Source organism: Microbacterium sp. AISO3, from assembly GCF_002204305.1.
Lineage (GTDB): Bacteria > Actinomycetota > Actinomycetes > Actinomycetales > Microbacteriaceae > Microbacterium > Microbacterium arborescens.
The window spans coordinates 111,084-166,830 of the sequence record NZ_NHRF01000007.1 but is presented as its reverse complement, the minus strand read 5'-3'; the positions used below and the strand labels follow the sequence as shown (position 1 = coordinate 166,830).

Here is a 55,747-nt window from a genome sequence, read left to right as displayed (position 1 = left end):
GAGGTACAGCGCGTCCTGTTCGAGGTACCAGGCGAACACGGGCTCATCGAGCGACCCCGTGCGCAGCCCGTCGACGAAGCCGCACGCGTCGACGGCTGCGCGCAGCGGAGCCGCCTCGGCCCATACGCGCGCTGTCCACGACACCGACGAGACAGGCGACACCGGCGACGGGAGGTGCGGGCGCAGTTCGTGCAGGTGGTCGACGGGCCCGTTGCCGCGACCGACGCCGAGCGCCGCGCCGGCCGTGATCGCACCGGCCAGCCACGCCGTGGCGCGCGGGAGGGCGTCGGTCCAGTCGACGCCGCTCGCGCCGAGGGTCGCCATCGCCGACGACAGCGAGCATCCGGTGCCGTGCGTGTTGGTCGAGGCGATGCGCCGCCGGGCCACCTCTGCGGCGACGCCGTCCGGCGTCACGATCGCGTCGGGGCAGTCCTCGCCGGCGAGATGCCCGCCCTTGACCAGCACGATCGAGCCCGAGGCGCGGGCGAAGCGCAACGCCTGCGCGAGCGCATCCCGCCACGACCGCGCGACCGGCTCCTCCGTCAGGACGGCCAGCTCGGGGAGGTTGGGCGTCACGAGGGCGGCGCGCCGGCAGAGGTCGCGGATCGCAGCCTCCGCGGCGGGGTCGAGCAGGCGATCGCCGCTCGTGGCGACCATGACGGGGTCCAGCACGACGAGGTCGTGGCCGCGGCGAGCGAGCCAGTCGTCGACGACCGCGATGAGCGGCGCGGAGTGCAGCATCCCGATCTTGATGGCATCGATCTCGACGTCGTCGCCCACGGCGTCGAGCTGCGCGCGCAGGAACTCAGCCGGAGGCACGTGCACCGCCCGCACGCCGCGGGTGTTCTGCGCCACGAGCGCCGTCACGACGGCCATCCCGTAGCCGCCCATCGCGGCGATCGACTTCAGGTCGGCCTGGATGCCGGCGCCGCCCGAGGGGTCGGTGCCGGCGATGCTCAGCACCCGCGGCACCCGGGGCGCCGCCGGTACCCCCGGGGTCACCGGTCGCCCCCGCGGGCGAAGGCACGGGCCGCGGCGGCGGGATCTGCGGCGCCACAGATCGCCGACACGACGGCGACCCCGGCCGCGCCCGCACGGCGAAGCGGAACGACGTCCTCGGCGACGACGCCGCCGATCGCGACGCACGCGAGCGGCGTGGCCGCGGCGCGTTCGGCGAATCCGTCGATGCCGAGGGCCGGCGGGTGATCGGCCTTCGTGGAGGTCGGCCGGATCACACCGACACCGAGATAATCGAGGGTTCCGTGCGGCATCGCGTGGGCGGCTTGCAGATGCGCCGCCGTGTTCGCCGTCCACCCGATGACGGCGCCCGTCCCGAGCAGCCTGCGCGCGGTCGTGGGTGGGATGTCGTTCTGACCGAGATGCACGCCGTCCACGCGGGCACCCGCATCGATGGCGGCGAGGGCGACGTCGACCCGGTCGTCGATGAGCAGGGGGACCCGTCCGGCGATCACCTCCGACAGCACCCGAGCGCGGCGGACGAGCTCCGCCGCGCTCACTCTCTTGTCGCGCAGCTGCACGACGGTCACGCCCCCGTCGATCGCGGCGTCGACGATCGACGGCAGCGCGTCGGCATCGAGCCGGTCATCGGTGACGAGGTGCAGAGCGAGGTCGACCCGGCGGGTCACCGCGTCGCCTCCGCGCCCGCGAGGTGCGCCTCGACCCGGGACCCGTCGAGGTCCTCGGGGCTCAGCGCCGCGAGCGCGTCGAGGAACGCGACGGCGAACGAACCGGGGCCGGACGAGACGGATGCCGCGGCCTCGGCCGCGTGCTTGTGCACGACCGACGCGGCGATCGCCGCCGAGAACGGCTCGACGACGCCGAGGAAGGCCGCCATCGTCGCGCCCAGCGAACAGCCCCCGCCGGTGACCCGGGTCAGCAGGGGATCTCCCCCGCGCACCCGCGCGACCCGCTCGCCGTCGGTGATGAGATCGACCTCTCCCGACACCGCGACCACCGTCCCGGTCCGGCGCGCGAGGTCGACAGCCGCCGCGTGCACCGAGTCCGGGTCGTCGACGCTGTCGACGCCCCGTCCGCCGGAACCGCCGCCGGCGACCGCCGCGACCTCCGAGGCATTGCCCCGGATGATCGCGGGTCGAGCGGCGACGAGCTCCGCCGCGAGAGCGGTGCGGATCGGCAGCATCCCGACCGCGACAGGGTCCAGCACCCAGCGCCGCGTCGCCGCCACGATCTCACGGGCGCTGGCCTGCTGCTGGGGATTCGGGGTGCCGAGGTTGATCAGCACACCGTCGGCGATTCCGGCGAAGATCCCCGCTTCACCGGCGATGTCGACCATGGCAGGACTCGCCCCGAGCGCGAGCAGCGCATTCGCGGTGAACCCGGTGACGACGGCGTTGGTCACGCAGTGGGTGAGCGGAACGGCATCCCGCAGCGCTCGGAGCGCCGCTTCCGGTCCTCGGACGGTGGGCACGACATCGCGCATTTCGACATCCCTTCGCCAGCATTGCACTGGAGCAGGTTCGACGGGTCTGATCTCAGCTCGCGGTCGCGGGCACCCCGTGTCGGGACACGACCATAGCAGGCCGGTTTGCACCCTCTGGACCGCGATGCTTTTCTCCCGGTCCCCGAAGCGCGTAGGTTGCGAGTGAGCGCGCTTCACGGGCCGGCGCGCGAGGGGGTGGGGCCGTGCTGACAGCAGGGGCCGCACTGGTCTGCGCGTGTCTGGCGACCATCGCCGGACTCGTCGGGGTGCTCGCCCTGCGGCCGAGCTGGCGACGCCGCGCTGGACTGCTGCGCTTCGGCATCGTGGGCGCGCTGTCGGCGACGGCGGCGAGCCTGCTGTACCTCGTGCACACGAAGACCGGCGACGCCGCGACCCTCGTCATCAGCGACATCGCCATGGTTCTGGCCCCCGGTCTGGTCTTCGCCGGGCTGGGCTCATTGAGCGGCAGGGTTCTCGCCCGTGCCGGGGTCGCCCTTTCGCTCGCCGCCGTGGTCGGGGTCGTGTCCACGACGGTCGGGATGCCGGCGTCCCTCGCGGTGAAGGTCGTGGTCGTGGCTGCCGCCTGCGGGCTGACCAGCGCCGCGGCGATGCAGCCGGCCATCGCCGCGAGACGCGGGTCCCGGCTGCTCGCGGTGACCATGGCCGCGTACGGGGTCTTCTCCCTGTGCCGCGCCGTCGTCGGGCTCACCACCGGGTGGGATTCGCCCCTCTACCGCTCGGCGCTGTCGGTCGTGCCCACGACTGTCGCCGGCGCTGCGCTCGTGCTCCTCAGCGGGATCGCGCTGCTGATGATCCTGTCGGACCGGAGCGCGGCGCTGGCCACGCAGCGCCAGCGCGCCGCCGGGAGGCTCGACCTCGAACTCGCCCCGACATGGTCGGTCGGCCTGGGCTCGTTCGGCATCGTGCGCGCCGCGCTCGGCCCCGCCCGCGCGGATCGGATGAAAGACGACTTGATCGCCGCGGCACGGACGCTCGATCCGGATGCGGTCGTCGACGCGACGCGGACGGGAACGCGCGTGCGCATCGACGACGACCAGGCTGCCGTCGAGGAGGCGCTCCACGACCGCCTGATCGCTGCCGGGTGGACGCCGGGAGAGGTCAACCTGGTGTCGATCGAGGCAGCGGCGAGCGACGAGGCCGCGGCTGCGGTCGGCGACGGGGCCGGGGCCGGGGCCCGATGACCCCGTCCGCAACCCCCGTTCCTCGATTTCACGCCACCGCCGGCCGCGCGTAGAGTCTGGCCATGGAAGCCGAACTGCAGACCGACATCGTCGTCCGTCCGGTGCGGGATGTCGACGCCGAAGCCCTCGGGCGCGTGCACGCCACCTGCTGGCACGAGACGTACGACCACCTCATCAGCACCGCCGCGCTCCAGAGCGTGTCGCCGCGACGTCTCGCCGAGCTGTGGACGCACTGGGCCGCACAGGGAGAGGACTTCCGGATGCACGCCGCGCTCGTCCGCGGCGAGATCGTCGGTTTCGTGGGGTCGGGCCCGGCTCGCGATCGCGACGCCCCTCGGATGCGCGAGCTCTACTTCATCTACCTCCTCGACGCGTGGCACGGCACCGGCATCGGCCAGCGCCTCTTCGACGCCGCCGTCGAGAAGGACGAGGGCGTCTACCTGTGGGTCGCGGAGGACAACCCCCGCGCGCACCGCTTCTACGAGCGCAACGGCTTCACGCTCGACGGGCAGACGCACACCGAGCCGTTCCTCGGCGAAACGCTGACCGAGGTCCGTTTCGTCCGCTGAGTCGGAGTTCGCCCCGCTCGGCTAGGTCGCGAGGCTTCGGCGAGCTGACTCGCCTCGACTGGCTATTCGGCCTCGGCTAGCGGCCTCGGCTGCTCGGCGTCGGCTGTTCGGCGTGACCGGCGCCCCTCGTCCCCCGTCGAGCTCAGTAGCGAGTTACCAACATTCGAACTTACGTTCGATTCGAATGTCGTACCCCACTGTCATGATGGGAACATGACAGCGAATGGCCTGGGTGGCGAAGTGGGACGCGAAACCCCCGTGCCATCGCAGGCGCTCGCTTTCTCGCGGTATGCCGAGGCGCTCGAGCTCTCCCACGCCGCCGACGTCGCCCGCACCCGAGCGCTGGCCGATCTGGGCCACGCCGCGCTGCACGACGCGCGCCGTGATGGGGTTCGTGGGATGGCGTCGGACATGGAGCTGCGCTCGGTCGCAGCCGAAGCAGCGGGGATGGCGCGGCTGACGGATCGTCGCCTGCAGGGTGAGATCGACCACGCGATGACGGCCATCGATGACTACCCCGCGGTGTTCGACGCGTGGGTGCAGCGGCGGATCGAACGCGGCCACGTCGATGTGGTCGTGCGGGTCGGCGCGGGGGTGCCGGACGAGGTGCGGTCGGCGTACGCGGAGGCCGCGATCGCTGTGTGTGAGCGGGATGTGCCGTCGCGGGTGCGAGGCACGCTGGAAGCTCTCGCGGCCCGGCTTCACCCGCAGGCGTTCACCGAACGCCACAAGACCGCGGCAGCGGAGCGGTGCGTGCGGGTGTTCCACGGGACGGACGGGATGTCGAACCTCGTCGCGAACCTTCCGACGGTCATCGCCGCGGGGATGCTCGACCGGCTCACGCAGATGGGGCAGTCCGTCAAGGACGCCCGGTCGGCGGGCGCTGGTGGCGCCGGGGCGGGTCGCGAGGATGTTGCCGGGGCGGAGGAGCCCGCCGATACGCGGACGATGGATCAGCTGCGGGCCGACATCCTCGGAGACCTCGTCCTCGGCGGCGCGCCCGTCGTCGACCCCACTTATGGGACCGACCGGGCCGGTGGGCTCGGGGCGATCCGCGCACGCGTGCAAGTCGCCGTCACGGCGGAGACGCTGATGGGCAAGGACGAGAACCCCGCCGAAGCCGTGGGCGCGGGGCTTGTCGATGCCGGCACGGCGCGTGAGCTCGCCGGGCGGGTGTCGGAGTGGGACCGACTCTTCATCGACCCCGTCACCCGCACCCCGGTCGAGATCGACACGTACCGGCCCACCGCGTCGATGAAGAAACTCCTCATGGCCCGTGACCAGCACTGCCGTTTCCCGGGATGCCGCCGTGCCGCGATCCGGTGCGAACTGGATCACACCATCGATCACGCCCTGGGCGGGCACACCCACATCTTCAACCTCGCCCACCTCTGCCAGCGGCATCATTCGATGAAGCAGTTCACGAAGTGGGAGGTCAGGCAGGTCGGCGGTGGAGTCCTGGAATGGACCTCACCCCTCGGTCGGTTGTACCGCGAAGACGTCCCCATACCGGCGGTGTGCTTCACGATCGACACCGCCGATCCGCCACCGGATGCCGGAACCGGCGGACCACCGCAGGATGACGCGGCTCCCTTCTGACGGCGGCCGAGACGGTCAGGGCTGCGACACCGCGCGGCATCCGCGCGCGTCAACGGGTGATGGTCGTGCCGAACAATCGTGCGATCGGTACGAGGACAGCGGGGCGAGCGGCGACGCACGCGCCGACGATGACGCCGAGCGACAGCACGAAGAGCCAGAACCCGGTCCAGTTGTCGGCGTACGCCGCCGGGTCGGCCGACCCTTGCGCGGCATACATGTGATTGAGGTTGCGAAGCGCTCCCGTGGCCAGGACGAGAGCGACATGGGTCACGATGAAGACGACGAAGAAGAGCATCACCAGCACGTGCAGGCGTCGCGCCCACTCGATCGGATACAGACGGTTGAGCCTCCCGTCACCACGCGGCCAGACGGTGCTGAGGCGCGCACCGGTGGCGACCGCGAGCGGAGCAGCGACGAACACCGTCGTGGCGTAGGCGAGCTGCTGCAGGCTGTTGTAGTTGACCCAGCCGTTCTCCGTCGGCCAATCGAGCGACACGTATTGCAACGCCGCCGAGACCGCGTTCGGCACGACCTCCCAGCTCGTCGGCACGATGCGCATCCACTGTCCGGTCGCGAAGAGCAGGATCACGAACACGACGCCATTGCCCATCCAGAGCACATCGAGCGCCTGGTGGAACCAGATCGTGAGGCTCGTCCGGCGCTTCGGCCTGCCCCGCGGCGACCAGAACACCCGGGGACGCTTCTCCTTCCGCGCCTGCAGACCCGTGCGGATGATCAGCACCATCAGGAAGGCGTTGAAGAAGTGCTGCCAGGCGAGCCACGGCGGAATCCCGACCGGCGCCCCCGCCGGCAGCGGGTATGCGCCCGGGTACCGCTCGACGAACCCACGCATCGCATCGAGGCTCAGCGCCCAGCGGGCGAACGCGACGGCTCCCGCGGCCGCGAGCACCAGTGCGACGCCGGCGGCCACGATCACCGTCACCCGCCGGCGTGCGGCGGCCCCGCGTTCGACCAACACCGCGGCGGGTCAGCGGTGGCGGAAGTCGGGGGCGCGCTTCTCGGCGAAGGCGGCCATGCCTTCCTTCTGGTCCTCGAGCGCGAACAACGACGCGAAGAGCGTGCGCTCGAGGCGCAGCCCTTCAGCGGCGCTCGTCTCCTGCGAGGCGCGCAGCGCCTGCTTCGCCGCATAGGCGACCGGCAGCGATCGCGATGCGATCCGTTCGGCGACGGCACCGGCTTGCTCGAGCAGCTGCGCCGCCGGAACCACACGAGATACGAGTCCGGCGCGCTCCGCCTCCTCCGCCGGCATCCGACGTCCGGTCAGCACGAGCTCCGCGGCCTTGTAGTAGCCGACGGCGCGCGTCAGCCGCTGCGTCCCGCCGATGCCCGGAATGACGCCGAGATCTATCTCGGGCTGCCCGAACACCGCGGTGTCGGCGGCCAGCACGATGTCGCACATCATCGCCAGCTCGCACCCGCCGCCGAGCGCGAACCCGGCAACCGCGGCGACGACGGGGGTACGCACCCGCGCGAAGTCCTCCAGCGCCGCGAAAGGGTTCTCCATGGACATGTCGCGGGCGCTCTTGCCCGCCATCTCCTTGATGTCCGCGCCGGCCGCGAACGCCCGCTCCGAGCCGGTCACGACGATCGCGCCGATCGCCTCGTCGCGGTCGAACGCCATGGCCGCGTCGGCGAGTTCGGCGACCAGCGTCGAGTTCAGGGCGTTCAACGCCTCCGGTCGGTTCAGTGTCAGCCAGCCGACGCGCCCTCGCGTCTCGCTGACGATGGTCGTGTAGTCGCTCATCCCCTCATCGTGCCACGCGCCTCTCCGCGCGTCTCCGATCGGTTGCCGGGCATTCACATGCCGGACACGTGCGGAGAGTACTCACGACCTGCACCCGTTCACCCGACCAGAGGACACCTATGCCTTCGCCTGCCCGGAGCCGCACGGTTCCCCGCACGCTCGCCGCCGTCGCGACGGCCGCACTCACCTGCACGCTGGCGCTGACGCCGCTCACCACGGCATCCGCCGCGATCGTCAGCGAACCGATCACCGACTCCGCTCCCGGTGCCGCACTCGCACTGACGCCGATCGGCACGCACGAGACCGGCGTCTTCGACGAGTCGGCCGCCGAGATCGTGCAGTCGTACCGCGACCGCCTCTACGTCGTCAACGCGCAGGCCGGCTCGGTGACGGTGCTCGACAACAACGACCCGACCACGCCGGTCGAGCTGTTCACCATCGCCGATGCCGGCACGGCGAACTCCCTCGCGATCCGCGACGACGGTCTCGGCGTCGTGGCCTTCGAGGCCGAGGACAAGACCGCGAACGGGTCACTGGTCTTCTTCGACGCGAACGCCGGCGACGCGGCATCCGCTCGCCTCGGCTCGGTCACCGTCGGCGCCCTGCCTGATATGGTCACGATCTCGAAGGACGGCGCGTACGCGGTCGTCGCGAACGAGGGCGAGCCCGCCGGCGACTTCTCGGTCGACCCGGAAGGATCCGTCGGTGTCGTCGCGCTTCCCAAGACCGTCTCGGCTCCCGCGCAGGCGGCCGTGCGCACCGCGGGCTTCGGCGCGTTCGAGCCCGGCGGCTCGAAGACGCTTCCGGCCGGCGTGCGCGTGTTCGGACCGGACGTCGCGGCACCGGACCAGGGAGACAAGCCCCTCGACGCCAACCGTGTCAGCCGCAACCTCGAGCCCGAGTACATCACCGTCGACGGCACGACCGCTTACGCGGCGCTCCAGGAGGCGAACGCGATCGCCGTCGTCGACCTCGCCAAGGCCGAGGTCACCAAGGTCGTCCCGCTCGGGTTCAAGGATCACGGCGCGACCGGCAACGGGCTCGACGCGAGCGATAAGGACGGCGCGATCAACATCGCCACCTACGCCGGCCTGAAGGGCGTCTACATGCCCGACGGCATCCAGTCGTACTCGGCCACGGCGGGCGGCAAGGCCACGACCTACCTCGTCACCGCCAACGAGGGTGACGCCCGCGAGTGGGGCGACTACGCGGAGGCCGTCCGTGTGAAGGACCTCGGCAAGAAGGGGCTCCCGGCCGTCTGCGCCGATTCCCCCCTCGCGGCGCAGCTCGGCGATGCAGCCCTCGGACGTCTGAACGTCACGATCGAGGACGGTCTGCGCGCGGACGGCAGCTGCTACGACGAGCTGTTCTCCTTCGGCGGGCGCTCGTTCTCGATCTGGGGCACCGACGGCTCGCTGGTGTTCGACTCCGGCGATCAGTTCGAGCAGATCCTCGCGCGCGTCGTGCCCGAGTACGTCAACTCGAACCACACCGAGGCCAACCTCGAGGGACGCAGCGATGACAAGGGCCCCGAGCCCGAGAACCTGTCGATCGGCACGGTCGGCGGCCGCACGTACGCCTTCATCGGCTTCGAGCGCGTCGGCGGCGTCATCGTCTACGACATCACGGACCCGAAGGCACCGGCTTACGTCACGTACGTCAACAACCGCGACTTCAGCGCCGCCGCCGACGCGCCGGCTGCGGGCGACCTCGGCCCGGAGGGCATCCAGTTCATCCCGGCGCACCGCTCACCCTCGGGACAGGCTCTCCTCGTCGTCGGCAACGAGGTGTCGGGCAGCACGACGGTCTACGGCATCGAGCAGCTCGTCGGCGGCGCGCCGGTGACGCAGCCCGACATCCGCATCCTGACGATCAACGACTTCCACGGCCGTCTCGTGCCGGAGTCGAACGGCGTGGCGGGCGCCGCGGTGCTGGCGGGGGCCGTGGAGTCGTTCCGTCGGCAGAACCCGAACACGCTGTTCGTCTCGGCGGGCGACAACATCGGCGCATCGGCGTTCGAATCGTTCATCGACGCCGATAGCCCGACGATCGACGCCCTGCGCACCGCGGGACTCGACGCGAGCGCGGTGGGCAATCACGAGTTCGACCGCGGGTTCGCCGACCTCATCGACCGCGTCATCCCCCGCTACGAGGGCGACGCGGATGCCGACGCGTTCAGCGACCTCGCACTCGGCGCGAACGTCTTCGTGAAGGGCACCGATGAGCACGCCCTCAAGCCCTACACGATCAGGGAGGTCGACGGCACGAAGGTCGCCTTCGTCGGCACCGTGACCGAGCAGACCGCGGGCATGGTGAGCCCGCAGGGCATCGCGGGCATCGAGTTCCGCGACCAGGTCGCATCGGCCAACGATGCCGCGTCCGCGGCGGTCGACGACGGCGCCGATGTCGTGGTTCTTCTCGCTCACGAGGGATCCGCCGGCTCGGACTGCGCCGCGATCGCGACCGAGACCGGCGACTTCGGCGACCTCGTCCGCGGCGCGTCCGACGACATCGACGCGATCGTCTCCGCTCACACGCACCAGAGGTACGCGTGCGAGATCGGCGGCCGCCCGGTGATCCAGGCTCACCAGTACGGCACGACGCTGGGCTCGCTCGACATCGAGCTCACGGATGCCGGCGACCTCGCGTCGATCACCCCCGGTACCGTGTCGCTGTACGACACGACCGTCGGCCAGTACATCGCCTACCCCGACACCGAGACGGCCCAGGTCGTCGCGAACGCGGTGCGCATCGCGGACGAGAAGGGCCGCGTGCAGGTCGGCTCGATCACCGCCGACATCCTGCGCGGCAAGACCGCGTCGGGCTCGGAGGACCGCGGCGTGCACTCGACGCTCGGCAACACCGTCGCCGACGTCTACCTGTGGGCCACGTCGCAGAACCCCGCCTACGGCGGGCGCGACGCCGAGGTGGCGTTCATGAACCCGGGCGGCCTGCGCGCCGACCTGATGCTCGGCGACGACAACGGCGCCGTGTCGTACCGGGAGGTCGCCAACGTCCAGCCGTTCGCGAACACCCTGGTCACGCTCGAGCTCACCCCGGCACAGATCAAGCAGGTGCTCGAGGAGCAGTGGCAGCCGGCAGGAGCGTCGCGCCCCAAGCTCGCGATGGGCGTGTCGAAGGGCTTCACGTTCGAATACGACCCCGAGGCGACGCGTGGCTCGCACATCCGCTCGATGCAGCTGAACGGTGAGCAGCTCGCGCTCGACGACACCACCACGAAGATCCGCGCCGTCACCAACTCGTTCCTCGCGGGCGGCGGCGACAACTTCGGCACCTTCGCGACGGGCACCGGCACGGCGGATTCGGGCCAGGTCGACCTGCAGGCGACCGTGGAGTTCTTCGCCGCCGTCGGCCCGGTCTCACCCGCACCGGCGAACCGCGCCTACCTCGCCGGCGAGCAGCCGCCGGCCGAGCAGCCGGGCTTCCCCGGGCCCGGCGCGCCCGGTGACGGCGAGCCCGGCGAGCCCGGCGAGCCCACCGAGCCCGCACAGCCGTGGGCGACCGTCGAGCTCGGCAGCGGCACCGTCGCGCAGGGCGGCACGCTCGCCGTGACGGTGACGGGCCTCGAGCCGGGGCAGCGGGTCGCCGCGACGCTGTTCAGCGAGCCGATCGTCGTCAGCGGCATCCCCGCAGCCGACGCCTCCGGCCGCACGGCGTTCTCGATCGCGATCCCGCGGGACTTCGAGGTCGGCGCGCACCGCCTCGTCGTGACGTCGGGCTCGCTCGCGCCGATCGAGGTCGGCGTCACGGTGACGGCCGCCGCGCCTGCGGGCACGATCGCCGTCACCGGCGGGACCGCCCCGATCGGGTTCGCGGTGGCGGGCGTCCTCGCCCTCGCGCTCGGTGGCCTGCTGGTCGCCGCGCGTCGCCGCCGAGCCGCCTGACCAGCCCGAATCGGCCCGGGCCAGCCCCGAGGAAGTCGTCAGCCGGCGGCTTCCTCGGGGCGCTCTGCTGCCTCGACCTCGGCCTCGTCCGCGACGTATCCGTCGACGTGCCGCTCGGCGGGGCCGTCGTACGCCGACAGCGGGCGGATGAGCGCGTTGGCGGCGTACTGCTCCATGATGTGCGCCGTCCAGCCGACCACGCGGGCCGCGACGAACAGCGGCGTGAAGGTGACGGTGTCGAACCCCATGAGGTTGTACGCCGGCCCCGACGGGTAGTCGAGGTTCGGGTAGATGCCCTTGCGGCCGGTGAACTCGCGCTCGAGGGCGTCGTAGAGCTCCGCGACATCCGGGCGGTCGTAGTGGGCGACCAGCGCGTCCAGCGCCGCTTTCATCGTCGGCACCCGCGAATCGCCGCGCTTGTAGACGCGGTGACCGAACCCCATGATCTTGCGCTTCTCGGCGAGCGCCCGGTCGAGCCAGGCCTCGACGGCGGCGGCATCCCCGATCTCGTCGAAGACGTGCATCACGGCCTCGTTGGCGCCGCCGTGCAGCGGCCCCTTCAGCGCCCCGATCCCGCCCACCACCGCGGAGTACAGGTCGCTGAGCGTCGACGCGATGACCCGCGCCGTGAAGGTCGAGGCGTTGAACGAGTGCTCGGCATAGAGGATCAGCGACCGGTTGAACGCGTCGACCACGACCGGATCGGGCTCCTCACCGAAAGTCATCCACAGGAAGTTCGCCGCGTCGTCGAGATCGTCGCGCGGCTCGACGATCTCGAGCCCCCGACGGCGACGCTGCCCGTAGGCGACGACCGCGGGCAGCACCGCGAACAGGCGCAGGCTTCGCTCGCGGTTGCGCTCGGGCGTCCCCACCGCCTCGAGAACGGATGCCGCGCCGGCGGTGTCGAGAGCGCCGAGAACGCTCACGGCGGTCCGCACCTCGTCCATCGGGTGCGCGTCCACCGGCATCCGGTCGATCGCCTCACGCAGCTCCGGCGGCAGCGCACGGTGCGGCCGAGCCCGTCGGCGCTGCTCGGCGAGCTGGTCGCCGGTCGGCAGCTCGCCGTGCCACAGCAGATGCGCCACGGCATCGACCGGCTGGGTCGCCGCGAGCTCCTGCACCGGGTAGCCCCGGTAGAGCAGCGAGTTCGTCTCCGGATTCACCTTCGAGATCGCCGTCACATCGGCGACGACCCCCACGAGCCCCTTGCGGATTTCTTGCTCGGTCATGTTCTGTTCCCTCTCCGTCGAGTAGCCAGAATCTGCGGGTCTCAGCCCCGGTCGATCGACTCATTCTGGCGAGTGGACAGGGTGAAGTCGAAGACCGACGAGTCGAATCGCGTGTAGCCCTCGTAGTCGACGAGGTCGTACAGGTCGGCGCGGTGCTGCATCTCGCCGAGCTTCGCGGTCAGGTTCCCGGCCGTCGTGAGCTCGTCGAGCGCGCGGCCCGCCGCACCCATCGCGATGCGCAGCAGCGAGACCGGCCAGATGACGATCCGCACGCCCGCGTCGCGCAGCTGGTCCACCGTGAACAGCTCCGACTTCCCGAACTCGGTCATATTCGCCAGGATCGGCACGTCGACGGCCGACGCCATCGCCTCGAACTCCGCGAGGTCGCGCATCGCCTCGGGGAAGATCGCGTCGGCCCCGGCGTCGACGAGCGCGCGGGCGCGGTCGACCGCGGCATCCATCCCCTCGATCGCCCGCACGTCGGTGCGCGCCATGATGAGGAAGTTCGCGTCGCGCCGGGCATCGACGGCAGCCCGGATGCGGCCCACCGCCGTGTTCTCGTCGACGACGCTCTTCCCGTCGAGATGCCCGCATCGCTTGGGGTTGACCTGGTCCTCGATGTGGCATCCCGCGAGCCCGGCATCCTCGAGCGTCTGAATCGTACGGGCGACGTTCATCGGCTCGCCGAACCCCGTGTCGGCGTCGATGATCGCCGGAAGCTCGGTCATCCGCGCGATCTGCTGTCCGCGTCCGGCGACCTCGCTGAGCGTGGTGAGACCGACGTCGGGGAGCCCGAGGTCTGCCGCGATGACCGCGCCCGAGACGTACACGCCGTCGAAGCCGTGCTGCTCGATGAGCCGGGCCGAGAGCGGGTTGAATGCTCCCGGGAAGCGCAGCGTCTCACCGCTCGCGAGTCGTTCCCGCAGCACGCGGCGCTTGTCGGCCGCCGTGGTCTGCGAATACAGCATCAGAACAGCCCCCGCGGGTTCGGTGCCGACGCGATGACTCCCTCGCGCGCGACGATGTTCAGTTCGCGCACCTCGTCAGCTGTGAGCTCGGGCAGGCGCTGGGCGAGGTCGAGGAAGCGCTCGATCTCGGCCGGTTCGAGGACGGGCTCGGCGAGGATCCGGAACTTGCGGATGTAGTCCTCGCGGGCGAACGGCCGGGCCCCGAGCGGGTGGGCGTCGGCGACGGCGATCTCGTCGATGATCGTCGAGCCGTCGGCCATCCGGATCTCGACGCGCCCGCCGAAGGCCTTCTCGGCCGGATCCTCCGAGTGGTAGCGCCGGGTCCACTCGGCATCCTCGGCCGTCGTGATCCGCCGCCACAGGGCGATCGTGTCGGGGCGGGCCGCGCGCTCGGGCGTATACGAGTCGACGTGGTGCCACCCGCCGTCCTGCAGCGCGACCGCGAAGATGTACGGGATGGAGTGGTCGAGCGTCTCGCGCGACGCGGTCGGGTCGTACTTCTGCGGGTCGTTCGCGCCCGAGCCGATGACGTAGTGCGTGTGGTGGCTCGTGTGCAGGACGATGCTCTCGACGTTCGCCGGGTCGCGCAGCTCGGGGTGCTCGCCGTGGAGCTTGCGGGCGAGGTCGATCCACGCCTGCGCCTGGTACTCGGCCGAGTGCTCCTTCGTGTACGAGTCGAGGATGCCGCGCTTGGCCTCCCCCGGCGCCGGCAGCGGCACGGTGTAGGCGGCGTCCGGTCCGTCGAGCAGCCACGCGATGACGCCGTCCTCGCCCTCGTAGATCGGGTTCGGGCTCGTCTCGCCGCGCATCGCGCGGTCGACGGCCTCGACCGCGAGCTTGCCGGCGAACGCGGGCGCGTGCGCCTTCCAGGTCGAGATCTCGCCCTTGCGCGACTGGCGGGTCGCCGTCGTCGTGTGCAGCGCCTGGCCGACCGCCTGGTAGATCGTCGGGGTGTCGAGCCCGAGCAGCGTGCCGATGCCGGCGGCGGCCGAAGGCCCGAGGTGGGCGACGTGGTCGATCTTGTGCTTGTGCAGGCAGATGGCCCGCACGAGGTCGATCTGGATCTCGTACCCGGTCGCGAGGCCCCGCACGAGCGCCGCGCCGTCGGCACCGACGTGCTGAGCGACCGCGAGGATCGGCGGGATGTTGTCGCCGGGGTGCGAGTAGTCGGCGGCGAGGAAGGTGTCGTGGTAATCGAGCTCGCGCACCGCGACGCCGTTCCCCCACGCGGCCCACTCGGGGCTCGTGCGGTCGGTCACGCCGAACACGCTCGCCCCCGCGCCGCCCCGCGAGACCGGGTGGTCGAGCGCCTGCGCGCGGGCCGAGCTGACGGGCGCCCGGGTGAGCGATGCCGCTGCCACGGCGGCGTTGTCGATGATGCGGTTCACGATCATGTCGACGACCTCGGGCTCGACCTCGACGGGGTCGACGGCGACCTCCGCGATCTTCCAGGCGAGCTGGTCCTCGCGTGCGAGCTCCTCGTCGCTGCGGTGGACGCGGACGTGATGGCTGACGGTCATGCGGATGCCTCCAGGGAGTCGAGGATGCTGGTCAGGGCGTTGTGCAGGTGGACATGGGTCGCGTGGGCCGCGAGGTCGGCGTCGCGGGCGGCGATCGCGCTCGCGATGAGCCGGTGCTCCCCGATCGACGCGGCGAGCCGCGCGGGGTTGTCGCGCGCGAGGCGCCGGACCCGCACGAGGTGAGCGCGAACCTTCGTCAGCGCCGACGTCAGGTAGGCATTGCCGGCCGCGTCGTCGAGGGCGGCGTCGAAGCGTGCGATGAGCGCGTAGTACGCGTCCGGGTCGCCCGCGGCTGGCGCCTCAGGCTGCGCCGTGCGCTCGAACGCCGCGGCGAGTTCGGCGAACAGCGCGGCGTCGCCCCGGGGTGCCGCGAGCCGTGCGGCGGTCTCTTCCAGCGCACGCCGCACCTCGAAGAGCGATCGGATGTCGTCGCGATCGATGTCGGCGACGACCGTCACCCGCGGCGAGGCCTGACGCACGAGGCCGTCGGCCGCGAGCCGCCGCAGGGCCTCGCGCAGCGGCGTGCGGCTGACGCCCAGCCGGGTCGCCTGCTCCACCTCGCCGAGCACCGCGCCGGGCGCGAGGTCGCCGTTCTGGATCTCGGTCAGCAGAGCGGCGTACGCGCGCTCTCCCGCTCGTGCTCCACCCTCGGCCGCCATGCGGCGATTGTATACACAAGAGCACGCAAACGGGCCCAAATCACCGGAATCCAACGTGAACGTATACAGAAATCGCATCAAGCCGGGCCCCGGGTACCCTTGCCCGAGTGAGTTCCGACCGATACACCGTGGCCACCGACGGCGCCTGCAAGGGCAATCCCGGACCGACCGGCTGGGCCTGGGTCGGCGAGGACGGCCATTGGGCCGCCGGAGCGATCCCGCAGGGCACGAACAACATCGGCGAGCTCCTCGGTCTGCTCAAGGCGATCGAGGACCACCCCGACGTCCGCGAGCTCGTCGTTCAGGCCGACTCCAAGTACGCGATCGACACGTACGCATCGTGGATGGACGGCCATCGCCGCCGTGGCTGGAAGACCTCGACCGGCGCGCCGACGAAGAACCGCGACATCCTCGAGCAGCTCATCGCCGCCCGCGACGCCCGCCGTGCGCGCGGCCTGCCCGACGTCATCCTCGAGCACGTCCGGGGACACCGCGGCCACGTCCTGAACGAGTGGGCCGACGAGCGAGCCGTGCGCGGCGCCGAGCACGCTGCGAAGGGCACCGCCAGTGCCTGGTCATCGCTCGGCGGGCTGCACGAGAAGCTGGACGTCTCGGAGGCGCCGAAGAAGAAGCGCTGACCCTGAGTCACAGCTTGTCGGCGAGGGCGCGGGGCAGCCAGACCCGGGGGTCCGCGAAGTCGCTGATGATCACGCCACCGGCGGGAACCGCATCGTCGTAGCGCGCCAGATCGAGACCGTGGGGCGAGACGGGCGCCTCGGCGGACGCCGCAGTGCGGATCCGCACGATCGCGGCCGCAAGCTCAGGGCCCAGCCGGTCGGCGGTCTGCCGCTGGAGGTCGGCCGCTCGGTCCTGCACCGTGGCCAGCGCGGCCAGAGCGACGAGCGCCGCCGACGCGACGATGGCGGCGCCGCGACCGAGCGTGAGCGCTGCCGCGCCGACGAGTGTCATCGCAATCAGGACGGTAGCGGCGACACTCAACGCGACGACGACCCCCTCCAGGTTCTCCGCGGGAACACGGAAGCCCGTAGACATGACGAGCGCCAGGGCGGCGCAGATCGCAGCCAACACCAGCACCCACCCGTTCCACCCGACGCCCGGCGCCCGACCGCCGTAGCGGCGGCGCAGCTCGGCGCGGGCCGACTTGTTGCCTTCCTCGCCGATCGCGCGAGCGGCGTGCCAGATCTCCACAGCGTGCGCCCGCTGACCGGCGGCGTCGAATACCAGCATCTCCGCGTCGCGCGGGTGGAATGACCGCGAACCGAGGCTTCCGCGTACGTTGCGACGCGCGGCTTCGGATGCGACTCTGATCGACTCTTCGTCCGTCACCGTCAGGCGCGCTTCCTCCAGCGCACGCTCGCAACGATCGCGTCGCAGACGAGCTCCATCGCATCGATGCCGTCGTCGGGGATCTCGGTGCCGTCCACACGCTGGAGGATCGTCGATCGGAAGACGAGCGCTCGCTTCTGCTCGTCGGGCACGCGGATGAGATAGCCGTGACCTGCAGTGCGCACCTCCGCACCCTCGATCGTGGAGGTCTTCGCCGCAGACCACTTCAGGATCGTCCCGCGCTCGTCGAGCGGCCGTGCCCGGTAGCGCTGCACCATCGTCGCCCCCAGATCGGATGCCGTTGCACCCGCGGGTGCGATGAGCCACGAGGCGACGAGCGAGACCGGGATCGCGTCGTCCTCGCCGGCCTGCGACGGCGAGAAGACCCGGATGATGTCGGCACGCGTCGCCTCGGCACGGGCCGAAGCCACCGTCTCGCGCAGCGCCGCCAGCACCGCACCTCGGGAAGCGACCGGGAGCGCCGCGACGGCAGCGTCGACACGCTCATCCACCGATGCGAAGTCGGGCGTGTGAGCCTCCCAGCCGGTGGGCAGGAGCACCGCGAACGACGGCTCGCTCACGGTCTCACCGATCAGCTCCGCGCGCAGCGACATGGGGTTTCCTTCCGTCGGGGGTGCCAGCCTATCGAGCCGGCTGTGTCAGATCGCATCGCGCACCACCTCGGGGATCCACGAGGCCAGCAGAGCGTCGATGATCACGCCGCCGGCCGGCACGTGCGGATCGATGGGCTCGAGCGCGATGCCCTCCGCGGCGAGTGCAGCGAGCGTCGCCGTACGCAGCTCGACGATGCGGCGCGCACGCGCGGGCCCGAGCGCGACGACGAACCCGACGACCCCGACGACAGCCGCGACGATCACCACCGGCGTCGAGTGTCCGGCATCCCGGCTCATCGTGAAGCCGGCCGCCACGAGAAGCCCGACGGTCGCCGTCGCCATGTCGTCGGGTTCGAAGCGCGCACCGCGGCCGAGAGCGGCGGCCACGGCCGCGCACAGCGCTCCCACGAACAGCACGGCGAGCGGCCACCCGCCCGGGTGCGTCGCACCGTGGCGGGCACCGGTGAGGACTAGCGGGCCGGCCGCTTCCGCGTCTTGGCGAGCGCAGCCGGAAGCCAGCGATCCGGGTCGGTCTTCGCGGCGATGAGCGCCGAACCGACCGGTGCGGACGGGTCGAACGCGGCGAGAGCGGCATTCCGTTTGCCGAGGTCGGCGAACAGCACCGTGCGGACGCGCAGGATCACCGCAGCGGCGCCTGGATCGAGTTCGGCATTCAGCCGTTGCTGCGCTTCGCGCGCCCCCGCCTCCACCTCGTCGATGGCGCTCAGATAGGCGCGCTCGACGCAGAGGTCGATCTCTTCGGTCGCCTCGGCGTCGCGCCGGCGCACGGCGACGATGACGAGGCCCACGATGACCGTGACGATCAGGCACACGAGTTGCGCCGTAGCCGGCCAGACGAGCCCATGGGAGAAGCTCAGCGCCACCGCGGCCGCCAGGGCGACGCAGGTCACGAGCTGCATGCGCAGGACGAACCGGTTCAGCGGTCGCAGCCTCGAGGCCGCGAGTGAGATCGCGTTCGCGAGGGCGCCGACCACGGCGAGGATGGTGGCCACGATCGCCACGTCAGCCGGATCGGACCGGATGCCCGACGCGAAGGCGGCCGCCAGCACGCTCGCCACGACGGAGAGGAACATCGCGAAACCGATCCAGCCGCGCTCGGGATTACGCGCGCCGAAATCGCGGACGAGTCCGCTCTTGGCCCGCCGCACCGCTTCGGAGCCGAGGTCGCGAACCGCGTCCGACGCGCAATCGGCCACGGCCCGTTGGCCGGCGACATCGAACACGTTGACCTCGGCCATGCCGGGTGTGAACTGCGGGAGGGCCATGGCCGACTCGACGCGGGGCTTGGCGCGCGCGACCAGCGTCTCGACCTGCTCGTCCGACACCGCGTTCACGTCAGCGCAGTCAGATCTCGTCATTCATGACGTCCGGAACCCAGGCGGCGAGCATGGCATCGATGATCACTCCGCCCGCGGGAGTCCGGGAATCGACGGGCTCGATCAAGATGCCTTGCGCCGAGAGCCCCTCGAGCGTCGCGGTCCGCAGCTCCACGATTCGGCGTGCACGCTCGGGCGGCAGGGCGGCCGAGACCTCGGAGCGCAGCCGCAGCGATACCGCCTCCACCTCGGGCAGCGTCTCGGCAAGCCCAACGTTCGCCGCGGTGTCGACAGCCTCGGTGTCTGCGGCGTTGCGCGCCCGGGCAACGAGCACGATGACGAATCCAACGACCCCGACGAAAGCAGCGATGAGCACAGCCGGCGTCAGCGGACCGGAGTCCCGGCTCATCGCGAAAGCCGCTGTTGCGAGGAGGCCGACTGTGACAACACCATGTATGCGGATGACTGCGCGGTTGAGGGCGCGCCCGCGGGCCGCGACCATGACGACGACGCAGGTCGCGGCCGCGACACCTGCGAGCACGACGGTGACGGTCGCCGTGTCTTCCGGGTCGAACCGGACGCCGCTGGCGAGGGCGGCCGCCACCGCCGCGCACAGCGCACCGACGAACAGCACCGTGAGCGGCCACCCGCCCGGGTGTCTCGCGCCGTGCCGTTCGCGCAGACGACGTCGCATCGCGCGACGAGCCTCCTCCGCCGCCTCGCGAGCTTCGTGCCACACTCTTAGCGCGAGCTCGCGCTCGCCAACGGCGCTGAAAGCCGCGAGTTCGACGATGTGCGGTTCCACGTTCCGGGGCAGTGCCGGCGCGATCTCCGCGCGCACGGCGGCGAGCTGCGCCATCAGCTGCGTATCTGTCATACCTCAGACCTTTCGGATACGTCGATAGTCGAGAGCGCGCGCTGCGCCAGCACCTGAGCCGCAGCCGCCGCAGGGGGTGCGAGCGGCGAGAGTGCAGCGACGACACAGCGACCATCGACGTCCAAGACGTATGCCGTCGACACGGTCTGCGGCAGGGCGACGCCATCGTCGTCGCGCTGAACCGGGTCCAGCACGGTCGCACGCCACCCACGGGCGGTGCCGAGATCCACCGCTAACATCTCCGCGCCCCAAGGCGAAGGGAGCAGCGCTTCGGCGACATCGCGCGCTTCCTCCGCATTCGAGGGCGCGGGGGCACCGGCGACCCCGAGCACCCCCAGCATTCCGTAGATCCCCGACGATGGCACGGTGAGCAGCAGCGCGAGGCTGAGCTCGCTGCCGAGCGTTGCATAGAGCGCAAGCCGGGCGGCGTCCTCGACATGTCTAGCAGTATCTGCCGGGGCGCTGGCCACCCGGGCGGCGATCCAATTGTTTACCTCCGCGTGAGCGTGGGGCACGGGACTCCAGATCGCGGGGTCAGCGCGCAGGACTATCTCGGAAACATGCGATGACATGTCAGCCTCCCCCGGCGGACGACCGAACGCGGTACAGCTGCCGAGCTTATCGCGCGAGCGAGGTGAGACGTTCGCTACCATCCTTGGCGATCCCGATGACGTCGAGCATCACGTCGATAGAGCCGCCGAGAGCCTCCGGCAGGTTTGTCGGGTTGCCAGCGAGGGCGTTCCACCCAGCCCTCCACCCGCCGACCCAGCGATTGCCCTGCGCGAGGTAGGCGGGCATGTTCACGACCCGCATGAGATTCTGCGAGTTCAGGCCGTGCACGGTGAATAGATCGGGGATGCGTCTGGTGAGGAACTGGTTCAGTGACGTATGGAGGTCGGCGAACTCGCTCCCGCCGAGACGAAATGCACCGCTGAGCCGCGGGAACCGGGCGCCTGCCCCCGCGAATTGAGCGAGGTCCCCCAGCTTGGCGAGCTTGCCGAAGGGGATGATGCCGACGGCGGCGAGTGCGACGCTCTGCCAGTCACCGCGCCCGGCGTTCAGCTTGGCGATCTCGCCGAGAAGGCTCAGCACTCCAGCCACTGCGGCCAGCACACCGGCAAGCAATGCAAGTGGGCCGGTCACGAGGAAAGCGACCACGAGCAAGATCACGCCGACGACGAGCAGAACGTCGAGCATGGCCTCGACGAACGGCATCGAGTTGTCCCAGAAGCTGTCGGACACGCCGTCGGCGTTCGTGCGCTCGAGGCTGTTGACGGCCGTGTCGTAGGCCGACTCCCATGTCTCGACAGGCGCGTCGTAGGTTCCCCAGTAGGCCTCCCACGACGACACCGCGGCATCGAACGCTGCCTGCGCGCCGGCGGTGCTGGGCCGCGTGCCGGTCTGCTCGACGTCGGGATGCAGACGTTCCTGGGTGTCGAACTCGTGCTGGTCGGACTCCGCACCGCTCAGGGCGCGCGATGCCTCGTTGACCTCGGGCCACGTCCGGTTCGCTCCGTCGACCCGCCAGTCGCTGTCGGCCTGGACGGTGCTGAGCGCGGTCGCATACGCCGCCAGCGCGGTGCCACTGGGGCGGTACCGGCGAGCCGCCGTCTGCAGGTCTTCGTAGACCTCCTTCGCCTGCTCGCGGACCGCCTCGAACGACTCGCCACGGCCCACGGTGCCGTCGGCGAACCGCTCAAGGGTCGCCGCCGCACGAGCCATCTTGTCGCCGAGCGACTCGATGTCGGCAGCCCGTGCGCTGATCGCACCGGGATCACCCTCGATCTTGCGCACCCGCCGACGACCCGGCGTCGAGGGCATCTCCTCGCGGGAGTAGATGAACGAGTTCTCGGTCATTCGGCGGACTCCATGCTCTGCGCGAGTTCCAGATCGGCCTGCTCCCAGCCCTCGCGGGCGTCGTCGAGGCGCTTCTTCATCTCTTCGAGGTTGCGACGCTGGGTCTCGCGCTTGTCGTCCCACTCGGACTCGAAGTCCTCGGCGGCACGGGCGAGACGACTGTCGCCCTGGGGGTTGCCGATCGCACCCACCAGGTCACCGGTGCGCGAGCCGGCGTCCTCGAACTCGGCGATGATGTCGCTCAGCGCATCGCTGAGCGCTTGCATCGAGTCGAGCGGAATGTCTACGCCGTCGGCCATTGCGGTCCCCCCAGGTTGTCGTGGAACAGCATAGGAACACTCGGGCGGTCACGGCGATGGGGAGTTCTCCCCATCCAGGAGTTGGTCGAGCCGGTCGAGGGCCGGTCGCTGACCCTTCACGAGCAGCTCGCGGGCGCGGCCGAGGTCGACCCACTCGACGCGGTCGACCTCCGGAAAGGATGCCGTACGCCCTGACCGCGGCGGCCACTCCATCTCGAACTCCCCGAAAACCGCACCCGAGACGTCGAGATCGGCGCCGTCGACGACGAACACCGTGATGCGCTTGCCCGACGAGTACGAGAAGGTGCCCAGCTCGGCGTACTCGCCCTCGGGCGGTTCGAGCCCGAGCTCTTCGCGGAACTCGCGGCGGGCCGCGTCCAGCGCCGCCTCGCGGTCGGGGTCGTACTCGCCCTTGACGATCGACCAGGCTCCGGCATCCTTGGCCGACCAGAACGGCCCGCCCATGTGTGCGACGAGCGCCGACACCGTGCCGTCCGCAGCAATGCGGTAGGGCAGGATGCCGGCGCTCGTCGTGACCACGATCAGCCCGGATCAGGCCGGGCGCGTCTTCGGCGAGACGTTGTCGGTCTCGGCCGGGTCGGTCACCGCGACGCCGGCGAGGGCGTCGTTGATCGCGTCGTACGCCGACTGCTCGAGCTTGAGGCCCGAGGCCTTGACGGTGTCCTCGAGCTGCTCCGGGCGCGAGGCGCCGACGAGCGCCGCCGCGATGTTCTCGTTGTGGAGCACCCACGCGAGCGAGAGCTGCGCGACGGTGAGGCCCGCCTCGTCGGCGATCGGCTTCAGCTTTTGGACGGCCGTGAGCACCTCGTCGTTCAAGAAGCGCTTGATGAAGTTCGCGCCGCTCTTCTCGTCGGTCGCGCGCGACCCCTCGGGCACGGGCTGACCGGGCTGGTACTTGCCGGTCAGGACGCCCTGCGCGAGCGGCGACCAGACGATCTGCGAGATGCCGAGCTCCTGCGAGGTGGGGATGACCTTGCCCTCGATGACGCGCCACAGCGCCGAGTACTGCGGCTGGTTCGACACGAGCTGGAAACCGAGCTGCTTCGCCAGGGCGTGCCCCTCGCGCAGCTGCTCGGCGGTCCACTCGCTGACGCCGATGTAGAGCGCCTTGCCCTGGCGGACGATGTCGGCGAAGGCCTGCATCGTCTCTTCCAGCGGCGTCTCGTAGTCGTACCGGTGCGCCTGGTAGAGGTCGACGTAGTCGACGCCGAGACGGCGGAGCGATCCGTTGATGCTGTCGAAGATGTGCTTGCGCGAAAGCCCCTGATCGTTCGGGCCCTTGCGGCCGGTCGGCCAGTACACCTTGGTGAAGATCTCGAGCGTCTCGCGGGGCTGGCCCTTCAGCGCATCGCCGAGGACGACCTCCGCTGCCGTGTTCGCGTAAGCGTCCGCGGTGTCGAACGAGGTGATGCCGAGGTCCAGCGCCTTGTGGACGGTCGCGATGGCCGCGTCGTTCTCCACCTGCGACGCATGCGTCACCCAGTTGCCGTACGTGATCTCCGAGACCTTGAATCCACTGTTGCCGAGGTAGCGATACTCAACCATGGGAAAACGCTACCTCCCGGTGGGTCCGGACGGGCCGGAGTTGCGTCTTATGACCTCAACCCGCAGGAACGGTGTCGGCCGCGCGCTGGTCGTCCTCGGTCGCCACGAGCTGACCGCATGCGCCGTCGATCTCCTTGCCGCGCGTGTCGCGGAGAGTCGTCGGTATGCCGGCCTCGTTGAGCCGTCGCACGAACTCGTCCTGCACCTCGGGCTCGGACGAGGTCCAGATCGAGCCGGGCGTGGGGTTCAACGGGATCGGGTTCACGTGCACCCACCCCCGACCGCGGGCGTTGAGCTTCTCGGCGAGGAGGTCGGCGCGCCACGCGTGGTCGTTCATGTCCTTGATGAGGGCGTACTCGATCGACACCCGCCGGCCCGTCTCATCGAAGTAGGCCTTCGCGGCGTCGAGCGCCTCGTCGACCTTCCAGCGTGAGTTGACGGGGATGAGCTCGTCGCGCAGCTGGTCGTCGGGGGCGTGCAGCGAGAGAGCGAAAGTGACGGGGATGTCCTCCTTCGTCAGCTTCTGGATCGCGGGCACGAGGCCCACCGTCGACACCGTGATGCCGCGGGCGCTCATGCCGATGCCGTGATCCTTGTCGACCATCGTGCGCACCGCCTGCATGACGCGGGCGTAGTTCGCCAGCGGCTCGCCCATGCCCATGAAGACGATGTTCGTGACGCGCTCGCCCTCGTGCCCGACCTTGCGGGGATCGCCGAGGCCTCCGTCCGCGATGAGACGGTTCGCCCGGACCACCTGCTCGATGATCTCGGCGGCCGACATGTTGCGGGTCAGGCCCGCCTGGCCCGTCGCACAGAACGGGCAGTTCATGCCGCATCCGGCCTGGCTCGACACGCACAGCGTGATGCGGCCGGTGTAGCGCATCAGCACCGACTCGACGAGGGCGCCGTCGTGGAGCTTCCACAGGAACTTGATCGTGTCGCCGCGGTCGGTCTCGAGTCGGCGCACCTCGGTCAGCAGCGGCGGCAGCAGACCCGCGACGAGCTCGTCGCGCCCCGCGGCGGGCAGGTCGGTCATCTCCGCGGCATCCGAGGTGAAGTGACGGAAGTAGTGCTTCTCGAGCTGCTTGGCCCGGAAGCCCGGCATGCCGAGCTCCTTGACCTTCTCGACGCGCTGCTCGGGGGTGAGGTCGGCGAGGTGGACGGGCGGCTTGCCGCGCTTCGGGCTCGCGAACTGGAGGAGGGGGCGACCGGACTCGTCCTTCTGCTGCGACCACCCCTCGGTCGCGGGGCGCACCTGGCGCGGCTTGGTGGAGCGCACGCGCGACGCGGTCTCGCGCACGGACGACGCGGTCTCGCGCACGGGATCAGAATCGGTCATATGATCCAGGGTACCGGCGCCGGCTGCGCGAAGGCTGGCCGCCGGCATTCGCCGTGCCCGGCGGCCCCCGACCCCTCCCGCCCTAGACTTCAGCCATGAACCTCGACGACGTCGCTCCGCCCCCGCGCGGCACCGTCGTGCACAAGGTGCTGAACAACAACGTCGTCATCACCCTCGACGAGCACGGCCGCGAGCGCGTGCTCATGGGGCGCGGACTCGGATTCCAGCTGAAGCCCTCCGACACCCTCGACCCCGACAAGGTCGAGAAGACCTTCATCCTCGATGCGGGGGATGCCGGTGACCGCGAGCGGCAGCTGCTGACCGACGTTCCCTATCCGGTCGTCGAAGCCGTCACTCGCGCCGTCGACGAGGCCGAGCGCCGTCTCGGCCACCACCTCGACCGGTTCTTCACGATGGCCGTCATCGATCACATCCAGTTCGTGCTCGAACGGCTCGACAACGGCATCCGGATCCCCGCGACCAACATGCCCGAACTGCGCGTGCTGCATCCCCACGAGTTCTCCGCGGCGCAGCGCATGGCCACCGCGATCTCCGAGTCGCTCGATCGCGAGCTGCCCGACGAAGAGGCCGTGTTCCTCACGATGCACCTGCTCAACGCGACTCGTGACGAACCCAACGGCACGGCGGCCCTTCTCTTCCGCCGTCTGCAGCACGTCGTCATGACGGTCGAGAACGGCCTCGGCGTCAAACTCGACACCGACAGCCCCGACTACGCGCGCTTCATCCTGCACATCCAATTCCTGCTGCAGCGCCTCGTCTCCAAGACGATGCTGCGCAGCGCCGACACCTCGTTCTTCGAGTTCGCCAAGCACAGCTATCCCCGGTCGTACGCGATCGCGGAGGAGGTCAAGGCCTACGTCCGCGCCGCGACCGAGTCGGAGCTGACCGACGAGGAGCTGCTCTACGTCATCGTCCACGTCGAGCGCCTCGCGACGCAGGTCGGGGCGAACGGCACTGGCGAAGACACCACACGCGTGGTACCGTGACCCTCGCAGGGCGTCGCTGCCCTGTGGAAGTCTCCGGATTGTTACCGCGGCAGCGGGCAAAACCTGAACTCACATCGCTTTGATCGGCGGTGAACGAGTTCAGGTTTTTTTGTTGCCCGGAAACGGGATGCGGCGGCTTCCTCCACCCGAGTGCCGCGATGCTGCGGCAGAAAGCGAGCAGTCCCGATGGATTACTCGAAGACCGCGGCCGGCGTCCTGGAGGGCGTCGGCGGCGAGGAGAACGTGAACTCCCTCGTCCACTGCGCGACGCGTCTGCGTTTCGTGCTGAAGGACGAGTCGAAGGCGAACACCGCCGCCGTCAAGGCCGTGCCCGGCGTCGTCACCGTCGCCCAGGCCGGCGGCCAGTATCAGGTCGTCATCGGCAACGACGTCCCCGACGTGTTCGCCGAGATCGGCAAGATCTCGAAGTTCGGCGCCGGCTCCGACGCCGCGGCATCCGAGGGCCCCAAGGGCAACCTCTTCAACCGCTTCATCTCGATGATCTCGGCGATCTTCACGCCGCTGCTGTGGGCCCTCGCGGGCACCGGTCTGCTCAAGGCGTTCCTCGCTGCGGCGGTCACGTTCGGGTGGATCACCACCGACAACTCGACCTACGCGGTGCTCAACGCCCTGTCGGACGGCCTCATCAACTTCCTGCCGATGGCGCTCGCCTTCACCGCGGCGCGCTACTTCAAGGCCAACGAGTTCACCGCCTTCGCGATCGCGGCAGCGCTGCTCTACCCGACGATCACCCCGCTCGTCGGGGTCGAGGGCCTGACCTTCTTCGGCATCCCCTTCACGATGGTCACCTACGTCTCGAGCGTCATCCCGATCATCGTGATCGTCTGGCTGCAGAGCCACGCCGAGAAGTTCCTCTACGCGAAGCTCCCGGGCGCGGTGCGCCGCTTCGTCACCCCGATGATCGTCGTGCTCATCGCCGTCCCGATCGTCTTCGTCGTCATCGGTCCGATCTCCGCGATCCTCAGCGGCGCGCTCGGCAACGGCATCGGCTGGGTCTTCGAGAACGCGCCGTGGGCCGGCGGCGCCATCATGGGCGGCTTCTGGCAGGTCTTCGTCATCTTCGGTCTGCACTGGGGTCTCGTGCCGCTGTTCACGCTGGAGTACCAGACCACCGGTCAGATCCTGCTCATCGGCCCCGTGTTCGCGGCCGTCCTCGCGCAGGCCGCTGCCGTCGCCGGTGTGTGGGTGCGCGCCCGCAACAAGAACCTCAAGTCGCTCGCCGCCCCCGCAACGCTCTCGGGCTTCCTCGCCGGCATCACCGAGCCCGCCATCTACGGCATCAACCTGCCGCTCAAGCGCCCCTTCGCCTTCGGCATCGTCGGCGGTGTGATCGGTGGCGCCATCATCGCGATGGGCGGCGTGTTCTCGACGGCGTTCGTCGTGCCCTCCGGGCTGGCCCTCCCGGCCCTGTTCGGCAACGGCAACATGGTCATGCTGATCATCGGACTCGCCGCCGCGATCGTCATCCCGTTCCTGCTCACCGCGATCGTCGGATTCACGGAGCCGGAAGAGGATGCCGCACCGGCCGCGGCCCCCGCGGCATCCGGCAACGACGTCGTCGTGCTGAGCCCCGTCGACGGCACGGTCGTGCCGCTGAGCGAGACTCCCGACGCCGCCTTCGCCGAGGGCAGCCTCGGAGACGGCGTCGCGATCAAGCCGCGTTCGGGCGCCGTGTACGCCCCGTTCGACGCAACCGTCGCAGCCGCGTTCCCGACCGGTCACGCGATCGGCCTCCGTCACGCCGACGGCGCCGAGGTGCTCATCCACATCGGCATCGACACGGTGAAGCTCGCGGGCGCGCACTTCGACGTCAAGGTCACCACCGGCCAGGAGGTCAAGGCCGGCGACCTGCTCGTCGAGTTCGACGGCGACGCGATCGAGCGTGCGGGCTACGACCTGACGACGCCCGTCATCGTCACCAACGGCGAGCTGTACCCCGCTCTGGCCGGCCAGGCGTCCGGCCCGATCGCGCACGGCGAGCCGCTGTTCACGGCGGTCTCGGTCGAGTCCGCGCTCGCGAACTGAGCGACACCCCGCGCGGAGGGGGCGCGGAACCGGACCGCGCCCCCTCCCCCACCCGTCCCGCCAGCCGCGGGACCAGCGATACACAGTCCCGCCACCTGCGGGCCAAGCGATACGAAACGAGAGAGCCATGAGCACCACCACCTTCCCCGACGGATTCCTCTGGGGCGGAGCGACCGCCGCGAACCAGCTGGAGGGCGCCTACGACGAAGGCGGCAAGGGGCTCTCGGTGCAGGACGTCATGCCCCGCGGCATCGTCGGCGCCCGCACCGACGAGCCGACCCCCGACAACCTCAAGCTCGTCGGCATCGACTTCTACCACCGCTACGCAGAAGACATCGCCCTTTTCGCCAAGATGGGCTTCAAGACCTTCCGCTTCTCCATCGCGTGGAGCCGCATCTTCCCGAAGGGCGACGAGACCGAGCCCAACGAAGAGGGCCTCGCCTTCTACGACCGCGTCCTCGACGAGCTCGAGAAGCACGGCATCGAGCCGCTCGTCACCATCTCGCACTACGAGACGCCGCTCCACCTCGCCGAGACCTACGACGGGTGGACCGACCGCCGCCTCATCGCCTTCTACGAGAACTACGCGCGCACCCTCTTCGAGCGCTACGGCGCCCGGGTGAAGTACTGGCTGACCTTCAACGAGATCAACTCCCTCCTCCACGCCCCCTTCATGTCGGGCGGCATCAACACCCCGAAGGACGAGCTGACCGAGCAGCAGCTCTACCAGGCGATGCACCACGAGCTCGTGGCCTCGGCCCGCGCGACGCGCATCGCACGCGAGGTCGCCCCGAACGCGCAGATCGGCTGCATGGTGCTGTCGATGCCCGTGTACCCGCTCTCGCCGTCGCCCGCAGACGCGCTGGAGGTCATGTCGTTCGACCACTCGAACCTCGTCTACGGCGACGTGCACACCCGCGGCGCCTACCCCGGGTACTTCCTGCGCACCCTCGCGGAGAAGGGCATCGAGCTCGACATCACCGACGAGGACCGCGACGACCTGACCAACACGGTCGACTTCGTGTCGTTCAGCTACTACATGTCGGTCGCCGCGACCGCCGACCCGGCGAAGAAGGTCACCGGCGAGGGCAACATCATGGGCGGCGTTCCGAACCCGACCCTCGAGGCGAGCGAGTGGGGCTGGCAGATCGACCCCGTGGGCCTGCGCCTCGTGCTCAACCAGTTCTGGGACCGCTGGCAGAAGCCGCTGTTCATCGTCGAGAACGGTCTGGGCGCGAAAGACCAGCTCGTCGAGGTCGACGGCGTCAAGACGGTCATCGACGACTACCGCATCGCCTACCTCAACGACCACCTCGTGCAGGTCGGCGAAGCGATCGCCGACGGCGTCGAGGTGCTCGGCTACACCTCGTGGGGCTGCATCGACCTGGTCAGCGCCTCGACCGCGCAGCTGAGCAAGCGGTACGGCTTCATCTACGTCGACCGCAACGACGACGGCTCGGGCACGCTCGAGCGCTACGAGAAGAAGTCGTTCGGCTGGTACGCCGAGGTCATCCGCACCAACGGCGCCTCGCTCACCCGCTGAGACGCCGACCCGACCGGGCGCGGTCGCGGGGCCCTCCTTCTGGCCCGCGACCGCGCCCTTCTCCGCATCCGAGAGGGGATCGCATGACTTCGTCCGACTTCCGCCGCCGCGCCGTCTTCCTCGATGTCGACGGCACGCTCCTGCAGGACGGCACCCACCTGCCCGAGTCCGCCGTCGCCGCCGTCCGCCGCGCGCGCGAGAACGGCCACCTCGTGCTGTTGAGCACGGGACGCGGCATGGCCGAGCTGCGCGGCCGCATCCTCGACATCGGCTTCGACGGCGCCGTCACGAACGGCGGCGCGTTCGCCGGCGTGGGCGACGAGCTGATCGTCTCGCGACTCATGACCGCCGCCGAGGTCGCGCGCCTCAGCGCCGCGTTCGAGGCACGCGGCATCCACTGGTACTACCAGTCCTTCGACCGTATGTTCGCGAGCCCCGGTCTGCCGGACCTGCTCGCGGACCGGCTCGAGCGCGACCGCGCCCGCCACGCCGACGACGCCCGGGCCGCGGGGGTCGACCCCGACGAGCTCGAATTCTTCAGCGTCGGCATGAAGACCTTCGACGACGAGGTCCACTTCTCGGATGCCGAGGTCGCCAAGGCCGTCATCCTCGGGCACGACGCGGACGCGGTCGCCGACCTGCTCGCCGAGCTCGCCCCCGACTTCGCCGTCGTCTCGGGCACGATCCCGCTGCCGGAGGGCAGTTCGGGCGAAGTGGCGCCGCGCGGCGTGAACAAAGGCGCCGCGATCCTGGAGGTGCTCGCCCACCTGGGCGTCGATCCCGCCGACGCGATCGGCATCGGAGACAACTGGAACGACGCCGAGATGTTCGAGGTGTGCGGCACCGCGATCGCGATGGGCAACGCCGCGCCGGAGGTGCAGGCCCTCGCCGACGAGGTGACGACGGCGATCGACGACGACGGGATCCACAACGCCTTCGTCCGCCACGGCCTCATCTGAGCCGGCGGGCAAGAGCGGCGATATCGTCGGGCGTGGTGCGGCAGCATCCGCCCACGATGCGCGCGCCGGCCCGGATCCAGTCTTCGGCCTCGGCCAGCGCGTGGCCCGGTTCGCCGGTCCAGACGCGCGAATCGGCATCCCACGACTCGGCGCTGTTCGGGTAGACGACGAACGGCACGGCTGCGGCCGACGTCAGGGCCGATGCCACGGCGGCCGGCGGGCAGCAGTTGACCCCGACGGCGACGACGCCCGGCACCCGCGAGATCGCGACGAGGGTCTCGCGCAGCGACGCCTCGTCGAACGCCGTGCTCGCCGCCGACAGCGCGACCCATGTCGGGATGCCGATGCCCTCGACCGCATGCGCGACCGCCTCAGCCTCGGTCGGGGAGGCGATGGTCTCGACCGCCAGCAGGTCGGGCTCGGCGGCGACGAGCGCATCGAGACGGCGACGATGCCAGCGCTCGAGCTGGGCGGCGGTGAGGCCGTAGTCGCCGGTGTATTCGCTGCCGTCCGCCCGCGTCGCACCGAACGGCCCGACGGATGCGGCCACCCGCACCTCCCGCCCCGCCTCAGCCCCGCCATCGCGGGCGACCCGCACCGACAGGTCCAGCAGTCGGCGGGTGCGAGCGGCGTCGAAGCCCGCCGCGGCCAGGTTGTCGAACCCGATCTGGTACGACGCCGTGGTGAGGATGTCTGCGCCGGCAGCGGCGAAACGGGCGTGCGCCGCGCGGACGTCCGCCGGAGCCTCCGACAGCACGCGCGCCGACCACAGCTCACCGGAGAGGTCGTGTCCTCCTGCCTCGAGGGTCGTCCCCAGACCGCCGTCCAGCAACAGCGGCCGGTCGGACAGAGCGGTCGCGACGTCGGACATGTCGCCACTCTAGATCGCCCCATTACGCTGGAGGGGTGACGTCGCAATCTCGCATCATCTTCCTCGACGTCGACGGCACCATCCTCGCGCACGGCGAGTCGATCGCCCCCTCGACGATCGCAGCGGTTCGCGCCGCGCGTGAACGCGGGCACCTCGTCTACCTCTGCACAGGACGCGCCGCCGGCGACATCAACCCCCGTGTGCTCGACATCGGCTTCGACGGCGCCATCTCCAACGGCGGGGCCCTCGCGGTCTCCGGCGACGAGACGGTGCTCGCCGAGCTGATGCCACGCGCCGCCGTCGAGCGCGTCATGGCCTACTTCGACGAGCAGGGCACGCGGTACTTCATCCAGTCTCACGCCGGGGTCTACGCGAGCGAGGGCGTGCGCTCTTTCATCGCCGACTTCATCAGCGAACGCCGGCGCCGTCACGCTGAAGACGTCTCCACCGTGGCCCTCGCCGAGGACGTCGTGGCCGCGCCGCGCTTCGCCCCGGTCGAGGAGGCCGATCTCGACCACATCGCCAAAGCGGTGTTCGTCAGCTCCGACCCCGACGCCGTCGAGAAGACCCAGCGAGCCCTCGGCGACGAGTTCCACGTGATACCGGGCAGCATGCCGCTGCCGACCGGGTCGAACGGCGAGGTCGGTATGCGCGGCACGAACAAGGGGACCGGCATCCAGGCGATGCTGAGCCATCTCGGCCGCGACGCCGCCGACGCCATCGGAATCGGCGACAGCTGGAACGACGTCGAGATGTTCGAGGTCTGCGGCACCGCGATCGCGATGGCCGAAGCCGACCCGCACCTCCAGCGCATCGCCGGCGAGGTCACCACCGGCGTCCTCGACGACGGCATCTGGAACGCCTTCGTCCGCCACGGCATCATCGACCCTGAGACGGCCGCCTGATGGCCCCCGAGGCCCGCGAGCACGACATCCGCCCCATCGACCCCGCCGACGCGGGTGAAGTGCTGACCCTGCAGCGCGCGGCGTTCGTGTCCGAAGCCCTCATCTACGACGCGGCCGACATGCCGCCCCTGACCCAGACCCTCGACGAGCTCCGGGCCGAGCTGCACGAGAACCTCGGCTGCGTCGCCCTCGACGACGGACGCATCGTCGGAGCGGCACGCGCCCGTCTCGACGGCGAGCTGCTGCTCATCGGCCGCATCGCGATCGCCCCCGACCAGCAGGGATCCGGTCTCGGCACCGCGCTGCTCGCCGCGGTCGAGGAACGCGGACGGCAGGCCGGTGCGCGCGAAGCCGAACTGTTCACGGGCTCGCTCAGCGAAGCCAACCTCCGCCTCTACGAGCGCGAGGGGTATGCCGAGTCCGAGCGCGTGCCGCAGGGCGACGGCACCTTCCAGATATTCCTGCGCAAGCCACTCGACTGATCGGCTGCGCCGGACGCGCGGTCAGCCCTTCGATGCGCCGCGACGGCGACGTCGCACGGGCTCGGCGGGCAGCCGTTCGGCCAGACGGGGCATCGACTCGACCCGCCCGCGCTCGACGTGGGCCGCTGCGAGCGCGAACGCGAGATCCGCGTGCCCACCGAGGATAGCCTCGACGATCTCGTCGTGCTCGTCCCATCGGCGCTCCGTGTCGCGCTCCGGGGTGAGGCGGAAGAGCCAGCGTGTGCGGCCCGTGAGCTGGCCGCTCATCCGCAGCAGAAGGCGGTGTCCGGCGAGCGCGAAGATCTCCTCGTGCAGATCGGAGTTGCGGGTCGACGCCGGCGCGTCCTCGTCGTGCGCGACGTGAGCGACCTCGAGGGCGGCGACCAGGTGGGTCGTGTCGGCGCCTGCCGCGGCGTTGCGGGCGGCGAGGGATGCCGCGAAGGGCTCGAGCTGCATGCGCATGTCGAACAGCTCGACGGCGTCGTCGAGCGTGAACGTGTGAACGATCGCGGCCCGCCGGTGCGACGACGACACGAAGCCCTCGGACTCGAGCAGCTGCAGCGCCTCGCGCACGGGCACCCGCGAGACTCCGAGCTGCAGGGCGACGTCACGCTCGCCGAGCTTGTCGCCCATCGCGATGTCGCCGGTGATGATCCGCTCCCGCAGGGCATGTGCGATGCGCCGCCCGGCGGCATCCGTCTCGTCATCCACCCGACCATCCTGGCAGGTCGGGCAGTCGGGGCGGGAATCGCCATCTGGTATCCCGGATGGTCCATTTGAAGCCTTGAAAGCGGCTCGAAGGCACGATTCGGTACGCCAAAGTGTCACGAGCGTAAGAGTTGTGTTGCGTGTTCGTTACGCGGCCCGGTCCGCGAGCCGCCGTGCCATAGCGTCCTGCTCGTGCTCCCCTTTCTCCTCCGCCGCCTCGGCCTCGCCGTCGCCACGATCTTCCTGGTGGTGACCGTCGGCTTCGTCCTCGGGCGCCTCACCGGCGCGCCCGGGGCGCTGCTCCTGCCCGACAACGCCTCGACCGCCGACGTCGACGCGCTCAACGCGCGCCTCGGTTTCGACCGGCCCGTCATCGTGCAGTACCTCGACTTCCTCGGCGGTCTGTTCGTCGGCGACTTCGGTGATTCGTACCGCCGGCACGAGTCGGCCCTCGGCCTCGTCCTCGAGCGCGTCCCGGCGACCGTCGAACTCGCCTTCTGGGCCTTCATCGCGGGCTTCGCCCTCGCGCTGATCGCCGCCCTCGCCATCCAGCTCACCGGCAGCCGCCTGCTGCGAGCGATCGTCGGCTGGAGCGGTGCCGTGCGGCAGTCGGTCCCCGATTTCTTCTTCGCTCTCCTGCTCGTGCTGGTCTTCTCGGTCCTGCTGGGCGTCCTGCCCTCGCTGGGCCGGACGAGCCCCGCCAGCCTGGTGCTTCCCGTCGTCACGCTCGCCACGGGCCAGTTCGTCATGTACCTGCGCCTCCTCGACGCCGCGCTGAGCGAACAGGCCGAACAGGACTACGTCCGCACCGCGTTCGCGCAGGGGCACAGCCGGGCGAGCATCCTGCTCACCCAGATGCTTCCCAACGCGCTCGCGCCCGTGCTCGGCATGGCGGGCCTGAACCTCGGCGGGCTCCTGGGCGGCACGGTCGTCGTCGAGGTGGTGTTCGCCTGGCCCGGCCTCGGCAGCCTCCTGACCGACGCCGTCAGCCAGCGCGACTTCCCCATCGTCCAGGCCGGCCTGCTGTTCGTGGCCCTGATGTTCGTGCTCGTGAACACCCTGGTCGACACCCTCGTCTCCCGCATCGACACCCGGACGGCTCACTCATGACCCTCACGCCCGTCGCTCCCGCGCCCGTCACCGCGTCACCCGCGACCGCCCCGCGTCCACCGCGTCTGCGCCTGCGCCCCTCGGCCGTCGTCGGGTTCACCATGATCGGGCTCGTCATCGCCCTCTCCGCGCTGCGCCCGGTGCTGCCGGGGTTCGATCCGATGGGGCAGGACCTCTCGCGGGCTCTGCTGCCGCCGTTGACGGACCCCGCCCACCCCCTCGGGACCGACCCGCTCGGCCGCGACCTGTTCAGCCGGGTGGCCCTGGCGTCGTCGGTCACCCTGGGGATCACCCTCGCGATCGTGGCCCTCAACGCCCTCATCGGGACGACCGTCGGGATCGTGTCCGGCTACTTCGGGGGCAAGGTCGAAGCCGGCCTCTCGGTGCTGTCGAACACGGTGCTGGCGATGCCCGTGGTGCTGCTGCTCATCGCCATCTGCGCCGTCGTCTCACCGAGCGCGGGCCTGACGATCCTCGTCGTCGGCTGCACCTGGTGGGTCGGCTACGCCCGCGTGATGCGGAACATCACGGCGGCGCTGCGAGGGCAGGACTTCGTCATCGCCCCGCTGACGCAGGGCGCCGACACCTTCTGGACCATCACGCGCCACGTGGTGCCCAACGTCTGGCCGCACACCCTCATCATCGCCGCCACGGACATCGCCACCATCGTCCTCATCGAGGCGTCGCTGGAGTACCTCGGGCTCGGCGTCCAGCCGCCCACGCCGAGCTGGGGCGCGATGATCTTCGACGGTCAGAAGTACCTGTCCACCGACCCCTGGCTGGTCGTCCTGCCCGGACTCGTCATGTTCCTCGCCGTCGCGGGAGCCCAGTTCGTCAGTCAGCAGTTCACCGCGGAGGCGCGCGGCGCCCTGCTGCGCAAGGGAGGCCGGCGATGACCGCATCCGTCCTGACCATCGAGGATCTGTCCCTCGAGGCCGTCACCCCCACCGGCCCGCGGCCGCTCGTGGCCGGCGTATCGCTCGACGTCGGGCGCGGCCGCGCGCTCGGGATCGTTGGCGAGTCGGGGTCGGGCAAGAGCCTCACCATGCTCGCGACGATGGGACTGCTGCCCGAGGGCGTTCGCGTGACGTCCGGCCGGATCCTCCTCGATGGACGCGACGTCACGGCGCTCACGGACCGCGAGCTGCGGTCGAGCCGGGGCCGCGTCGCGGCCATGATCTTCCAGGACCCGATGTCGTCGCTCAACCCGCTGCGCGCGGTCGGCGCGCAGGTGGCCAGCGCCGTGCGGGTCCACGCGCCCGGCCTCGGACGCGGCGCCGCCCGGCGGCGCGCGGTCGAGCTCCTCGAGTCGGTCGGGGTCCGCAACGCCGCCGAGCGGGCCGCAGCCCGGCCGCACCAGTGGTCGGGCGGGATGCGGCAGCGCGCGATGATCGCGATGGCGATCGCCCACGATCCCCTGCTGCTCATCGCCGACGAGCCGACCACGGCGCTCGACGTGACCGTGCAGGCGCAGGTCATGGCGCTGCTCGACGAGGTGCGCGAGCGCACCGGCTCGGCGCTCGCGCTCATCACGCACGACCTCGGTCTCGTGGGCGAGCACACCGACGACATCGCCGTCATGCGCGCCGGGAGCATCGTCGAACGAGGCGCGACCGCCGACGTGCTCGCCGCCCCGCGCGAGGAGTACACGCGGATGCTGCTCGCCGCCGTCCCGTCGGCGCACGAGCCGCCCGCGCGCGCGGCGGCCGTGGTGGTCGACGATGCTGCGGAGATCGCGTTGGAGGTGACCGACCTCGTCGTCGAGTACCCCGGCCGCCGCGGTGGCACCGTGCGCGCGGTCGACGGCGTCTCGCTGCAAATCCGCGCGGGCGAGACCCTCGCCGTGGTCGGCGAGTCCGGATGCGGCAAGTCCTCGCTGCTGCGCGCGATCCTCGGTCTCACCCCGGCAGCTTCGGGCCGCGTGACGATCGCGGGCACGGCCGCGGCACCCGCCATCTCCGGACGTTCCGCCGCGGAGCGCGCACGGGCGCAGATCGTCTTCCAGGACCCCTCGTCGGCCCTCGACCCCCGGGGCAGCGTCGCCGGCTCCGTGGCGGAGCCGCTGCGCGTGCGGCACGCGTACAGCCCGGACCGCGTCCGCGACCTGCTCGCGGGCGTCGGCCTCGACCCGTCGTTCGACGACCGGCTGCCCCGACGTCTCTCCGGCGGACAGCGTCAGCGCGTCGGGATCGCCCGCGCTCTCGCGCTCGACCCGGCGCTCGTGCTCCTCGACGAGCCGGTCTCGGCGCTGGACGTGTCGATCCAGGCGCAAGTGCTCGACCTCCTCCGCGACCTGCAGCGCGAGCACCGGCTCGCCTACCTCTTCGTCTCGCACGACCTGGGCGTGGTGCGCGGCATCGCCGACCGGGTCGTCGTGATGGAGGGCGGCCGCATCGTCGAGCACGGCCCCACGGAAGACGTCTTCACCGACCCGCAGCATCCCTACACCCGCACCCTCCTCGACGCCATTCCCCGTCTCACCGCTCGAAAGGCACTCACATGACCCGACACACCTCCCGGCGCGCCCTCGCCGGCGGATCCCTCCTCACCCTCGGCGCCCTCGTGCTCGCCGGCTGCGCCGGCGGGTTCGACTCCCCGTCCGGCGGCTCCGCCTCGGGGTCGGCCCAGACATCCATCACCGCCGCCCTGCCCACCGACCCGACGTCGATGGATCCCATCCGCTCGGGCGCTCTCGTGGTGCTGTCGGTGTTCTTCCACACGCACGACCAGCTCGTGAAGATCACCGCCGACGGCGAGATGGTGCCCAAGCTCGCGACCGACTGGACCGCGAACGCCGACCTGACCGAGTGGGAGTTCACCCTCCAGCCCGACGTCACGGCGAGCAACGGCGAGGAGATCACCGCCGACGACGTCGTGTTCTCGTACGAGACGATCCTCGGCGACCCGACGGGCGAGAACTACGCCTACCTCTCGTCGGTCGACCGCGTCGAGAAGGTCGACGACCTGACGGTGCGCTTCGTCCTGAAGCAGCCCTTCTCGGCGTTCCCCCGCAACACCTCGCTCATCTCGATCGTCCCGGCCGACACCTATCAGGAGATGGGTCCCGACGCCTACGCCCGCGAGCCGATCGGATCGGGCCCCTACGTCTTCGACTCCATCACCCCGGGCGTCTCGTACGACCTCGTCCGCAACGAGGACTACTGGGGCGAGTCCCCCGCCATCGAGACCATCTCGCTGCAGCCGGTCTCGTCCGCCGAGTCGCGCGCGAGCGGCGTGCTCTCGGGCGACCTCGACGTGGCCCAGATCGGTCCGACCCAGGTCTCGAGCATCGAGTCGGCCGGCAACGCGCAGGTGTTCTCGGCCCTGTCGAACGGCGTGGTCTTCCTCGGCGCCAACTCGACGGCCGGCCCGCTCCAGGACGTCCGCGTCCGGGAGGCCATCGGCCATGCGATCGACACGGAGGCGATCGTCGACTCGCTGCTGGCCGGACTCGCCGAGCCGGCGAAGGCGATGCTCGCCCCCGCCGTCGAGGGATACTCCGACGACGTCGATGCGATCGGCTACGACCCGGAGGCGGCGCGCGCGCTGCTCGCGGAGGCCGGGTACGACGGCACCCCGATCCCCTTCGACTACGCCACCGATGGCCGCATCCCGCTCTCGAGCGAAGTGGCCCAGAGCATCCAGGGCTATCTCGAGACCGTCGGCATCGCCGTCGACATGCGCGGCGCCGACCAGCAGAGCCACACGCTCAAGGTCCGCGGCAAGGAGATGCAGGGCATCTACCTGAACACGTGGGCTCCCTCCACCCTCGACGGCGACCTGCCCCTGACCGACTTCTACGAGCCGGCGGGCAACAACAACTACGCACTCGACCCCGCGACCACCGAGCTCGCCGAGCGCCAGCGCGGCGTCGAGGGCGCTGAGCGCGAAGACGTCTTCGCCGAGCTGCTCGGCTACAGCAACGAGCAGGTCTACTTCGTGCCGCTGTACGTCCCCGCCAACAACTTCGCCGCCGGATCGTCGCTGCAGTGGACCCCGCGCGCCGACGGCCTGTACGACTTCACCGAGACGAGCTTCGAATGACCCGCACCATCCTCTCCCGCGTCCGTCCCTGGGGCGGCGCGACCACCGATGTGATCGTGGACGGCGGTGTCATCATCGGCACCGCCGCCCCCGGCACCGCGGACACCACCGCCGCGGACGTCGTCGACGGACGGGGCCGGATCCTGATCCCCTCGTTCGCCGACGTCCACGTGCACCTGGACTCCACGCGCGTCGGCCTGCCGTTCCGCCCCCACACCGGTTCGCCCGGCGTCTGGAACATGATGCTCAACGACCGCCGCAACTGGCGCAAGGCCGAGGTCTCGATCGAGGAGCGGGTCGCGACGACCCTCGAGCGGGCGATCGCCCGCGGCACGACCGCCGTCCGGACATACGCGCAGGTCGACGTCGACGCCGGCCACGAACGTCTCGACGCGGTCGTCGCCGCGCGCGAGGCCAATGCCGGGCGCTGCGACGTCGAGATCATCGCGTTCCCGCAGGCGGGCCTGCTGCGCGAGGCGGGATCGGCCGACGTGCTCGATGAGGCCATGGCACGCGGCGCCGACGTCGTGGGCGGCATCGACCCCTGTGCGCTCGACCGCGATCCGGTGCGCCATCTCGACATCGTCTTCGGCATCGCCGAGAAGCACGGCGCCCCGATCGACATCCACCTGCACGAGCCCGATCAGCTGGCGAAGTTCTCGGCCGAGCTGATCATCGAGCGCACCCGCGCGACGGGGATGCAGGGGCGGGTCACCATCTCGCACGGGTACGGCCTCGGCCGCCTGCCCGAAGCGCAGCTGCGGCCGCTCCTCGACGAGATGCGGGAGCTCGACATCTCGATGGCGACGATAGCCCCGCCGACGGCGCTCCCGACGCTGATGCTGGCCGAGTACGGCATCCGGCTCGGACTCGGCCAGGACGGTCAGCGCGACTACTGGTCGCCCTACGGCAACACCGACATGCTCGACCGCACGTGGCAGCTCGCCTTCACCAACGGCTTCCGCCGCGACGAGGACATCGAGCACTGTGTCGCGATCGCCACGGTCGGCGGCCGCTCCGTCATGGGGCTGGCGCCGGGCCTGAACGGTGCGGCCGACCGCCCGGGGCTCGCCGAGGGAGATCCGGCCGACCTCGTGCTCGTGTCGGGCGACACGGTCACTGCGGCGGTCATGGACCGGTCCCCCGATCGCACCGTGCTCTACCGCGGCGTCGTCGTCGCCGACGGGCTCGAGCTCACCGGAGGGGTGACCGCGTGACCCTGCTTCTCGGGGCGTCCGAGCTGGAGTCCCTCGTCGACCGTGACGCCACCCTCGAAGCGGTGGCGCGGGCGTTCGCGGAGATCGCGGACGGCGGGGCGCACCAGCCCGGCCCCACCTCGATGGCGACGCCCGGCGACACGGGACGGTTCATCCTCATGGCAGCGGTCTCCGATGCGGCGGGCCTCGCGGGGGTCAAGCTGCTCGCCGACGTCCCCGACAACGCCGAGCGCGACCTGCCGACGCAGCGGTCGATGATCCTGGTCGTCGACCGCGCCGACGGCGCCCCGGTCGCGCTGCTGCACGGCCGCGTCCCGACGCGCGTGCGCACCGCGGCCGCGAGCGCCGTCGCCACCAGAGCCCTCGCCCGCGACGACAGCCGGTCCCTGGGCCTGCTGGGGGCGGGGGCGCTCGCCCGCGAGCATGTCCGCGCGCTGCGGACCGTGCGACCGTTCGAACGCCTCACCGTCTGGTCGCGCTCGGCCGCCACCGTCGCGCGCTTCGCCGCCGACGTCGAACGCTCAGGCGACTGGGACGGTGAGATCGTCGCGGCATCCTCGCCGCGCGAGGTCGTCGACGCCTCCGACGTCGTCTGCACGCTGACCCCGTCGGTGGAGCCGATCCTCTCCGGCGCGTGGCTGCGGCCGGGTCAGCACCTCAACGTCGTCGGGGCACGGCCGCGTGCCGACGAGCGCGAGGTCGACGGGGCCGCCCTCGCCCGATCCTCCGTGTGGGTCGACGACCGCGCGACGGCCGAGACCAAATCGGGCGACCTCCTCCTCGCCGTCGCCGAGGGAGCCCTCACCCTCGACGACGTCGTGGGGACGCTCGGCGAGGTGCTCACGGGTCGGGTGCGCGGCCGCGCCGGCCACGACGAGATCACCCTCTTCGACTCGGTCGGCATCGGCGCACAGGATGTCGCCGTGGCGGCCGTCCTGCTCGACGCTGCGCACGAGCGCGGCATCGGGACGCGCGTCGACCTCAACGCCTGAATCCGGCCGGTCGGAGCGGTCTCAGTCGAGGAACACGTCGGGGAACAGCTCGCTGTCCGGCGTGCCGGGAACCGCCGCATAGCCCGAGAAATCGGTCACGCCCGACGCCTCGAGCACATCCTCGACGATGAGCGTCCGGCCCGTGTACTCGCGCGCGGGCCGGACGAGCACCTCGTAGGCGGCATCCGCGTAGATCTCCGGCGTGCGGCTCGCGGCCATCATCCGGTCGCCGCCGAGGGAGTACTGCACCGCCGCCGTCGCGATCGTCGTCCGGGGCCAGAGCGTGTTCGCGGCGATCCCGTCGCCGGCGAACTCCGCCGCGATGCCGAGGGTCGCCATCGTCATACCGTACTTCGCCAGCGTGTAGCCGGTGTGCGCGCCGAGCCACTTCGGCGAGAGGTTGAGCGGGGGCGACAGCGAGAGGATGTGCGGGTTCGCGGCATCGCGCAGCACGGGGATCGCGGCCCGCGACAGCAGGAACGTCCCGCGCACGTTGACAGCCTGCATCAGATCGAAGCGCTTCGTGCCGAGCTCCAAGGTGCCCGAGAGGTCGATGGCCGAGGCGTTGTTCACCACGATGTCGATGCCGCCGAACTCGCCCTGCGTCTTCAGCACGGCCTCGGTGATGGAGTCCTCGTCGCGCACGTCGCCGACGATCGGCAGCGCCTGACCCCCCGCCGCGACGATCTCGGCGGCGGCGGTGTGCACCGTGCCCTCGAGCTTCGGATGCGGCTGGTCCGTCTTGGCGAGCAGCGCGATGTTCGCGCCGTCGCGCGCGGCTCGGAGCGCGATGGCCAAGCCGATGCCGCGGCTTCCGCCCGACATCAGCAGCGTCTTGCCCGCCAAGGGCTTCGCGTCGGTCATCGGTTCTCCTCGGTTCGGGTGCGGCGAGCGGATGCGGCGGCGAACGCGTCGATGCGAACGCGCGCCTCGGGGGTGTCGAAGCGCGTTCCGATCGTCCGCGCCTCGTCGTCGAGGTTCTGGGCGAGAGTGCGCCCGGCGCCCTCCCGGACGAGGCGCTTGGCCTGCCCGAACGCGGTCGTCGCGCCGTCCAGCCAGGCTGCGGCGAGCGCCTGCGCGCGAGCTGCCGGATCATCGACGACCTCGGCGATGAGCCCCCAGTCGAGCGCGGTCGCGGCGTCGAGCGCCGTGTCGTGGAGCAGCAGCTGCAAGGCCCGCCGCTGGCCGATCGCGGCCGGGAGCAGGGTCGACACGCCGAGGTCGGGAGTGAGCCCGATGTTCGCGTACTTGCTGACGAAGACCGCCGACGGCGATGCGACGATGTAGTCGGCGACCAGCATGATGCCGAGCCCTCCCCCGGCGACCGCACCCTGCACGGCGGCGACGATCGGCACCGCCGCGGTGGTCAGCGACGTGATGCCGTCGTGGATGACGCGGGCCGTCTCGGTGACCGCCGTGCCGCCCATCCCGGAGGTCGACATCGACACGACGTCGCCGCCGGCGCAGAAGGCGCGGCCCGCGGCATCCAGGATGACGGCCCCGATCGACGCGTCGGCCGCGACCTCGGCGGCGACCTCGCGCCAGCGGACGGCCATCTCGGCGTCGACCGCGTTGAGGGAGGCCGGACGGTTCAGGGTGATGCGCGCGAGCGCGCCCTCGCGCCGCAGCAGGACGGTGTCGGATGCGGTGTCGGATGCAGTGTCGGTCATCGTGGTGCCATTCTGATCGCGCCGTCGAGACGGATCGTCTCGCCGTTGAGGTAGTCGTTGTCGACGATGTGGGCGGCGAGCGCGGCGAACTCCTCGGGCGCTCCCAGCCGCTGCGGGTACGGCACCTGCTCGCCGAGCGAGCGCTGCGCGGCATCCGGCAGCCCGGCCATCATGGGGGTCTGCATGATCCCGGGGGCGATGGTGCAGACGCGGATGCCGTAGCGCGCGAGCTCCCGGGCGATCGGCAGGGTCATCGCGTGCACCGCCCCCTTCGACGCGGCGTAGGCCGGCTGCCCGATCTGGCCCTCGAAGGCGGCGACGGAGGCCGTGTTGACGATGACGCCGCGGGCGCCGGTCTCGGTCGGCTGGGTCCGGGCGATCGCCGCCGAAGCCTGGGCCACGACGTTGTAGGTGCCGACGAGGTTGATGCGGATGACGCGCTCGAAGTCCGGCAGCGGCGTGGGGTGTCCTTCTCGGTCGAGCACCTTGGCGGGCGGCGCGATCCCGGCGCAGTTGACGACGACCCGCAGAGGCGCGGTCTCGCCGGCTGTCTCGACGGCCGCGGCGACCTCGCCCGGATCGGTGACGTCGACCGGCGCGAACCGGCCGCCGATCTCGGCTGCGACCTCGGGCCCGGATGACCCCGGGAGGTCGACGATCGTGACGTGGGCGCCGGCGGCGGCGAGGCGCCGCGCCGTGGCCGCACCCAGGCCGCTGGCGCCGCCCGTGATGAGGGCGGAGACTCCCGCGATCTGCATGTGTTCTCCTTCGAACTCGCCCCTCCACCCTAGAACGTCGACAGGCTGAGCCGCCGTTTCGCCGGAGTCGGGCGGGAGACCGGGGCGGGTACGACGGAGTGGGGTGGGAGCAGGCAGGATGATGCTGTGACCCTGCTGCCGCCGGATGCCCCGGTTCCGCCGGACGTCTCCGCTCGGCTGCGACTGCTCACGGGCGGTGCGGGCGCGACGCCGCTGTGGCGCAACACCATCGGGGGTGTGACATTCCGCACCGACGACGGCCGCGTCGTCAAGATCGGTCCGCGGAACCTCGAGACGTCCATGCGCGCCGAGTCGGAGCGCCTGCGATGGGCCGCGCGGTACACGCCGGTTCCCGAGGTGATCGAGACCGGTGAGGATGGCGACGCCGAGTGGCTCGTGACCCGCGCACTGCCCGGCCGGTCGGCTGTCGATCCCCGCTGGGTCGAGGAGCCCGCCACCGCCGTGCGCGCGGTCGGCGAGGGACTGCGCGCCCTCCACGACGCCCTGCCGGTCGCCGGCTGCCCGTTCGACTGGGGTGTCGAGCATCGGCTGCGCACCGCAGCGGCCCGCGGCCTCGACGTACCGGCATCCCTCCACGCGGCGCCCGAGCCCGATCTTCTCGTCGTCTGCCACGGCGACGCCTGCTGCCCGAACACCCTCGTCGACGACGACGGGCGGTGGCTCGCGCACGTCGACCTGGGGGCCCTCGGCGTCGCCGACCGGTGGGCCGACATCGCCGTCGCGGCGATGAGCACCGAGTGGAACTACGGCGCCGGCTGGGAGGACGCGCTCATCGCCGCCTACGGCGTCACCCCCGACCCCGAGCGCCTGGCCTACTATCGGTCGCTGTGGAACGAGACCTGACCTGGCGCATCGTCGACGTCGCCTACGACGATCCCCGCGCCCGTGACCTGCGCCGACAGCTCGACGACGACCTCGGCGCCCGGTACGACGGCTTCCACGGCGACGAGCCAGACGAGCGACGCCGCGCCCGCGCCCGCGCGCTCGCGACGCACCCTGACGAGATCGTCACGACGCTGATCGCCCTCGTCGCCGAAGCCGGCGCGGACGAGGCCCCCGCGGGGCACGTCATCCTGCGCCGGCTCGGCGACGAATGGGAGATCAAGCGGCTCATCGTGGCACCCGCGTTCCGCGGGCTCGGCATCGCGCGCGCCCTCATGTCGGCCGCGCTCGATGCCGCCCGAGCAGACGGTGCGGAACGGGTGATCCTCCAGACCGGGCTCCAGCAGCCCGAGTCCCTCGCGCTCTACTCCTCGATGGGCTTCAGCCGCATCCCGGTCTACGAGCCCTATGCCGAGACGATGCCTCGCTCGGTCTGCTTCGCGCTCGCGCTCTGACCGCGGCCTCAGCGGACGTCGTCGTCGACCCAGTCCATCGACTTCGTCACGGCCTTCTTCCACAGCCGCAGCTGGCGCTCGCGCTCCGGGGCGTCGTCGTTCGGCGTCCAGCGCTTGTCCTCCTGCCAGTTGGCCCGCAGCTCGTCGAGGTCGTTCCAGAACCCGACGGCGAGACCCGCGGCGTAGGCGGCACCGAGCGCGGTGGTCTCGGCGACGACCGGTCGCACGACGGGAACGCCCAGGATGTCGGCCTGGAACTGCATCAGCGTGTCGTTGGCGATCATGCCGCCGTCGACCTTCAGCTCGGCCAGGTCGACGCCGGAGTCGGCGTTGACGGCATCCAGGACCTCACGCGTCTGGAAGGCCGTCGCCTCGAGCGCCGCCCGCGAGAGGTGCCCGCGGTTCGCGTAGCGCGTGAGCCCCACGATCGCGCCGCGGGCATCGGGCCGCCAGTACGGGGCGTACAGGCCCGAGAACGCGGGCACGAAGTAGACGCCGCCGTTGTCCTCGACCGACAGCGCGAGCTTCTCGACCTCGGGCGCCGTGGCGATGATTCCGAGCTGATCGCGCAGCCACTGGATGAGCGACCCCGTGACGGCGATCGATCCTTCGAGCGCGTAGTGGGTGGGGCCGTCGCCGAGCTTGTAGCCGATCGTCGTGAGCAGACCGTTCTCGGACCGCACGATCTCGGTTCCGGTCTGGAAGATCAGGAAGTTGCCGGTGCCGTAGGTGTTCTTGCTCTCGCCGGCATCGAAGGCCGCCTGCCCGAAGGTCGCAGCCTGCTGGTCGCCGAGGATGCCGGCCACCGGCGTCTCGCGCAGCAGCGACGTGTCGCGAGCCTCGCCGTAGACCTCGCTGGAGGAGCGGATCTCGGGCATCATCGAGCGCGGCACCCCGAAGTCGGCCAGGATGTCGTCGCGCCATTCGAGGGTCTCGAGGTCCATGAAGAGCGTGCGCGACGCGTTCGTGACGTCGGTCGCGTGGATGCCGCCCGAGGGGCCACCGGTGAGGTTCCACAGCACCCAGGTGTCGGTCGTGCCGAAGATGAGATCGCCGGCCTCGGCCTTCTCGCGCGCACCCTCGACGTTCTCGAGGATCCAGACGATCTTGGTGCCCGAGAAGTAGGTCGCCAGCGGCAGACCCACGATGTCCTTGTACCGCTCGACACCCTTGTCACCGGCGAGCCGGTTGACGATCGGCTGCGTACGCGTGTCCTGCCAGACGATGGCGTTGTAGACGGGGATGCCGGTGTTCTTGTCCCAGACGACGGCGGTCTCGCGCTGGTTGGTGATGCCGATCGCGGCGATGTCGTGGCGGGTGAGGTTGGCGCGACCGAGCGCGATGCCGATGACCTCGCGCATGTTGTCGCGGATCTCGATCGGGTCGTGCTCGACCCAACCCGCCCGCGGCATGATCTGCTCATGCTCCTTCTGCCCGACGGAGATGATCGAGCCCTTCTTGTCGAAGATGATCGCGCGGCTCGAGGTCGTGCCCTGGTCGAGGGCGATGATGTAGTCGGTCATGATGTGACGTCCTTGTCTGTTCGCGTTGTCGGTTCGGTGGGGAGGGTCAGGCGAGGCCGAGCAGGGCGCCGGCAGCGAGTGCCGCGAGCGTACCGCCGATGAGGGGTCCGACGACGGGAACCCACGCGTACGACCAGTCGCTCGATCCCTTGCCCTTGATCGGGAGCACGGCATGCGCGATGCGCGGGCCGAGGTCGCGGGCGGGGTTGATCGCGTACCCGGTGGGACCGCCGAGCGACGCGCCGATGCCGACCACGAGGAGGGCGACCGGCACCGCGGTGAGGGGGCCGAGCGAGCCCGGCGTGCCGATCTCGATGTCGCCGTAGTCGGCGAACCCGAAGATGACGAACACGAGCACGAAGGTCGCGATGATCTCGGTGACGAGGTTCCAGCCGTAGGCGCGGATGCCGGGGCCGGTCGAGAAGACGCCGAGCTTGTTGGCCGGGTCGGGCTCGGCGTCGAAGTGGTCGTGGTAGGCCAGCCAGCAGAGCACGGCGCCGAGGAAGGCGCCGACGAACTGGGCGGCGATCGCGACGAGGAACTGGACGAACTCGATCTTCCCGCCCACCAGGAGCCCGATCGAGACCGCCGGGTTCAGCTGAGCGCCCGAGTACGACGACACGAGCACACCGGCGAACACCGCCAGGCCCCAGCCCCAGTTGATCATGAGCGTCCCGCCGCCGAGACCCTTCGACTTGGCGAGGATGACGTTGGCGACCACGCCACCGCCGAGCAGGAGCAGCATCGCCGTTCCCACGAGCTCCGACACGAAGTAGAGCCCGAGATTGATGTCGTGCATGTCAGCGTCGACCTTTCTGCAGAATCATCGCGCGGCGGCGTCGCCGTGCGAGAGGGCGGCCCGAGGGTGATCCGGCGTCGGGCCTCGCCGGGTCTGTGAGCGCGTCAGGCGGGGAGAGGCGCGAGGCGCGACGTGCGGACGTCGATGCGGTGGGCCTCTTCGAGTGCCTGCGCGGCCTCCTCGACCTGAGCGCGGACGGTCTCCGCGTCCCAGCCGAGCACCGGAGCGGCCGCTTCGGCGACCTCGGTGAGGGTCTCCATCGAGACACCGCCGACGAAGGCGATCGAGGTGCGGCGCAGCAGCAGGTCCATGAGCGTGACAACCTCTTCGCGCTCGGCGAGGAAGGCGATCTCCTCGACGGAGTAGCCGGGCGCGTGCCCGAGCTCCTGCTGAGCGACCGGGAGCGCGGCGAGCACCTCCTGCGCGTAGGTGCCGTAGCGCTCGAGCATGCGATCGGCGAACTCGGCGGAGTGCGCACCGCGGTGGGCCTCGATCCAGCGCCGACGCTGAGCGACGCTGCGGGGGTAGCCGGCACCGCCGCCGATCGCGAGGTCGGTGGTCGCGACGCGGCGCGGGCGCCGCATCAGCTCGAGGACGTCGGTGGCGAGGTGCTCGGCGAGAGCGCGGAAGGTCGTCCACTTCCCACCGACGAGGCTGAGGACGGGCACGTCGCCGAGACGGTCCTTCTCGATGCGGTAGTCGCGGGAGACGAAGCCCGGAGCGAGGTCGTCGTGCCGCGGGAGGGGACGGATGCCCGAGAACGTGTAGACGATCTGCGAGCGGTCGACGGCGATGTCGGGGAAGACCTGGCCGATCAGATCGAAGAAGTAGTCGATCTCGTCGTCGGTGCAGACCGTGGGGCGGCTCGGGTCGGCGTCGATGTCGGTCGTCCCGACCATGACCCGACCCTTGAGCGGGTAGATGAGGACGATACGGCCGTCCGCGGCCTCGAAGAAGATCTCGTTGCCGCCGGTCGCCTCGAGCAGCGAGGTGTTGTCGAGGACGATGTGCGACCCCTTCGTGCCGCCCATGAAACGGGTCGGGGTGCCGAGCGCGCTGTTGGTCAGATCGGTCCAGGGGCCGCTGGTGTTCACGACGACGTCGGCCGTGAACGGGAACTCCTCTCCCGTGACGTCGTCGCGGATGATCACCGACGACCCGTCGGCGCCCACGACCGGAGCGTAGTTCGCCGCGCGGGCGGAGTCCTCGCGTGCGCCGTCGCGCAGCACGTCGAGCGCGAGGCGCTCGGGATCGTGCATCGAGGCGTCGTAGTAGGTCGCGGTGTAGCGGAACCGCTCGTCGAGCTCGGGGAACTGCGTCCGCGAGCTGCGGCGGCCGCGGAACCGGTGACGAGGCACCGACCCGCCGTCGCGCGAGAAGGTGTCGTACATGATCAGACCGACCTTGATCAGCAGCGCGCCGCGCTCGCGCGGCTTGCCGCGACCGTGCGTCACGAGCAGCCGGAACGGGGCGGCGAGGATGCCCGAGAAGGTGCGATGGATCGGGATCGTCGTCGGCAGCGGCTTGACGAAGTGGGGCGCGTTGCGCACGAGACGGTTGCGCTCGGTCACCGACTCCTTCACGAGACGGAACTCGCCGTTCTCGAGGTAGCGCACACCGCCGTGGATCATGTGGCTCGACGCGGACGATGCGCCGCTGACGTAGTCGCCGCGCTCGACGAGTGCCACGTCGACCCCCTGGAGGGCGAGGTCGCGGAACGTCGCGATCCCGTTGATGCCTCCGCCGATGACGAGGACCTCGGCATGGGGGCGCTCGCGCAGGGCTCGGATGTTCGCTCGGGTGGTCGGCGTCGACTCGGTCATACTGCATCCTTTTCCACGGCTGTCCCGATCTACACTGGGGTCCACCGCACGAATGCGCAACGGTCATGCACGAACGTGCACCGGCGCTGCGGCGATGCACGAACGTGCAGGACGGATGACGATGAGCGCGGACGCCGAGGCCGAGGCACGCACACGGGACGCGCTGCGCGCGGCGCAGCTGTACTACGTGCAGGATCGTACGATGGATCAGATCGCGGCCGAGATGGCGCTCTCGCGCTCCTCCGTGTCGCGCCTGCTCGCTCACGCGCGCGAGATCGGACTCGTCGAGATCACGGTGCACTCGCCGCACGAGGCGAACTCCGTGGTCGCCCGGCGCCTGTCCGAGCGCTTCGGCATCTCGGTTCACGTCGTCAGCACGCCCCCGCGCACGAACGACGCCGAACGACTCGAGCGCACGGCGCGCACGGCGGCCCACGTCCTGTCGTCGACCCTCGACCCCGACGCCAGCATCGGCATCGCGTGGGGAGCCACGGTGTCGGCGATCGCCCGCCATCTGCCGACCAAGCGGCTGCACGACTCGCAGATCGTGCAGATGAACGGTGCGGCCAACGAGTCGACGTCGGGGATCTCGTACTCGGGCGCGATCCTCGAGCGGTTCGGGCAGGCGTTCGGCACCGACGTGCAGCAGTTCCCGGTGCCCGCCTTGTTCGACGACCCGCTGACCAAGCAGCTGCTGTGGCGCGAACGGTCGATCCGGCGCGTCCTCGACGCGCAGTCGCGCGTTCAGGTGTTCGTCTTCGGGCTCGGCTCGCCTCACGCCGACGTCCCCTCCCATGTCTACGCCGGCGGCTACCTCACCGGTGAGGACCTGCGCTCGCTGCTGCGCGACGGCGTCGTCGGCGACTGCGCGACCGTGTTCTACCGCATCGACGGCTCGGCGACCGGCATCGAGCTCAACGCCCGCTCGAGCGGCCCGTCGCTCGAAGCGATCCGCCGCATCCCCCGTCGCCTGTGCGCGGTGTCGAGCCTGACCAAGCTCGACGCGCTGCGCGGCGCGCTCGCGGCGGGACTGATCACCGAGCTCGTCGTCGAGGAAGCGCTCGCCCGGCGGCTGGCGGAGACCACGGTCGGAGCGGCCTGAGGCCCGATCTCGGGACGCGACCTCAGGACGGGCCGAAGATCGGGTGGAAGGCTCCCACCGCGACCGACACCGCGACCGCCGTGGCTGAGATCACGAGCCCGCCCGCCATGACCGCGACATCGGATGCCGCCAGCCGCGACTCCCGTGCCCACGTTCGACGTCCGGGTGCGCCGAAAGCCCGCGCCTCCATCGCCGTCGCGAGGGCGGAGCCGCGCCGGATGGCCAGCACGAGCAGCGCGAACGCCATGCCCAAGGCGCGCCGCAGCCGCCCCGCGTCGGCAACACCGCGGGCCCGCCGCGCGAGCGCGAGCGCGCGCCAGTCCTCGGTCAGCAGACCGAGCATCCGCATCCCCGCGAGGCCCCCGATGACGAATCGGGCGGGAAGACGCAGGATCTGCGCCAGCCCGTCGGCGAGGTCGGTCGGGTCGACCGTGATGAACAGCACGACGGCCGGGAGACCGATCGCCAGGACGCGGAGCGCGGCTGCCAGTCCGAGCGCGAGAGACCCCTCGCTGACGTGGACGAACGCCCAGGAGAAGACCTCCGCTCCGCTGCGTTCCCCGTAGAGCGAGATGGTCACCGCGGCCGCCGGCGCGGCGATCCACAGCGGCAGCGTCCGCATCCAGAATCGGCGCCAGCCGACCCCCGAGGCGAGCAGGAGCGGCAGCTCGAGGAGCAGGGCCACCCCGGCCGAGACCGGGTCGATCGTGATGACCAGCGGCAGCGCGATGAGCAGTGCGGCCAGCAGCTTCGCCACGGGGTTGAGCGTCGCGACGCCGCGCCGGACATGGGACGGTGCGATGGCCGTCATGCGCCGACTCCGGCGGGCGCGTCCAGAGCGAACCGGCGTGCCGAGAGGGCGTCGAGCACCGCGTCGTCGTGCGTGATCGCGATCACCCCGCGCGGGCCGCGATCGTCGACTCCGTCGCGGAGGGCGGCGATGATCGCGACCAGCTCCGACCACGTGCGCGCGTCCTGGCCGTAGGTCGGCTCGTCGAGGACCACGACCCGGGGACGCGCCGCCAGCATCGCGGCGACTGTCAGGCGGCGCTTCTCGCCGCCTGACAGCGTGTAGGGGTTCGCCGCGGCGAGCGGGGCGAGCCGGAGCCGCTCCAGCAGCTCGTCGACGCGCGCTGTCATCTCGGCTTCTTCGAGCCCGAGAGCGCGCGGCCCGACCTCGAGCTCGGCGCGGACCGACGAGCGCAGGATCTGGTGCTCCGGCTCCTGCAGCACGGTGCCGATCCTGGTCAGCAGCGCCGTCGAGGTCCATGCCGCGGGGTCGGCGCGGTCGGCGCGGTCGCGTCGCCGGGAACCGCGCAGGAGCGCCGCTCCCGCCGCCAGATCGTCGGCCGCGCGCACGGCGCCGCCCTGCCCGGGGAGCAGCCCCGCGAGCGTGAGGCCGAGGGTCGACTTGCCGGTGCCGTTGGGGCCCACGACGCCGAGCACCTCGCCGGCGCGCAGGTCGAGGTCGAGGGGGCCCGCGACCGGCACGTCCGTCGTGCGCCCGACGACGAGGCCGTCGGCCGACAGCAGCACGTCGCCGGGCGGAGAGGCCGGCCGCGGGGGGACGACCGGACGGATGCCGGGCACCCACACCCCCGAGGCCGCCAGCTCCGCGCCGCGTTCGGTCAGCACCGTCCGCGGGTCGCCGTCCGCGACGACGCCGCCGCCGGGTGCGAGGACGATGACCCGGTCGACGAGCGGGAGCCACGCGTCGATCCGATGCTCGATCACGACGAGGGTGGCTCCCGTGGCATCGAGCGCGCGGGCGACGGCGTCCCGCACATCGATCACACCCGCCGGATCGAGGTTCGCCGTGGGCTCGTCGAGCAGCACCGCGCCCGGCTGCATCGCGACGACGCCCGCGAGCGCGAGGCGCTGCTTCTGCCCTCCCGATAGCGCGGCGGTCGACCGGTCGAGCGGGACGTCGAGCCCCACGGCATCCAGAGCAGCGCGCACCCGGCGCCAGATCTCGTCGCGCGGCACGGCGAGGTTCTCGCATCCGAAGGCGACGTCGTCGCCCACACGCGCGAGGATCGTCTGACTGTCGGGGTCTTGGAGGACCAGCCCCACCCGACCCCGGGCGTCCGCCGCCGGCTGACCGTCGACGAGGAGCCGACCCTCCTGTTCGCCCTCGTCCGCTCCCCCGAGCACACCGGCGAGGCCTTGCAGCAGCGTCGACTTGCCCGATCCCGATGCTCCGAGCAGCAGCACCCGCTCGCCGGCCCCGATGCGGAACGTCGTCTCGCGCGCGGCCCACGCGCGACGTGTGGCGTAGCGCCACCCCCAGCCGCGGGCTTCGAGGGTCGCGGGTCGCGCCGCGCCGGCGTCTTCGCCCACCGTCAGACGCGGGCGGTGGCTTCGCGCCCGGCCGCGAACCTGCTCAGGGCTCCCGTCCGCGCCAGGGCACGCGTGATGAGCCACCCGCCGAGGCCGGCGATGACCGCGCCCGAGACCGTCGTCGAGGCGATGTAGACCGACGTGAACAGCGTGTCGGCACCGGGGTACCAGAGGACGCGGTCGTTGATGCCGCCGGCGAGGCCCGCCCCGGCGCCCGCGAGGAGCGCGACCGGAAGACGCCACGACGCGTAGAGGAAGACGAGGAAGATCAGCTCTGCGCCGAGTCCCTGCACGAGGCCGGAGACGATCGTGAGCGGACCCCACTGGTTGCCGACGAGCGCCGAGATCACCGCCGCGAGCAGCTCGGTGTACAGCGCCGCACCGGGTTTGCGGATGATGAGGCCGCCGAGCACTCCGGCGATGAGCCAGGGTCCCGCGAGCAGCCCCTGCAGGCCGGGGAGCAACGGCGTCAGCGCGGCGGACGGTCCCTGATAGGCGACGTTCCACAGCAGGAACACCGCGGCGCAGGCGACGCCGATGACGCTCGCGATGACGATGTCGACGACGCGCCAGCGGAAGCGGCCGGGCGTGCGCCCGGTGCGACGATCGGACTCGGTGGTGGACGCAGCAGCGTGCATTCTCTCTCCTCCCTGCGCCGGCATGATCCGGATCAGGTTCGACGGTCGAAGCGTGGATCGCTTCCTCTCAGCCCGGCTCACCGGACTCCCGTGGTTGTCGATGAAGTATATCGGCGCACGCGCGTTGTACGTTGGGCGGGTGACCTCTCCCGCCCCGCGCGTCGCCCTCGCGTGGCTCGACGACGATGCCGTCGCCAGCGGGAACGACCGTCGTGACGCCGCCGCTTCAGCGGGACCGTACACGCTCGCGCACGCCGAGCTGCTCACCGAGCCCACTCGACGCTCGGCCGCACCGGCCGTGCTCTCGACGCTGGGGGTCGCCGCGCTCACCGTGGGCGGATACACGGCGGCGACGCTGCTGTGGCCGCTCGACGCCGTCGCGCCCGACATCCTGCCGGCCGCCCTCTCGGCGCCCGCCGCGCCCGTCGCGCAGCCCGCGTGGCCGGCCGAGGGCGCCGGCGCCACGGCCGTCGGCGGCTTCGCGGCAGTGTCGGCATCATCCGGCGAGCCGGAGTCGATCGCGAGCATCACGAAACTCGTCACCGCCCTCGTCGTGCTCGATCGGATGCCGCTCGCCGACGGCGAGCAGGGCCCGGAATTCGCGTTCACCTCCGCCGACCGCCGGGAGTACCGCGCCTACCTCGCCGACGACCAGTCGGCGCTCGACGTTCCCGTCGACGGTGTCCTCACGCAGTACCAGCTGCTCCAGGGAGTGCTGATCGGGTCGGCGAACAACTACGCCGACCGGCTCGTGTCCGAGCTCTGGCCCGACGAGGACGCCTACGTCGAAGCGGCGAACGCCTGGTTGCAGGCGCATGGCCTGGGCGGCGTCACCGTCGTCGATTCGAGCGGTATCGACCCGGAGAACACGGCGGCACCGGCATCCGTGATCACCCTCGCCGAAACCGCGATGTCGAACCCCGTCATCTCGGGCATCGTCGGGCAGCGCTCCGCCGAGCTCCCGGGCGCCGGATTCGTGGAGAACACCAACGCTCTGCTCGCCGACCCCGCGGTCGTCGGAGTCAAGACGGGCAGCCTGTTCGGCTCGTACAACCTCGTCGCCGCGAAGGACACCGACGTCGACGGCGTCAACGTCCGCGTCTACGCGACCGCCCTCGATCAGCCCGACGACGAGACCCGCCACTCCGCGACGGCCGCGCTGCTCGATCGCACGATCAGCGAGATCGCGGCCTCACCGGCTCTCCCCGCGGGAACCGTCGCGGGAACCGCGACGACCGCGTGGGGCGCGACCTCCGAGATCGTCACCGAGTCCGACATCCGTGTCGCACTGTGGAACACGCAGTCGTCTCAGGCCGCCGCGAACGTCGAGCTCGGCGATTCGCGCGGCGCCGGCGACGAGGCCGGCGAGCTGACGCTCACCGGCCCGCTGGGCACGGCGACCACGGCCCTGCGCCTGACCACAGACATCCCCGACCCGGACGTCTGGTGGCGCCTCAGCCACCCGCTGCAGCTGTGGGGCCTCGCGGACTGACCTCGCGACGCGCGAGCACGCGTCACACGAAGCGGACGGTCTGCTGCAGGCGGGTGCGGACGTCGAAGAGCTCGTTGCCGCCGATCTCGCGCGCCCCGGCGACGCCCCGGCGCAGCACGGTGGCGAGCGCGGAGCGGCCGACCACGGCGATCGCGAGCCCGCGCACGCGTCCGAGCTCCTCGATGGCCTGCACGACGTCGTCGTCGGGCAGGACGACGATCGCGCCGCTGAACTTCACGCGAGCCGCGCGGCTGAGCGCGCGCGCCCGATGCACGAGCGTCGCGATCGGCGAGTCGACGCCCTCGCCGATCAGCTCGCCCCGCCGGGTGCGCACGGGGGTGCCGAAGTCCTCGGACAGCACGGCGTAGAGCCCCGAGGGCCCGAGCACGACGTGGTCGAGCTTCGCCTCGGGATCCCTCGGATCGGCGGCGACGTCGTGCCAGACCGTGTATCCCATGCCGAGGTCGGCGACGACCCGGGCGGTCGCCTCCTCGGCGAGCGCGTCGGCCAGCAGCCGCCTGATCTCGTGCGGCGCGGTGCGGACGAGGGCGGGGTCATAGGGGTCCTCGACCGGTGCGCCGCGTCCCACCCACTCCCGGATGAGGGTCAGGTAGCGCTCGCGACGCCAGCCGCCGGGCTGACCGAACGACCGCGCCCGCGGGCGCGTGTCGGCGGGTCGCTGCGGCGGCCGCCACGTCGGCGCATCGGGCGAGAACGTCGGTGCGTCCGCGAAACCGTGACCGCGGTCGTAGGCGGCCCGGGCAGCGGCCGTGCCGACGAGGTCCCACGCGCGCTGCACCTGCACGAACGTCACGGCGTCGCCGCCGGTGTCGGGGTGCGTCTGCCGCAGCCGGAGGCGGTAGGCGCGGCGGAGCTCCTCGTCGTCGACGTCGGGCGCGACCCCGAGCACGTCGTACGCAGAGGCGGACAGCGGACTGTCGAACACGAACCCTCCCTCGTGCGGCGCTGCCCCGGGACGGCGCGGACGCACAGCATCCCGAGACTATTACCTCGCCCGGAGGTGCGGCCCGGACGGACGCGCGAACTCAGTCAGTCCATAGGGCGGGCGCCGGCTCGAATGCGAACGCCTGCGTCACGACATCCGGGGCGAGATCGTCGCGGGATGCCGGTGACCACGAGGGAGCCCCGTCCTTGTCGACGAGGCGAGCGCGAATGCCCTCGACGAGGTCGGGCTGCGTCGTGGCGAACCAGAGCACGAGACCGTACTCCTGCGCCAGGACGGCCCG

General features: G+C 71.1%; 54 protein-coding genes and 2 riboswitches (2 of these 56 only partly in view). Of the genes, 21 read left to right on the top strand and 33 right to left on the bottom strand.

The genetic code is table 11. From position 1 onward, the window contains the following. From CBF90_RS11925 to thiM, 3 genes are all read right to left on the bottom strand, one after another. Positions 1 to 1,002, bottom strand: the 5' portion of a protein-coding gene (locus tag CBF90_RS11925) for a bifunctional hydroxymethylpyrimidine kinase/phosphomethylpyrimidine kinase (protein WP_242435667.1). Its footprint begins 522 nt before the window's first position; 1,002 of the gene's 1,524 nt are visible here — the first part of the coding sequence; it begins with the start codon at positions 1,000 to 1,002; its stop codon lies beyond the left edge, outside the window. Continuing rightward, positions 999 to 1,646 carry a thiamine phosphate synthase gene (gene thiE, locus CBF90_RS18420; RefSeq protein ID WP_064956307.1) on the bottom strand — a complete coding sequence of 216 codons (648 nt, stop codon included), beginning with the start codon at positions 1,644 to 1,646 and terminating at the stop codon, positions 999 to 1,001. The genes CBF90_RS11925 and thiE overlap by 4 nt, the downstream gene beginning before the upstream one ends. Continuing rightward, positions 1,643 to 2,461 (bottom strand): hydroxyethylthiazole kinase, encoded by an 819-nt coding sequence (gene thiM / locus CBF90_RS11920; protein WP_088380692.1) that lies wholly within the window; start codon positions 2,459 to 2,461, stop codon positions 1,643 to 1,645. Before thiM ends, thiE begins: the two co-directional genes overlap by 4 nt. Further along, a riboswitch (TPP riboswitch) is annotated at positions 2,452 to 2,548 on the bottom strand. (Overlaps the previous gene by 10 nt.) Before the next feature lie 116 nt (positions 2,549 to 2,664). Here thiM and CBF90_RS11915 point away from each other — a divergent pair. The 3 genes from CBF90_RS11915 to CBF90_RS11905 all read left to right on the top strand — a co-directional run bounded on the left by CBF90_RS11915 (position 2,665) and on the right by CBF90_RS11905 (position 5,831). After that, positions 2,665 to 3,663 (top strand): hypothetical protein, encoded by a 999-nt coding sequence (locus CBF90_RS11915; protein ID WP_088380691.1) that lies wholly within the window; start codon positions 2,665 to 2,667, stop codon positions 3,661 to 3,663. A gap of 62 nt (positions 3,664 to 3,725) precedes the next feature. After that, complete coding sequence (locus CBF90_RS11910; RefSeq protein WP_023952650.1) at positions 3,726 to 4,232, top strand: GNAT family N-acetyltransferase; 507 nt, start codon at positions 3,726 to 3,728, stop codon at positions 4,230 to 4,232. Between the two features lie 213 nt (positions 4,233 to 4,445). After that, positions 4,446 to 5,831: an HNH endonuclease signature motif containing protein gene (locus tag CBF90_RS11905; protein ID WP_219817644.1), complete on the top strand. Its 1,386-nt coding sequence runs from the start codon at positions 4,446 to 4,448 to the stop codon at positions 5,829 to 5,831. Between the two features lie 49 nt (positions 5,832 to 5,880). Here CBF90_RS11905 and CBF90_RS11900 read toward each other — a convergent pair whose 3' ends face one another. Together CBF90_RS11900 and CBF90_RS11895 are read right to left on the bottom strand one after the other, a co-directional pair. Further along, positions 5,881 to 6,810, bottom strand: a complete 930-nt coding sequence (locus tag CBF90_RS11900) for a cytochrome b/b6 domain-containing protein (RefSeq protein WP_242435666.1) — start codon at positions 6,808 to 6,810, stop codon at positions 5,881 to 5,883. A gap of 9 nt (positions 6,811 to 6,819) precedes the next feature. Beyond that, on the bottom strand, positions 6,820 to 7,596 hold the full coding sequence (locus CBF90_RS11895) for an enoyl-CoA hydratase-related protein (RefSeq protein WP_088380690.1): 777 nt from the start codon (positions 7,594 to 7,596) through the stop codon (positions 6,820 to 6,822). Between the two features lie 119 nt (positions 7,597 to 7,715). On the opposite strand from CBF90_RS11895, the gene CBF90_RS11890 reads away from it, so the two are divergent. Next, on the top strand, positions 7,716 to 11,501 hold the full coding sequence (locus CBF90_RS11890) for a choice-of-anchor I family protein (RefSeq protein ID WP_088380689.1): 3,786 nt from the start codon (positions 7,716 to 7,718) through the stop codon (positions 11,499 to 11,501). A gap of 38 nt (positions 11,502 to 11,539) precedes the next feature. On the opposite strand, the gene CBF90_RS11885 is transcribed toward CBF90_RS11890, so the two are convergent. Genes CBF90_RS11885 through CBF90_RS11870 form a run of 4 tightly spaced genes read right to left on the bottom strand, consistent with a single transcriptional unit; the run spans position 11,540 to position 15,877 of the window. Next, entirely contained in the window at positions 11,540 to 12,730 is a 1,191-nt protein-coding gene (locus CBF90_RS11885; RefSeq protein ID WP_088380688.1) for a bifunctional 2-methylcitrate synthase/citrate synthase, read from the bottom strand. Between the two features lie 41 nt (positions 12,731 to 12,771). After that, positions 12,772 to 13,698: a methylisocitrate lyase gene (gene prpB / locus CBF90_RS11880; protein WP_088380687.1), complete on the bottom strand. Its 927-nt coding sequence runs from the start codon at positions 13,696 to 13,698 to the stop codon at positions 12,772 to 12,774. Continuing rightward, positions 13,698 to 15,218, bottom strand: coding sequence for an MmgE/PrpD family protein (locus tag CBF90_RS11875; protein WP_071918583.1), 1,521 nt, complete (start codon positions 15,216 to 15,218; stop codon positions 13,698 to 13,700). The genes prpB and CBF90_RS11875 overlap by 1 nt, the downstream gene beginning before the upstream one ends. After that, on the bottom strand, positions 15,215 to 15,877 hold the full coding sequence (locus tag CBF90_RS11870) for a GntR family transcriptional regulator (protein ID WP_088380686.1): 663 nt from the start codon (positions 15,875 to 15,877) through the stop codon (positions 15,215 to 15,217). Before CBF90_RS11870 ends, CBF90_RS11875 begins: the two co-directional genes overlap by 4 nt. Before the next feature lie 107 nt (positions 15,878 to 15,984). On the opposite strand from CBF90_RS11870, the gene CBF90_RS11865 reads away from it, so the two are divergent. Continuing rightward, a complete protein-coding gene (locus CBF90_RS11865; protein WP_036304688.1) occupies positions 15,985 to 16,515 on the top strand; it encodes a ribonuclease H in 531 nt (176 codons plus the stop codon). A 7-nt stretch (positions 16,516 to 16,522) separates the two neighbouring features. Here the strand turns inward: CBF90_RS11865 and CBF90_RS11860 are convergent, their stop codons facing one another. From CBF90_RS11860 to rlmN, 11 genes are all read right to left on the bottom strand, one after another. Then, entirely contained in the window at positions 16,523 to 17,125 is a 603-nt protein-coding gene (locus tag CBF90_RS11860) for a hypothetical protein (RefSeq protein WP_141097157.1), read from the bottom strand. Positions 17,126 to 17,226: 101 nt separating this feature from the next. After that, a complete protein-coding gene (locus CBF90_RS11855; protein ID WP_023952665.1) occupies positions 17,227 to 17,838 on the bottom strand; it encodes a hypothetical protein in 612 nt (203 codons plus the stop codon). Between the two features lie 45 nt (positions 17,839 to 17,883). Next, positions 17,884 to 18,255 (bottom strand): hypothetical protein, encoded by a 372-nt coding sequence (locus CBF90_RS11850; protein ID WP_064956316.1) that lies wholly within the window; start codon positions 18,253 to 18,255, stop codon positions 17,884 to 17,886. 53 nt (positions 18,256 to 18,308) lie between these two features. Continuing rightward, positions 18,309 to 19,217, bottom strand: a complete 909-nt coding sequence (locus CBF90_RS11845) for a hypothetical protein (protein ID WP_141097156.1) — start codon at positions 19,215 to 19,217, stop codon at positions 18,309 to 18,311. Beyond that, the gene (locus CBF90_RS11840) at positions 19,204 to 20,052 is read right to left on the bottom strand and encodes a hypothetical protein (protein ID WP_137749882.1); all 849 of its coding nucleotides are present in this window, start codon (positions 20,050 to 20,052) and stop codon (positions 19,204 to 19,206) included. The genes CBF90_RS11845 and CBF90_RS11840 overlap by 14 nt, the downstream gene beginning before the upstream one ends. Further along, the gene (locus CBF90_RS11835; protein ID WP_088380683.1) at positions 20,049 to 20,624 is read right to left on the bottom strand and encodes a hypothetical protein; all 576 of its coding nucleotides are present in this window, start codon (positions 20,622 to 20,624) and stop codon (positions 20,049 to 20,051) included. The genes CBF90_RS11840 and CBF90_RS11835 overlap by 4 nt, the downstream gene beginning before the upstream one ends. Positions 20,625 to 20,670: 46 nt before the next feature. Next, positions 20,671 to 21,909: a hypothetical protein gene (locus CBF90_RS11830; protein WP_088380682.1), complete on the bottom strand. Its 1,239-nt coding sequence runs from the start codon at positions 21,907 to 21,909 to the stop codon at positions 20,671 to 20,673. Beyond that, a complete protein-coding gene (locus tag CBF90_RS11825) occupies positions 21,906 to 22,208 on the bottom strand; it encodes a hypothetical protein (RefSeq protein ID WP_023952676.1) in 303 nt (100 codons plus the stop codon). Before CBF90_RS11825 ends, CBF90_RS11830 begins: the two co-directional genes overlap by 4 nt. A gap of 48 nt (positions 22,209 to 22,256) precedes the next feature. Then, positions 22,257 to 22,748, bottom strand: coding sequence for an NUDIX domain-containing protein (locus CBF90_RS11820; RefSeq protein ID WP_023952678.1), 492 nt, complete (start codon positions 22,746 to 22,748; stop codon positions 22,257 to 22,259). A 12-nt stretch (positions 22,749 to 22,760) separates the two neighbouring features. After that, entirely contained in the window at positions 22,761 to 23,774 is a 1,014-nt protein-coding gene (locus tag CBF90_RS11815; RefSeq protein WP_088380681.1) for an aldo/keto reductase family protein, read from the bottom strand. Positions 23,775 to 23,829: 55 nt separating this feature from the next. Then, on the bottom strand, positions 23,830 to 25,113 hold the full coding sequence (gene rlmN / locus CBF90_RS11810; RefSeq protein ID WP_023952682.1) for a 23S rRNA (adenine(2503)-C(2))-methyltransferase RlmN: 1,284 nt from the start codon (positions 25,111 to 25,113) through the stop codon (positions 23,830 to 23,832). Between the two features lie 95 nt (positions 25,114 to 25,208). On the opposite strand from rlmN, the gene CBF90_RS11805 reads away from it, so the two are divergent. The 4 genes from CBF90_RS11805 (at position 25,209) to CBF90_RS11790 (ending at position 30,668) form a co-directional block, all read left to right on the top strand. Further along, entirely contained in the window at positions 25,209 to 26,120 is a 912-nt protein-coding gene (locus CBF90_RS11805; protein WP_071918593.1) for a PRD domain-containing protein, read from the top strand. Between the two features lie 186 nt (positions 26,121 to 26,306). Continuing rightward, positions 26,307 to 28,166 (top strand): beta-glucoside-specific PTS transporter subunit IIABC, encoded by a 1,860-nt coding sequence (locus CBF90_RS11800; RefSeq protein WP_071918594.1) that lies wholly within the window; start codon positions 26,307 to 26,309, stop codon positions 28,164 to 28,166. A gap of 127 nt (positions 28,167 to 28,293) precedes the next feature. Continuing rightward, positions 28,294 to 29,709, top strand: coding sequence for a glycoside hydrolase family 1 protein (locus CBF90_RS11795; RefSeq protein WP_023952689.1), 1,416 nt, complete (start codon positions 28,294 to 28,296; stop codon positions 29,707 to 29,709). A gap of 83 nt (positions 29,710 to 29,792) precedes the next feature. Further along, on the top strand, positions 29,793 to 30,668 hold the full coding sequence (locus tag CBF90_RS11790; RefSeq protein WP_023952691.1) for an HAD hydrolase family protein: 876 nt from the start codon (positions 29,793 to 29,795) through the stop codon (positions 30,666 to 30,668). Here CBF90_RS11790 and mmuM read toward each other — a convergent pair. Beyond that, entirely contained in the window at positions 30,661 to 31,539 is an 879-nt protein-coding gene (gene mmuM / locus CBF90_RS11785) for a homocysteine S-methyltransferase (protein ID WP_088380680.1), read from the bottom strand. The two genes, CBF90_RS11790 and mmuM, sit on opposite strands and share 8 nt — an antisense overlap. 35 nt (positions 31,540 to 31,574) lie before the next feature. Here mmuM and CBF90_RS11780 point away from each other — a divergent pair, with 35 nt between their 5' ends. Further along, positions 31,575 to 32,444 (top strand): Cof-type HAD-IIB family hydrolase, encoded by an 870-nt coding sequence (locus CBF90_RS11780; protein ID WP_023952695.1) that lies wholly within the window; start codon positions 31,575 to 31,577, stop codon positions 32,442 to 32,444. Next, positions 32,444 to 32,926: a GNAT family N-acetyltransferase gene (locus tag CBF90_RS11775; protein ID WP_064956323.1), complete on the top strand. Its 483-nt coding sequence runs from the start codon at positions 32,444 to 32,446 to the stop codon at positions 32,924 to 32,926. The genes CBF90_RS11780 and CBF90_RS11775 overlap by 1 nt, the downstream gene beginning before the upstream one ends. A gap of 21 nt (positions 32,927 to 32,947) precedes the next feature. Here the strand turns inward: CBF90_RS11775 and CBF90_RS11770 are convergent, their stop codons facing one another. Continuing rightward, positions 32,948 to 33,637, bottom strand: a complete 690-nt coding sequence (locus CBF90_RS11770) for a GntR family transcriptional regulator (RefSeq protein ID WP_023952699.1) — start codon at positions 33,635 to 33,637, stop codon at positions 32,948 to 32,950. Between the two features lie 189 nt (positions 33,638 to 33,826). Here CBF90_RS11770 and CBF90_RS11765 point away from each other — a divergent pair, with 189 nt between their 5' ends. The 6 genes from CBF90_RS11765 to CBF90_RS11740 are packed head-to-tail and all read left to right on the top strand — an operon-like array spanning position 33,827 to position 40,997. After that, entirely contained in the window at positions 33,827 to 34,744 is a 918-nt protein-coding gene (locus CBF90_RS11765; RefSeq protein WP_172407832.1) for an ABC transporter permease, read from the top strand. Further along, a complete protein-coding gene (locus tag CBF90_RS11760) occupies positions 34,741 to 35,640 on the top strand; it encodes an ABC transporter permease (RefSeq protein WP_088380677.1) in 900 nt (299 codons plus the stop codon). Before CBF90_RS11765 ends, CBF90_RS11760 begins: the two co-directional genes overlap by 4 nt. Next, entirely contained in the window at positions 35,637 to 37,247 is a 1,611-nt protein-coding gene (locus CBF90_RS11755; protein WP_088380676.1) for an ABC transporter ATP-binding protein, read from the top strand. Before CBF90_RS11760 ends, CBF90_RS11755 begins: the two co-directional genes overlap by 4 nt. Next, positions 37,244 to 38,788 carry an ABC transporter substrate-binding protein gene (locus CBF90_RS11750; RefSeq protein ID WP_088380675.1) on the top strand — a complete coding sequence of 515 codons (1,545 nt, stop codon included), beginning with the start codon at positions 37,244 to 37,246 and terminating at the stop codon, positions 38,786 to 38,788. Before CBF90_RS11755 ends, CBF90_RS11750 begins: the two co-directional genes overlap by 4 nt. After that, positions 38,785 to 40,005, top strand: coding sequence for an amidohydrolase family protein (locus CBF90_RS11745; protein ID WP_088380674.1), 1,221 nt, complete (start codon positions 38,785 to 38,787; stop codon positions 40,003 to 40,005). The genes CBF90_RS11750 and CBF90_RS11745 overlap by 4 nt, the downstream gene beginning before the upstream one ends. Further along, entirely contained in the window at positions 40,002 to 40,997 is a 996-nt protein-coding gene (locus CBF90_RS11740) for an ornithine cyclodeaminase family protein (protein WP_088380673.1), read from the top strand. The genes CBF90_RS11745 and CBF90_RS11740 overlap by 4 nt, the downstream gene beginning before the upstream one ends. A 21-nt stretch (positions 40,998 to 41,018) precedes the next feature. Here the strand turns inward: CBF90_RS11740 and CBF90_RS11735 are convergent, their stop codons facing one another. Genes CBF90_RS11735 through CBF90_RS11725 form a run of 3 tightly spaced genes read right to left on the bottom strand, consistent with a single transcriptional unit; the run spans position 41,019 to position 43,425 of the window. Then, positions 41,019 to 41,861, bottom strand: coding sequence for an NAD(P)-dependent oxidoreductase (locus tag CBF90_RS11735; protein WP_088380672.1), 843 nt, complete (start codon positions 41,859 to 41,861; stop codon positions 41,019 to 41,021). Continuing rightward, on the bottom strand, positions 41,858 to 42,667 hold the full coding sequence (locus CBF90_RS11730; protein ID WP_088380671.1) for an enoyl-CoA hydratase/isomerase family protein: 810 nt from the start codon (positions 42,665 to 42,667) through the stop codon (positions 41,858 to 41,860). The genes CBF90_RS11735 and CBF90_RS11730 overlap by 4 nt, the downstream gene beginning before the upstream one ends. Continuing rightward, positions 42,664 to 43,425, bottom strand: coding sequence for an SDR family NAD(P)-dependent oxidoreductase (locus tag CBF90_RS11725; protein ID WP_088380670.1), 762 nt, complete (start codon positions 43,423 to 43,425; stop codon positions 42,664 to 42,666). The genes CBF90_RS11730 and CBF90_RS11725 overlap by 4 nt, the downstream gene beginning before the upstream one ends. Positions 43,426 to 43,560: 135 nt before the next feature. Here CBF90_RS11725 and CBF90_RS11720 point away from each other — a divergent pair, with 135 nt between their 5' ends. Together CBF90_RS11720 and CBF90_RS11715 are read left to right on the top strand one after the other, a co-directional pair. Then, entirely contained in the window at positions 43,561 to 44,289 is a 729-nt protein-coding gene (locus CBF90_RS11720; protein ID WP_172407833.1) for an aminoglycoside 3'-phosphotransferase, read from the top strand. After that, positions 44,274 to 44,783 carry a GNAT family N-acetyltransferase gene (locus CBF90_RS11715; protein WP_023952719.1) on the top strand — a complete coding sequence of 170 codons (510 nt, stop codon included), beginning with the start codon at positions 44,274 to 44,276 and terminating at the stop codon, positions 44,781 to 44,783. The genes CBF90_RS11720 and CBF90_RS11715 overlap by 16 nt, the downstream gene beginning before the upstream one ends. A gap of 8 nt (positions 44,784 to 44,791) precedes the next feature. Here the strand turns inward: CBF90_RS11715 and glpK are convergent, their stop codons facing one another. The 3 genes from glpK to CBF90_RS11700 all read right to left on the bottom strand — a co-directional run bounded on the left by glpK (position 44,792) and on the right by CBF90_RS11700 (position 48,928). Next, positions 44,792 to 46,306 carry a glycerol kinase GlpK gene (gene glpK / locus CBF90_RS11710; protein WP_023952720.1) on the bottom strand — a complete coding sequence of 505 codons (1,515 nt, stop codon included), beginning with the start codon at positions 46,304 to 46,306 and terminating at the stop codon, positions 44,792 to 44,794. A 46-nt stretch (positions 46,307 to 46,352) separates the two neighbouring features. Continuing rightward, on the bottom strand, positions 46,353 to 47,105 hold the full coding sequence (locus tag CBF90_RS11705) for an MIP/aquaporin family protein (protein ID WP_023952721.1): 753 nt from the start codon (positions 47,103 to 47,105) through the stop codon (positions 46,353 to 46,355). A gap of 104 nt (positions 47,106 to 47,209) precedes the next feature. After that, positions 47,210 to 48,928, bottom strand: coding sequence for a glycerol-3-phosphate dehydrogenase/oxidase (locus CBF90_RS11700; protein WP_064956334.1), 1,719 nt, complete (start codon positions 48,926 to 48,928; stop codon positions 47,210 to 47,212). Between the two features lie 121 nt (positions 48,929 to 49,049). On the opposite strand from CBF90_RS11700, the gene CBF90_RS11695 reads away from it, so the two are divergent. Further along, the gene (locus CBF90_RS11695) at positions 49,050 to 50,030 is read left to right on the top strand and encodes a sugar-binding transcriptional regulator (protein ID WP_088380707.1); all 981 of its coding nucleotides are present in this window, start codon (positions 49,050 to 49,052) and stop codon (positions 50,028 to 50,030) included. 22 nt (positions 50,031 to 50,052) lie between these two features. Here CBF90_RS11695 and CBF90_RS11690 read toward each other — a convergent pair whose 3' ends face one another. From CBF90_RS11690 to CBF90_RS11680, 3 genes are all read right to left on the bottom strand, one after another. Beyond that, positions 50,053 to 50,841: an energy-coupling factor transporter transmembrane protein EcfT gene (locus CBF90_RS11690; RefSeq protein ID WP_088380669.1), complete on the bottom strand. Its 789-nt coding sequence runs from the start codon at positions 50,839 to 50,841 to the stop codon at positions 50,053 to 50,055. Further along, complete coding sequence (locus tag CBF90_RS11685; RefSeq protein ID WP_088380668.1) at positions 50,838 to 52,370, bottom strand: ABC transporter ATP-binding protein; 1,533 nt, start codon at positions 52,368 to 52,370, stop codon at positions 50,838 to 50,840. Before CBF90_RS11685 ends, CBF90_RS11690 begins: the two co-directional genes overlap by 4 nt. Positions 52,371 to 52,372: 2 nt before the next feature. Continuing rightward, on the bottom strand, positions 52,373 to 53,008 hold the full coding sequence (locus tag CBF90_RS11680; protein ID WP_023952729.1) for an ECF transporter S component: 636 nt from the start codon (positions 53,006 to 53,008) through the stop codon (positions 52,373 to 52,375). Further along, a riboswitch (TPP riboswitch) is annotated at positions 53,001 to 53,110 on the bottom strand. Its footprint overlaps the gene before it by 8 nt. Positions 53,111 to 53,147: 37 nt before the next feature. Here CBF90_RS11680 and CBF90_RS11675 point away from each other — a divergent pair. Continuing rightward, a complete protein-coding gene (locus CBF90_RS11675) occupies positions 53,148 to 54,500 on the top strand; it encodes a D-alanyl-D-alanine carboxypeptidase (protein WP_141097155.1) in 1,353 nt (450 codons plus the stop codon). A 22-nt stretch (positions 54,501 to 54,522) separates the two neighbouring features. Here the strand turns inward: CBF90_RS11675 and CBF90_RS11670 are convergent, their stop codons facing one another. Together CBF90_RS11670 and CBF90_RS11665 are read right to left on the bottom strand one after the other, a co-directional pair. Next, positions 54,523 to 55,446, bottom strand: a complete 924-nt coding sequence (locus tag CBF90_RS11670; RefSeq protein WP_023952735.1) for a DnaJ domain-containing protein — start codon at positions 55,444 to 55,446, stop codon at positions 54,523 to 54,525. Between the two features lie 100 nt (positions 55,447 to 55,546). Next, positions 55,547 to 55,747 carry the 3' portion of an enoyl-CoA hydratase/isomerase family protein gene (locus CBF90_RS11665; protein ID WP_088380666.1) on the bottom strand. Its footprint extends 870 nt past the window's final position, so the window shows 201 of its 1,071 coding nt (coding positions 871-1,071); its start codon lies off the right edge, out of view — the gene reads right to left on this strand; the stop codon is at positions 55,547 to 55,549.

Excerpts from the sequence above, each read along its gene's own strand:
- CBF90_RS11905 (WP_219817644.1), top strand. The coding sequence starts at position 4,446 with ATGACAGCGAATGGCCTGGGTGGCGAAGTGGGACGCGAAACCCCCGTG.
- thiM (WP_088380692.1), bottom strand. The coding sequence starts at position 2,461 with ATGCGCGATGTCGTGCCCACCGTCCGAGGACCGGAAGCGGCGCTCCGA.
- CBF90_RS11800 (WP_071918594.1), top strand. The coding sequence starts at position 26,307 with ATGGATTACTCGAAGACCGCGGCCGGCGTCCTGGAGGGCGTCGGCGGC.
- CBF90_RS11835 (WP_088380683.1), bottom strand. The coding sequence starts at position 20,624 with ATGTCATCGCATGTTTCCGAGATAGTCCTGCGCGCTGACCCCGCGATC.
- CBF90_RS11885 (WP_088380688.1), bottom strand. The coding sequence starts at position 12,730 with ATGACCGAGCAAGAAATCCGCAAGGGGCTCGTGGGGGTCGTCGCCGAT.
- CBF90_RS11840 (WP_137749882.1), bottom strand. The coding sequence starts at position 20,052 with ATGACAGATACGCAGCTGATGGCGCAGCTCGCCGCCGTGCGCGCGGAG.
- CBF90_RS11745 (WP_088380674.1), top strand. The coding sequence starts at position 38,785 with ATGACCCGCACCATCCTCTCCCGCGTCCGTCCCTGGGGCGGCGCGACC.
- CBF90_RS11725 (WP_088380670.1), bottom strand. The coding sequence starts at position 43,425 with ATGCAGATCGCGGGAGTCTCCGCCCTCATCACGGGCGGCGCCAGCGGC.
- CBF90_RS11795 (WP_023952689.1), top strand. The coding sequence starts at position 28,294 with ATGAGCACCACCACCTTCCCCGACGGATTCCTCTGGGGCGGAGCGACC.
- CBF90_RS11890 (WP_088380689.1), top strand. The coding sequence starts at position 7,716 with ATGCCTTCGCCTGCCCGGAGCCGCACGGTTCCCCGCACGCTCGCCGCC.
- CBF90_RS11790 (WP_023952691.1), top strand. The coding sequence starts at position 29,793 with ATGACTTCGTCCGACTTCCGCCGCCGCGCCGTCTTCCTCGATGTCGAC.
- CBF90_RS11750 (WP_088380675.1), top strand. The coding sequence starts at position 37,244 with ATGACCCGACACACCTCCCGGCGCGCCCTCGCCGGCGGATCCCTCCTC.
- CBF90_RS11805 (WP_071918593.1), top strand. The coding sequence starts at position 25,209 with ATGAACCTCGACGACGTCGCTCCGCCCCCGCGCGGCACCGTCGTGCAC.
- mmuM (WP_088380680.1), bottom strand. The coding sequence starts at position 31,539 with ATGTCCGACGTCGCGACCGCTCTGTCCGACCGGCCGCTGTTGCTGGAC.
- CBF90_RS11895 (WP_088380690.1), bottom strand. The coding sequence starts at position 7,596 with ATGAGCGACTACACGACCATCGTCAGCGAGACGCGAGGGCGCGTCGGC.
- prpB (WP_088380687.1), bottom strand. The coding sequence starts at position 13,698 with ATGCTGTATTCGCAGACCACGGCGGCCGACAAGCGCCGCGTGCTGCGG.
- CBF90_RS11760 (WP_088380677.1), top strand. The coding sequence starts at position 34,741 with ATGACCCTCACGCCCGTCGCTCCCGCGCCCGTCACCGCGTCACCCGCG.
- CBF90_RS11860 (WP_141097157.1), bottom strand. The coding sequence starts at position 17,125 with ATGCTGGTATTCGACGCCGCCGGTCAGCGGGCGCACGCTGTGGAGATC.
- CBF90_RS11875 (WP_071918583.1), bottom strand. The coding sequence starts at position 15,218 with ATGACCGTCAGCCATCACGTCCGCGTCCACCGCAGCGACGAGGAGCTC.
- CBF90_RS11680 (WP_023952729.1), bottom strand. The coding sequence starts at position 53,008 with ATGCACGCTGCTGCGTCCACCACCGAGTCCGATCGTCGCACCGGGCGC.
- CBF90_RS11690 (WP_088380669.1), bottom strand. The coding sequence starts at position 50,841 with ATGACGGCCATCGCACCGTCCCATGTCCGGCGCGGCGTCGCGACGCTC.
- CBF90_RS11855 (WP_023952665.1), bottom strand. The coding sequence starts at position 17,838 with ATGTCGCTGCGCGCGGAGCTGATCGGTGAGACCGTGAGCGAGCCGTCG.
- CBF90_RS11815 (WP_088380681.1), bottom strand. The coding sequence starts at position 23,774 with ATGGTTGAGTATCGCTACCTCGGCAACAGTGGATTCAAGGTCTCGGAG.
- CBF90_RS11700 (WP_064956334.1), bottom strand. The coding sequence starts at position 48,928 with ATGACCGAGTCGACGCCGACCACCCGAGCGAACATCCGAGCCCTGCGC.
- CBF90_RS11910 (WP_023952650.1), top strand. The coding sequence starts at position 3,726 with ATGGAAGCCGAACTGCAGACCGACATCGTCGTCCGTCCGGTGCGGGAT.
- CBF90_RS11870 (WP_088380686.1), bottom strand. The coding sequence starts at position 15,877 with ATGGCGGCCGAGGGTGGAGCACGAGCGGGAGAGCGCGCGTACGCCGCT.
- rlmN (WP_023952682.1), bottom strand. The coding sequence starts at position 25,113 with ATGACCGATTCTGATCCCGTGCGCGAGACCGCGTCGTCCGTGCGCGAG.
- CBF90_RS11695 (WP_088380707.1), top strand. The coding sequence starts at position 49,050 with ATGAGCGCGGACGCCGAGGCCGAGGCACGCACACGGGACGCGCTGCGC.
- CBF90_RS11830 (WP_088380682.1), bottom strand. The coding sequence starts at position 21,909 with ATGACCGAGAACTCGTTCATCTACTCCCGCGAGGAGATGCCCTCGACG.
- CBF90_RS11735 (WP_088380672.1), bottom strand. The coding sequence starts at position 41,861 with ATGACCGACGCGAAGCCCTTGGCGGGCAAGACGCTGCTGATGTCGGGC.
- CBF90_RS11705 (WP_023952721.1), bottom strand. The coding sequence starts at position 47,105 with ATGCACGACATCAATCTCGGGCTCTACTTCGTGTCGGAGCTCGTGGGA.
- CBF90_RS11845 (WP_141097156.1), bottom strand. The coding sequence starts at position 19,217 with ATGACGAGATCTGACTGCGCTGACGTGAACGCGGTGTCGGACGAGCAG.
- glpK (WP_023952720.1), bottom strand. The coding sequence starts at position 46,306 with ATGACCGACTACATCATCGCCCTCGACCAGGGCACGACCTCGAGCCGC.
- CBF90_RS11755 (WP_088380676.1), top strand. The coding sequence starts at position 35,637 with ATGACCGCATCCGTCCTGACCATCGAGGATCTGTCCCTCGAGGCCGTC.
- CBF90_RS11775 (WP_064956323.1), top strand. The coding sequence starts at position 32,444 with ATGGCCCCCGAGGCCCGCGAGCACGACATCCGCCCCATCGACCCCGCC.
- CBF90_RS11730 (WP_088380671.1), bottom strand. The coding sequence starts at position 42,667 with ATGACCGACACTGCATCCGACACCGCATCCGACACCGTCCTGCTGCGG.
- CBF90_RS11825 (WP_023952676.1), bottom strand. The coding sequence starts at position 22,208 with ATGGCCGACGGCGTAGACATTCCGCTCGACTCGATGCAAGCGCTCAGC.